The 46,273-nt window shown below is 73.2% G+C and carries 37 protein-coding genes (1 of these 37 cut by a window edge); 22 read left to right on the top strand and 15 right to left on the bottom strand.

Annotated elements, in window-relative coordinates; genetic code table 11:
• The 4 genes from ACZ4MF_RS36180 to fxsA form a co-directional block, all read left to right on the top strand.
• Nucleotides 1–103, top strand: partial view of an Lrp/AsnC family transcriptional regulator gene (locus ACZ4MF_RS36180; protein WP_067046457.1) — the 3' portion only. 338 nt of this gene lie to the left of the window's left edge; 103 of the gene's 441 nt are visible here — the last part of the coding sequence; its start codon lies beyond the left edge, outside the window; the stop codon is at nt 101–103.
• Nucleotides 104–176: 73 nt separating this feature from the next.
• Nucleotides 177–1,793, top strand: a complete 1,617-nt coding sequence (locus ACZ4MF_RS36185) for an amidohydrolase (RefSeq protein WP_467496858.1) — start codon at nt 177–179, stop codon at nt 1,791–1,793.
• A 587-nt stretch (nt 1,794–2,380) separates the two neighbouring features.
• Nucleotides 2,381–3,169: a polyprenol monophosphomannose synthase gene (locus ACZ4MF_RS36190; RefSeq protein ID WP_356032818.1), complete on the top strand. Its 789-nt coding sequence runs from the start codon at nt 2,381–2,383 to the stop codon at nt 3,167–3,169.
• Nucleotides 3,170–3,239: 70 nt separating this feature from the next.
• Nucleotides 3,240–3,803, top strand: a complete 564-nt coding sequence (gene fxsA / locus ACZ4MF_RS36195; RefSeq protein WP_467496860.1) for an FxsA family membrane protein — start codon at nt 3,240–3,242, stop codon at nt 3,801–3,803.
• A gap of 80 nt (nt 3,804–3,883) precedes the next feature.
• Here the strand turns inward: fxsA and ACZ4MF_RS36200 are convergent, their stop codons facing one another.
• From ACZ4MF_RS36200 to yczE, 4 genes are all read right to left on the bottom strand, one after another.
• Entirely contained in the window at nt 3,884–4,258 is a 375-nt protein-coding gene (locus ACZ4MF_RS36200; protein WP_003977404.1) for an RNA polymerase-binding protein RbpA, read from the bottom strand.
• A gap of 278 nt (nt 4,259–4,536) precedes the next feature.
• Entirely contained in the window at nt 4,537–5,883 is a 1,347-nt protein-coding gene (locus tag ACZ4MF_RS36205) for an MFS transporter (RefSeq protein WP_467496862.1), read from the bottom strand.
• A gap of 55 nt (nt 5,884–5,938) precedes the next feature.
• The gene (locus ACZ4MF_RS36210) at nt 5,939–6,715 is read right to left on the bottom strand and encodes a glycerophosphodiester phosphodiesterase (protein WP_467496864.1); all 777 of its coding nucleotides are present in this window, start codon (nt 6,713–6,715) and stop codon (nt 5,939–5,941) included.
• Nucleotides 6,712–7,365 carry a membrane protein YczE gene (gene yczE / locus ACZ4MF_RS36215; protein ID WP_467496866.1) on the bottom strand — a complete coding sequence of 218 codons (654 nt, stop codon included), beginning with the start codon at nt 7,363–7,365 and terminating at the stop codon, nt 6,712–6,714. The genes ACZ4MF_RS36210 and yczE overlap by 4 nt, the downstream gene beginning before the upstream one ends.
• Nucleotides 7,366–7,467: 102 nt before the next feature.
• Here yczE and ACZ4MF_RS36220 point away from each other — a divergent pair, with 102 nt between their 5' ends.
• Nucleotides 7,468–8,976 carry an SCO1417 family PLP biosynthesis transcription factor gene (locus ACZ4MF_RS36220; protein ID WP_467496868.1) on the top strand — a complete coding sequence of 503 codons (1,509 nt, stop codon included), beginning with the start codon at nt 7,468–7,470 and terminating at the stop codon, nt 8,974–8,976.
• Between the two features lie 54 nt (nt 8,977–9,030).
• Here ACZ4MF_RS36220 and ACZ4MF_RS36225 read toward each other — a convergent pair whose 3' ends face one another.
• Nucleotides 9,031–10,653, bottom strand: a complete 1,623-nt coding sequence (locus ACZ4MF_RS36225; RefSeq protein ID WP_467496870.1) for a hypothetical protein — start codon at nt 10,651–10,653, stop codon at nt 9,031–9,033.
• A gap of 40 nt (nt 10,654–10,693) precedes the next feature.
• The gene (locus ACZ4MF_RS36230) at nt 10,694–10,888 is read right to left on the bottom strand and encodes a hypothetical protein (RefSeq protein ID WP_356032837.1); all 195 of its coding nucleotides are present in this window, start codon (nt 10,886–10,888) and stop codon (nt 10,694–10,696) included.
• Between the two features lie 307 nt (nt 10,889–11,195).
• On the opposite strand from ACZ4MF_RS36230, the gene ACZ4MF_RS36235 reads away from it, so the two are divergent.
• The 9 genes from ACZ4MF_RS36235 to ACZ4MF_RS36275 all read left to right on the top strand — a co-directional run bounded on the left by ACZ4MF_RS36235 (nt 11,196) and on the right by ACZ4MF_RS36275 (nt 24,769).
• Nucleotides 11,196–11,588, top strand: coding sequence for an ankyrin repeat domain-containing protein (locus ACZ4MF_RS36235; protein WP_356032840.1), 393 nt, complete (start codon nt 11,196–11,198; stop codon nt 11,586–11,588).
• 300 nt (nt 11,589–11,888) lie between these two features.
• Nucleotides 11,889–13,307, top strand: coding sequence for a HEAT repeat domain-containing protein (locus ACZ4MF_RS36240; RefSeq protein ID WP_467496873.1), 1,419 nt, complete (start codon nt 11,889–11,891; stop codon nt 13,305–13,307).
• A gap of 187 nt (nt 13,308–13,494) precedes the next feature.
• On the top strand, nt 13,495–14,622 hold the full coding sequence (locus tag ACZ4MF_RS36245) for a glycosyltransferase family 4 protein (protein WP_467496875.1): 1,128 nt from the start codon (nt 13,495–13,497) through the stop codon (nt 14,620–14,622).
• A complete protein-coding gene (locus ACZ4MF_RS36250; RefSeq protein ID WP_467496876.1) occupies nt 14,619–15,794 on the top strand; it encodes a glycosyltransferase in 1,176 nt (391 codons plus the stop codon). Before ACZ4MF_RS36245 ends, ACZ4MF_RS36250 begins: the two co-directional genes overlap by 4 nt.
• On the top strand, nt 15,791–16,759 hold the full coding sequence (locus ACZ4MF_RS36255; RefSeq protein WP_467496878.1) for an SGNH/GDSL hydrolase family protein: 969 nt from the start codon (nt 15,791–15,793) through the stop codon (nt 16,757–16,759). The genes ACZ4MF_RS36250 and ACZ4MF_RS36255 overlap by 4 nt, the downstream gene beginning before the upstream one ends.
• Nucleotides 16,760–16,844: 85 nt before the next feature.
• A complete protein-coding gene (locus ACZ4MF_RS36260; RefSeq protein ID WP_467496879.1) occupies nt 16,845–17,552 on the top strand; it encodes a GntR family transcriptional regulator in 708 nt (235 codons plus the stop codon).
• Nucleotides 17,553–17,621: 69 nt separating this feature from the next.
• Nucleotides 17,622–19,151 (top strand): hypothetical protein, encoded by a 1,530-nt coding sequence (locus ACZ4MF_RS36265; RefSeq protein WP_467496881.1) that lies wholly within the window; start codon nt 17,622–17,624, stop codon nt 19,149–19,151.
• 31 nt (nt 19,152–19,182) lie between these two features.
• Nucleotides 19,183–20,061 carry a hypothetical protein gene (locus tag ACZ4MF_RS36270; RefSeq protein ID WP_467496883.1) on the top strand — a complete coding sequence of 293 codons (879 nt, stop codon included), beginning with the start codon at nt 19,183–19,185 and terminating at the stop codon, nt 20,059–20,061.
• A gap of 64 nt (nt 20,062–20,125) precedes the next feature.
• The gene (locus ACZ4MF_RS36275) at nt 20,126–24,769 is read left to right on the top strand and encodes a hypothetical protein (RefSeq protein ID WP_467496885.1); all 4,644 of its coding nucleotides are present in this window, start codon (nt 20,126–20,128) and stop codon (nt 24,767–24,769) included.
• A 31-nt stretch (nt 24,770–24,800) separates the two neighbouring features.
• Here ACZ4MF_RS36275 and ACZ4MF_RS36280 read toward each other — a convergent pair whose 3' ends face one another.
• Complete coding sequence (locus ACZ4MF_RS36280) at nt 24,801–25,334, bottom strand: hypothetical protein (protein ID WP_467496887.1); 534 nt, start codon at nt 25,332–25,334, stop codon at nt 24,801–24,803.
• Between the two features lie 431 nt (nt 25,335–25,765).
• On the opposite strand from ACZ4MF_RS36280, the gene ACZ4MF_RS36285 reads away from it, so the two are divergent.
• The 4 genes from ACZ4MF_RS36285 to ACZ4MF_RS36300 are packed head-to-tail and all read left to right on the top strand — an operon-like array spanning nt 25,766 to nt 30,279.
• Complete coding sequence (locus ACZ4MF_RS36285; protein WP_467496889.1) at nt 25,766–28,801, top strand: nitrate- and nitrite sensing domain-containing protein; 3,036 nt, start codon at nt 25,766–25,768, stop codon at nt 28,799–28,801.
• On the top strand, nt 28,798–29,232 hold the full coding sequence (locus ACZ4MF_RS36290; RefSeq protein WP_467496891.1) for a roadblock/LC7 domain-containing protein: 435 nt from the start codon (nt 28,798–28,800) through the stop codon (nt 29,230–29,232). Before ACZ4MF_RS36285 ends, ACZ4MF_RS36290 begins: the two co-directional genes overlap by 4 nt.
• Nucleotides 29,233–29,241: 9 nt before the next feature.
• Nucleotides 29,242–29,637 (top strand): DUF742 domain-containing protein, encoded by a 396-nt coding sequence (locus tag ACZ4MF_RS36295; protein ID WP_356039085.1) that lies wholly within the window; start codon nt 29,242–29,244, stop codon nt 29,635–29,637.
• A gap of 36 nt (nt 29,638–29,673) precedes the next feature.
• Nucleotides 29,674–30,279: a GTP-binding protein gene (locus tag ACZ4MF_RS36300; RefSeq protein WP_467496893.1), complete on the top strand. Its 606-nt coding sequence runs from the start codon at nt 29,674–29,676 to the stop codon at nt 30,277–30,279.
• Nucleotides 30,280–30,375: 96 nt separating this feature from the next.
• Here ACZ4MF_RS36300 and glpK read toward each other — a convergent pair whose 3' ends face one another.
• From glpK to ACZ4MF_RS36325, 5 genes are all read right to left on the bottom strand, one after another.
• Nucleotides 30,376–31,905 carry a glycerol kinase GlpK gene (glpK, locus tag ACZ4MF_RS36305; RefSeq protein ID WP_467496895.1) on the bottom strand — a complete coding sequence of 510 codons (1,530 nt, stop codon included), beginning with the start codon at nt 31,903–31,905 and terminating at the stop codon, nt 30,376–30,378.
• Nucleotides 31,906–32,026: 121 nt separating this feature from the next.
• Nucleotides 32,027–32,770, bottom strand: a complete 744-nt coding sequence (locus tag ACZ4MF_RS36310; protein ID WP_356039076.1) for an MIP/aquaporin family protein — start codon at nt 32,768–32,770, stop codon at nt 32,027–32,029.
• Between the two features lie 262 nt (nt 32,771–33,032).
• Complete coding sequence (locus tag ACZ4MF_RS36315) at nt 33,033–34,694, bottom strand: EAL domain-containing protein (RefSeq protein ID WP_467496898.1); 1,662 nt, start codon at nt 34,692–34,694, stop codon at nt 33,033–33,035.
• Nucleotides 34,695–34,827: 133 nt separating this feature from the next.
• Entirely contained in the window at nt 34,828–36,018 is a 1,191-nt protein-coding gene (locus tag ACZ4MF_RS36320) for a lipid-transfer protein (RefSeq protein ID WP_467496900.1), read from the bottom strand.
• Nucleotides 36,015–36,461, bottom strand: a complete 447-nt coding sequence (locus tag ACZ4MF_RS36325) for a Zn-ribbon domain-containing OB-fold protein (RefSeq protein ID WP_467496902.1) — start codon at nt 36,459–36,461, stop codon at nt 36,015–36,017. The genes ACZ4MF_RS36320 and ACZ4MF_RS36325 overlap by 4 nt, the downstream gene beginning before the upstream one ends.
• A 133-nt stretch (nt 36,462–36,594) precedes the next feature.
• On the opposite strand from ACZ4MF_RS36325, the gene ACZ4MF_RS36330 reads away from it, so the two are divergent.
• Together ACZ4MF_RS36330 and ACZ4MF_RS36335 are read left to right on the top strand one after the other, a co-directional pair.
• Nucleotides 36,595–37,410 (top strand): M15 family metallopeptidase, encoded by an 816-nt coding sequence (locus ACZ4MF_RS36330; RefSeq protein WP_467496904.1) that lies wholly within the window; start codon nt 36,595–36,597, stop codon nt 37,408–37,410.
• Nucleotides 37,411–37,456: 46 nt separating this feature from the next.
• Entirely contained in the window at nt 37,457–37,993 is a 537-nt protein-coding gene (locus ACZ4MF_RS36335) for an NUDIX domain-containing protein (protein WP_467496906.1), read from the top strand.
• A 9-nt stretch (nt 37,994–38,002) separates the two neighbouring features.
• Here the strand turns inward: ACZ4MF_RS36335 and ACZ4MF_RS36340 are convergent, their stop codons facing one another.
• Nucleotides 38,003–40,363: a glycoside hydrolase family 31 protein gene (locus ACZ4MF_RS36340; RefSeq protein WP_467496918.1), complete on the bottom strand. Its 2,361-nt coding sequence runs from the start codon at nt 40,361–40,363 to the stop codon at nt 38,003–38,005.
• 214 nt (nt 40,364–40,577) lie between these two features.
• Between ACZ4MF_RS36340 and ACZ4MF_RS36345 the strand changes: the two genes are divergently transcribed.
• Both ACZ4MF_RS36345 and ACZ4MF_RS36350 read left to right on the top strand, forming a co-directional pair.
• Nucleotides 40,578–42,554, top strand: a complete 1,977-nt coding sequence (locus tag ACZ4MF_RS36345; RefSeq protein ID WP_467496908.1) for an acetoacetate--CoA ligase — start codon at nt 40,578–40,580, stop codon at nt 42,552–42,554.
• Between the two features lie 126 nt (nt 42,555–42,680).
• Nucleotides 42,681–43,574, top strand: coding sequence for a hypothetical protein (locus ACZ4MF_RS36350; protein ID WP_467496910.1), 894 nt, complete (start codon nt 42,681–42,683; stop codon nt 43,572–43,574).
• 93 nt (nt 43,575–43,667) lie between these two features.
• On the opposite strand, the gene ptsP is transcribed toward ACZ4MF_RS36350, so the two are convergent.
• Together ptsP and ACZ4MF_RS36360 are read right to left on the bottom strand one after the other, a co-directional pair.
• A complete protein-coding gene (gene ptsP, locus ACZ4MF_RS36355; protein WP_467496912.1) occupies nt 43,668–45,338 on the bottom strand; it encodes a phosphoenolpyruvate--protein phosphotransferase in 1,671 nt (556 codons plus the stop codon).
• A gap of 78 nt (nt 45,339–45,416) precedes the next feature.
• Nucleotides 45,417–45,866 (bottom strand): PTS sugar transporter subunit IIA, encoded by a 450-nt coding sequence (locus ACZ4MF_RS36360; protein ID WP_467496913.1) that lies wholly within the window; start codon nt 45,864–45,866, stop codon nt 45,417–45,419.
• Between the last annotated feature and the right edge of the window lie 407 nt (nt 45,867–46,273).

Raw genomic sequence — 46,273 nt, forward strand, 5'->3', positions numbered from 1 at the left:
ACTGGAGGAGCTGCTGGCCAGGCTGCGCAGCCTGGCGGGCGTCTCGACCCGGACGACCGTGGTGCTGTCGACGCCGTACGAGGCGAGACCGCCGAAGATCTGACCCTTCGGCGGCGGGCGCGCTGAGCGGTGCCCCTGGTGCGGCGGCACCGCCGCGGCGAGAGAAACTGTCGGCTATGAGTGAGCGCACCGCCGAGCCCCCCCAGACCGTCCTCCTGCGCCGCGGCGAGGTGCACAGCCCCGCGGACCCCTTCGCGACGGCGATGGTCGTGGAGGCCGGCCATGTCGCCTGGGTCGGCTCCGAGGGCGCCGCCGACGCCTTCGCCGAGGGTGTGGACGAGGTCGTCGACCTCGACGGCGCCCTCGTCACCCCCGCCTTCACCGACGCCCATGTGCACACCACGTCCACCGGCCTCGCCCTGACCGGCCTCGACCTGTCCGCGGCCCCCTCGCTGGACGCGGCCCTCGCCCGGGTCCGCGAGTTCGCCGCCGCCCGCCCGGACGACCGCGTCCTGCTGGGCCACGGCTGGGACGCCGCCCGCTGGCCCGGCGGCCGCCCGCCGACCCGCGCCGAGCTGGACGAGGCCGCCGGCGGCCGTCCGCTGTACCTCTCCCGCATCGACGTCCACTCCGCGGTCGTCACCACCGCCCTGCTCGACCTGGTGCCCGGTGACCTCCCGCGCACGGACGCCCCGCTCACGAAGGACGACCACCACGCCGTACGCCGGGCCGCGTACGCCGCCGTCACCCCGGCCCAGCGTGCCGAGGCCCAGCGCACCGCCCTGGCGCACGCCGCCTCGCTCGGCATCGGCACGGTGCACGAGTGCGGCGGGCCGCAGATCTCCTCCGAGGACGATTTCACCGGCCTGCTCGCGCTCGCCGCCGAGGAGTCCGGCCCGAGGGTCGTCGGCTACTGGGCCGAGCGGGCCGACGAAGGCGTGGCCAGGGCGCGCGAACTGGGCGCCGCGGGAGCGGCCGGTGACCTCTTCGCCGACGGCGCCCTCGGCTCGCACACCGCCTGCCTCCACGAGCCGTACGCCGACGCCGCCCACACCGGCACCGCCTACCTGGACGCCGAGGACGTCGCCGCGCATGTCGTCGCCTGCACCGAGGCGGGCCTGCAGGCCGGCTTCCACGCCATCGGCGACGCCGCCGTGAGCGCCGTCGTGGAGGGGGTGCGCGCCGCCGCCGAGAAGCTGGGCCTCGCCCGCGTCCGCGCCGCCCGCCACCGCGTCGAACACGCCGAGATGCTCACCCCGGAGACGGTCGCCGGCTTCGCCGAGCTGGGCCTGATCGCCTCCGTGCAGCCCGCCTTCGACGCGCTGTGGGGCGGCGGGGACGGCATGTACGCGCGGCGGCTGGGAGCGGCGCGGGCCCGCACCCTCAACCCGTTCGCGGCCCTGCTGCGCGCCGGCGTGCCGCTCGCCTTCGGCTCCGACAGCCCGGTCACCCCACTCGACCCGTGGGGCACCGTGCGCGCCGCCGCGTTCCACCACACGCCCGAGCACCGGGTCTCCGTGCGCGCCGCGTTCACGGCCCACACGCGCGGCGGCTGGCGGGCCGTGGGATGGGACGACGCGGGGATCCTGGTGCCGGGCGCCCCCGCCGACTACGCCGTCTGGCGCACCGACGAGCTGGTCGTCCAGGCCCCCGACGACCGGGTGGCCCGCTGGTCGACCGACCCGCGCTCCGGCACACCGGGCCTTCCCGACCTCACCCCGGGCCGCGACCTGCCGGTCTGCCTGCGTACGGTGGTGGGCGGACGAACAGTGTTCGTACGGCCGGGCGAGTGATCTGCCGGGGTGGCGCGGCGCCGGCCGGTCGCCGTCGCCGCGCCGCCCGACCTGCGCATCCTCCCGGGCCGGCCCGGCGCCCCGGCCGTCGTGGCCGGTCCGGGGGGTGTTTGACAGTCGGCGCCCACGGGCCGGTAGGTTCGTCCGAGTCCACCACCGGACGTCCGACCGGGGAGCGTTCACGCGACTCGTCGCAGCGCCGCTGGGTCAGGGACGGTGTGCCGCACCGGGCACCGCCACTGGGAGCCAGGCTCAGCGCCCGCGCCGACGAGGGAACGTTCCGGCCGGTCGGCAAGGTGTGACCCGGGTGGGGCCCGGCGCTCAGTAGACAACGGCTTTCGGTCGATCCGCAGCCAGCGGGTCCCAGGTCGGCCCGAAGGGCGCCGGGCCTCCATCCGCAGGGGCCACAGGTGGCGTCGGGGTCACAGGTGGCGGAAAGATACTCAATGCCCACCACCAAGGTGCCGAAAAACGCGTTCTTACCCCACTCTTGTGGAATCGACACCACGATACGAACGATGTCGGTGCGACCGGCCAGGCCCCGGCCACTATGGTTGGACCCCTGCGTACGACCAGAAGGGGCAGCAGTGAACGACGGCGACGGGACCCTGGACGCCAAAAACCAGGGGAGGCAGTTCGGTCCGCTCGGCACAGCCTTGGTGATCATTCCGACCTACAACGAGGCGGAGAACATCAAGACCATCGTCGGCCGGGTACGCAAGGCCGTCCCCGAGGCGCACGTGCTGATCGCGGACGACAACAGTCCCGACGGCACGGGAAAGCTCGCCGACGAACTGGCCGCCGAGGACACGCACGTCCAGGTGATGCACCGCAAGGGCAAGGAAGGCCTCGGCGCCGCCTACCTCGCGGGCTTCCGCTGGGGCATGGAGCACGACTACGGCGTGCTGATCGAGATGGACGCCGACGGCTCCCACCAGCCCGAGGAGCTGCCCCGGCTGCTCACCGCCCTCAAGAGCGCCGACCTGGTGCTCGGCTCCCGCTGGGTGCCCGGCGGCCGGGTGGTCAACTGGCCCAAGTCCCGTGAGTTCATCTCGCGCGGCGGCAGCCTCTACTCGCGCATCGCCCTCGACCTGCCGCTGCGCGACATCACCGGCGGCTACCGGGCCTTCCGGCGCGAGACGCTGGAGGGCCTGGGCCTGGACGAGGTCGCCTCGCAGGGCTACTGCTTCCAGGTCGACCTCGCCCGCCGCGCGGTCAGGGCCGGCTACCACGTGGTCGAGGTCCCGATCACGTTCGTCGAGCGCGAACTCGGCGACTCCAAGATGAGCAAGAACATCCTCATCGAGGCGCTGTGGCGGGTCACCGCCTGGGGCGCCGGGGACCGTGTCGCCAAGCTCAAGGGCAAGCGGGCCTGACGCTCGTCGCACGGTCGGGGCCGATCGCCCCCTTATCCCGTGCTGAGGGGCCGCCAGGCACACTGGGAGCATGACGACTGGTGTTCCCACCTCCGCGTACTCCACCCGGCCCCGGCGCTCCCGGCTGCGCAGGTATCTGCCGCTGGGGGTCGCCGCGTGGCTGGTGCTGGAGATCTGGCTGCTGACCCTGGTCGCGGGCGCGGCCGGCGGTCTCGCCGTCTTCCTGTTGCTCGTCGCGGGCCTCGTCGGCGGCTCCGTGGTCATCAAGCGGGCGGGCCGCCGTGCCTTCCAGAGCCTCAACGAGGCCTTGCAGCAGGGCGGTTCCCCGGCGCGCGGCGGTGGCAACGGCCTGATGATGCTCGGCGGCCTGCTGCTGATGATCCCCGGCCTCCTCTCCGACGCGGCGGGCCTCCTGCTGCTCCTGCCGCCGGTCCAGAAGGCCGTGAGCCGCTTCGCCGAGAACACCCTGGAGAAGCGGCTGCGTGCCGCGGCCCCGGGGAGTCTGGGTGACGCCTTCCAGCAGGCCCGTATGCACCGGCCCGACGGCAAGGTGGTGCAGGGCGAGGTCATCCGCGAGGACGGCGCGGGACACCGTCCGGAGCCGGGGGAGCAGTACCCGCCCCTGACGCGCTGAGCGTCCCGTACTCATACGAAAACCGCGGGCGCCGTACGTGAGATTCACGTACGGCGCCCGCGGTGTGTTCGTCTGCGGCGTTATGCGGACTTACGGCTGTCCCGAGGGTGAACCGCGATGTTCATCGCCCCCGAGCGCAGAACCGCCAGGCGCTCCTCAAGGACCTCTTCGAGTTCCTCACGGGTACGCCGCTCCATCAGCATGTCCCAGTGGGTACGCGCGGGCTTGGCCTTCTTCTCCTCAGGGCCGTCGCCGTCGACGAGGAGTGCCTGGGCCCCGCAGACCTTGCACTCCCACTCCGGCGGGATCTCCGCCTCGACCGAGAAGGGCATCTCGAAACGATGCCCCTTCTCACATGCGTACTCCACGGCCTGGCGCGGGGCCAGGTCGATACCGCGGTCCGTCTCGTAGCTGGTCACCACGAGGCGCGTACCGCGAAGAGCTCGCTCACTCATGAATCGTGCCTCCCGGGCTTGTCGCCCACAGGACAGGTGTCGCTGTCGTCGTCATCCGGTCAACGTCCGGTCGGCGGTAAAGATTCCCGTTCCGAGTCCCGTTCCGGGTCATGCGTCGCCGTCGTAGCCGCCCCTTGTTGTACCCACCAGCGCCCGGTTTGTCACATCTGCTAGCAGATGTCACCCAGCGTTTCGGCATCTTTGACGCGCAGTAACGGTACGCCTGGCAGGCCAAACGCGTACACTACCGCCCTTTCGCCTTGAACGCTAAATCCGCGTTAGATCTTTTCCGGGACGGGGTTCCCCGCCTCGGCGATCGCCCGCCGCACCGGAACCCGGGCGAGCAGGGCGAAACCGATCACGAAGAAGGCCACCAGCGAGATGATCGCGGAACGATAGCTGCCGGTCAGCTGGTACGTCACGCCGAACAGCAGCGGCCCGAGCCAGCTCATCCCGCGGTCGCTCATCTCGTACGCCGAGAAGTACTCGGCCTCCTTGCCGGGCGGCACGAGATGGGAGAACAGCGACCGGGACAGCGCCTGGCTGCCGCCGAGGACCAGGCCGATCCCGGAGGCCAGCACGAAGAAGAACACCGGCGCCTTCGCGGGCAGGAAGTAGCCTGCCGCCAGGGTGAGCGTCCAGGCCACCAGCGAGCCCAGGATCGTGCGCTGCGCGCCGTGCGTCCGGGCCAGCCGCCCCATCGCCAGCGCCCCGGCCACCGCCAGCACCTGCACCAGCAGCACCGCCACGATGAGCGTCGACTGACCGAGCCCCAGCTCCTGCGAGCCGTAGACCGAGGCCTGGGAGATCACCGTCTGGATGCCGTCGTTGTAGATCAGGTACGCCAGCAGGAACGACAGCGTCAGCGGATGCCGGCGCATGTCCCGGACCGTCGCCGCGAGCTGGCGCAGCCCGGGCGCCGTGGCGCGCTCCGCGCGCGCGTGCCGGTCGCGCAGCCGGCTCAGCGGTACGAGCGTGAAGGCGCCCCACCACAGGCCCGCCGCGGCCAGGCAGATCCGCACCGCCTCCGTCTGGGACAGCCCGAAGGAGCCGTGCGCCGAGTACAGCACCAGGTTGGCGACGAGGACCGTGGAGCCCGCCGCGTAGCCGAAGGCCCAGCCCCGCGAGGAGATCGCGTCGCGTTCCTCGGGCGGGGCGATCTGCGGCAGGTAGGAGTTGTAGAGCATCATCCCGACGGACTGCGCCGCGTTGGCCACGACGAGGAGCACCCCGCCGAGCAGATACCGGTCGCCGTCGAGGAAGAACATGCCGGTGGTCGCGGCCGCCCCGGTGTACGCCGCCGCCGCGAGCAGGGGCTTCTTGCGGCCCGTGCGGTCGGCCGCGCTGCCGACCAGCGGCATCAGCACCACGGCCACGATCACCGAGAGGGACACCGAGTAGGCGAAGAAGGAGCCCGCCCGGACCGGCACGCCCAGCGGATGCACATAGCCGCCGGAGTCCGCGGCCCGCTCGGCGACCGAGGTGAGGTAGGGCCCCAGGAACACCGTGAGGACGCTCGTCGAGTAGACCGAGCAGGCCCAGTCGTAGAAGTACCAGCCGCGTTGCTCGCGCCGGAGAGCGGCGGTCTCGTCCGCAGCCCCTGTGCGCACGGTGTCGATTCCCACCCGTGCCCTCGCTTTCCCCGCTGAACTGCGAAGGCTCGGGCCGCCGCCGGGCCGGTCAGGCCCAGACGCCGCGGTCCTCCATGACCTTGCGCAATGTGTCGATGTGATCGGTCATGATGCCATCGACACCCAGGTCCAGGAGCCGGTGCATGCGTTCCGGTTCGTTGATCGTCCACACGTGCACGTGCAGCCCGCGCGCGTGGGCGGCGCGAACGAAGCGCTGGTCGACCACCGGCACGCCCGACTGCGCCTCGGGCACCTGGGCGGCGACGGCGGAGCGGCGCACGGCGGCCGGCAGACCCCACGAGCGCAGCCGCAGGCTGAGCACCCCGCGCGTGCCGAAGGAGGTCGCGAGGCGCGGCCCGGCCAGCCGCTGGGCGCGCAGCACCCGCGCCTCGGAGAAGGAGCCCACGCAGACCCGGTCCCAGGCGTCCGTGCGCTCGATCAGGTCCAGCAGCGGCCGCAGGGCGGGCTCCGCCTTGACGTCGACGTTCCAGCGGACCCCGGGGAAGGTCTCCAGCAACTCCTCGAACAGCGGCACCGGTTCACGCCCGCCCACGCGCGCGTGCCGTACGTCCTCCCACGGCAGGTCCGCGATCCGGCCCGCCCCGTCGGACACCCGGTCCAGGGTCGAGTCGTGGAAGGCGACGAGCCGGCCGTCCGCCGTGGCGTGCACATCGGTCTCGATGTACCGGTAGCCCATCTCCACCGCGTGGCGGAACTGTGCCACGGTGTTCTCGATGCCGTCGGCGGCCCCGCCCCGGTGGGCGAAGGGGATGGGGCCGGGGTGGTCGAGGTACGGGTGGCGCTTGGCCGGTGTCGTGAGGGTCACGGACGCAGTATCACTCGTTCCGGTGTCGCTTCGGCAACGACCGTGCTGCGGGCCGATTCCGCCGGGATGGCGAACACCCGGAGGAAGAGCTGGGCGAGCGGGCCGATGCACACCGCGTACAGCACGGTGCCCACGCCGACCGTGCCGCCCAGCGCGAAGCCGGTGACCACCACCGCCACCTCGATCGTCGTGCGCACCAGCCGGATCGAGCGGCCGGTGCGCCGGTGCAGCCCGGTCATCAGCCCGTCGCGGGGGCCGGGGCCGAAGCGCGCCGAGATGTACAGGCCGGTCGCGGCGCCGTTCAGCACGATCCCCGCGAGCATCAGCGGGATCCGTACGGCGAGGGAGCGCGGGTCGGGGACCAGTGCGAGCGTGCCGTCCATGGCGAGGCCGACGGCGAAGACGTTGGAGACCGTGCCGAGTCCCGGGCGCTGGCGCAGCGGGATCCACAGCAGCAGCACCGCCGCGCCCACGACGATCGACACCACGCCGATGGTCAGCCCGGTCAGCTTCGCGAGCCCTTGGTGCAGCACGCCCCAGGGCTCCAGCCCGAGGCCCGCCGCCACGAGCAGCGCGGCACTCGCGCCGTAGAGCGCGAGGCCGGCGTACAGCTGGATCAGCCGCCGTACGAGACGGTCGGGAGTGGACATGAAATACCCCCCTGGGTGGTGGCAGTGGCCTGACACATGTCACTCTGTGGCTTGGGATGAAGAGTCATCCATGGCCAATTCGGGGAAGGTGGACTGATCGTCATGGCGCAGTGGACCTCTGCGATGGGCGCCGCGCAACTCGCCCGGCTCCTCAACTCCCAGCAGGAGCGTCCGGCCGGTCCGGGCACCCGCCGCCCGCCCGCGTACCGCGCACTGGCGGACGGCATCCGGCTCCTGGTGCTCGAAGGGCGCGTGCCGGTCGCCGCCCGCCTCCCCGCCGAACGCGAACTCGCCCTCTCCCTGTCCGTGAGCCGCACCACCGTCGCGGCCGCGTACGAGGCGCTGCGCAGCGAGGGCTTCCTGGAGTCCCGGCGCGGCGCCGGCAGCTGGACCGCGGTGCCGGCCGGGAACCCGATCCCGGCCCGCGGCCTCGAACCCCTGCCCCCGGAGGCGCTGGGCTCGGTGATCGACCTGGGCTGCGCCTCGCTCCCGGCCCCCGAGCCCTGGCTGACCCGGGCCGTGCAGGGCGCCCTGGAGGAACTGCCGCCGTACGCCCACACGCACGGCGACTATCCGGCCGGGCTGCCCGCGCTGCGCGAGATGATCGCCGAGCGCTACACCGCGCGCGGGATCCCCACCATGCCCGAGCAGATCATGGTGACGACGGGGGCGATGGGCGCCATCGACGCGATCTGCCACCTCTTCGCGGGCCGTGGCGAGCGCATCGCGGTGGAATCCCCGTCCTACGCCAACATCCTCCAGCTGATGCGCGAGGCCGGCGCCCGCCTGGTCCCGGTCGCCATGGCCGAAGGCCTGTCGGGCTGGGACATGGACCGCTGGCGCCAGGTGCTGCGCGAGGCCGCGCCGCGCATCGCCTACGTGGTCGCCGACTTCCACAACCCCACCGGCGCGCTCGCCGACGAGGACCAGCGGCGCCGGCTGGTGGACGCGGCGCGCTCGGCCGGCACCGTGCTCGTCGCGGACGAGACGATGACGGAGCTGTGGCTGGACGAGGACCTGGACGCGGCGGACATGCCCCGCCCGGTGTGCGGGTTCGACCCGGCGGGTTCCACGGTGATCACGGTCGGCTCGGCCAGCAAGGCGTTTTGGGCGGGCATGCGCATCGGCTGGGTGCGGGCGGCGCCGGACGTGATCCGCAGCCTGGTCGCCGCGCGCGCGTACGCCGATCTCGGCACCCCGGTGCTGGAACAGCTCGCCGTCAACTGGCTCTTCAGTACAGGGGGTTGGGAGCAGGCGGTGGAACTGCGCCGCGCTCAGGCCCGGGAGAACCGGGACGCGCTGGTGTCGGTGCTCCGCCGTGAACTGCCCACCTGGGAGTTCGAGGTGCCGCGGGGCGGTCTGACCCTGTGGGTCCGCGCCGGCGGCCTGTCCGGGTCCCGGCTCGCCGAGGCGGGCGAACGCACCGGCGTTCGCGTCCCCTCCGGCCCCCGCTTCGGCGTGGACGGCGCGTTCGAGGGCTATGTACGGCTGCCGTTCACCGTCGGGGGAGCGGTGGCGGAGGAGGCGGCGGTACGGCTGGCGGCCGCGGCCCGGCTGGTGGAGACGGGGGCGACGGGGGGCGTGGAGCCGCCGCGGACGTTCGTGGCCTGACGCCTCCTGCGCGGCTTTGCGGGGCGCCGGTAGCGGGATGCGGTGCGCGCGCCCTTACGTGGTCTCCGCCCCCACCGTCTCCGCACGCACCGTCTCCGCGCTCACCGAGGGTTTCGTCAGATCCGCCGGCTCCGGCGGCTGGGCCTCCACCACCGCGCTCCGGGGCGGCAGCAGGTCCAGCACCGCCGCGCTGTCGGCGTCGCTCGTGGCGTCGTCGTACGGGTCCGGGGTACGCGGCACCTGGAGGCGGTGCACCGGGCCGGAGCCCAGGCGGGCGTAGCCGCGTCCGGGCGGGACCTGGCCCGGCGGTGTGGTGTGCGGCGCGGCGCCGAGGACCGCCTCCACCTGGCGAGGCGTGGTGGAGCCGAGGACGACACGCGCGCGTGTGTGCTGGCGGACGACGTCGCTCAGCGCCTCCGCGCCGTCGAACTGCTCGGCCACCACGACGGTCACGTTCGCCGCGCGGCCGTGCCGCAGCGGGACCTGGAGCAGGGCCTGCGGGTCCTGGCGGCCCTCCGAGCCGGCGAGGTGCGCGAAGACGGCGGGTCGGTCGAGGAGGATCCACAGCGGGCGGCGGGTGTCCGCCGGCGGTGGGTCGCCCGCCTGCCGGGCCAGGTTGATGGCGATGAGCCGGCGTTCGGTCTCCTGCGCGGCCCACTCCAGGCTCGCCAGGGCGCCGGGCAGCGCGCACTCCACGGCCAGGACGCCGTCCCGGCCGGTCAGGCACGCGTACTCGCCGGTGCCGCCGCCGTCGACGATCAGGACGTCGCCGTACCGCAGCGCCTGGAGGGCGAGGGAGCGCAGCAGGGTCGACGCGCCGCCGCCCGGCTGGCCCACGGCCAACAGGTGCGGCTCGGTGGAGCGCACGCCGGTGCGCCAGACGACCGGCGGGACGTCGATCTGTTCCTCGCCGTAGGCGAGGGGGAGCGTGCGCTGCACCTCACCCGGGTCGGTGAAGCCGAGGACGGTCTCGCCCGGCGCGGTGACGAAGTGCTGGGCGGCGATGTCGGTGGGCAGCGGGGCGAGGACGGTGACGGTGAGCTGGTTGCCCTCCTCGTCCCACCCGAAGTGGTATTCGCGGCCGCGTCCGGCCTTCGCGGTGAGCAGGTGCTCGATCCGCGCGCGGGCCTCGGACTCGCCGTCCGGGAAGTAGGCCGGGTAGCGGATCACGAGGTGGCCGACGCGGCCGTCGTCGTCGAACTCGTGCGTCGCGAAGGCCTTCTCCCACTCCCCGCCGTGCGTGTACAGGGGCGCCGGGTCCTCGGGGTCGGTGAAGTACGGCACCAGGGCCTCGTAGAGGGACTGGAGCCGCTCGATCTGGCTCTCGTCCGGCCCTTCGGGGGCCGGCTCGGTGCGGTCGCGGCCGTGCCAGGCCGCTGCCGCCATCACGGACAGGACGGCGAGCAACGGGCCGTACGGCGTCAGCGCCACGACCAGGACCATGGCGGCCACCAGGAACAGCAGCGGCCCGCGCTTGTCCTCGGGCGTGTCCGCCCACTTGCGCCGCCCGGCCGAGGCCAGCCGGCGCATCCCGCGCGTGACGGCGATCAGCGGATGGAGGACGTCGGTGGCACTGTCGGCCGCCGTCCGGGCCAGCTCCCGGCTCCGGGCGAGCTGCGTCCGGGCGATCTGGGCGCTGTCCTTGCTCAGAATGCGGGGGAGAGGGCGCCGGGCCACTGCTGTCTCCTGATGGTGCGTGCGGGCGGGACGGGCTGGGTCAGAACTTGATGCCGCCGAGGAGGCTCGCCAGGCTCTCGCCGCCGGCCTTGATGCTCGGGGCGATGCCCGTGCTGGCGAGATAGAAGCCGAACAGGGCTGTCACGGTCGCGTGCGAGCCCTTGAGTCCGTCCTTGCGGAAGAACAGGAAGACGATGACGCCGAGAATGATCACGCCGGACATGGAAAAGACCATTTGAGGCCTCCTGGTGTCGAGGGGGACAGTCACCATGAGTTCTTCCAGGATCACAGGATGTGTCCATACGATAAAAGGTGCAAATGGGTGAAATCTGACTGCTGTCCCTCGGTCGGCGGAGCGCGTTCCGCCCGGTTGGCCAGGGCTGATGCCCCGAACAGGGGCGGGCGTGATCTTTACCTTGGGCACATCGGGTCATGTGCCCCGCGAGCCAGTACGCTGACGATTCACTCGTACGGCCGTGTTCCGCTCGCTGCCGTACGCTCCCTGCAAGTCCCCGAAGTTTCCAGGAGAGGCGGTCCGGCCGATGAGCGAAGCCCCCGACCCCGAGGTCGTGGAGCTGGCGACCAAGATCTTCGATCTGGCCCGGCAGGGGCAGACCGAGGCGCTCGTGGCGTACGTCGACGCGGGTGTTCCGGCCAACCTCACCAATGACCGCGGCGACTCCCTCGTGATGCTCGCCGCCTACCACGGCCACGCGGCGACGGTGCGCGAACTGCTCGCGCGCGGCGCGGCGGCGGACCACGTCAACGACCGAGGCCAGACGCCGCTCGCGGGAGCCGTCTTCAAGGGTGAGGCCGAGGTCATCAAGGCGCTCCTGGCGGGCGGGGCCGATCCCGCCGCGGGCACGCCCTCCGCCGTCGACACCGCGCGGATGTTCGGCAAGACGGAACTCCTGGAACTGTTCGGCGCACACTGACGCACATGTCCTGACTAGGTACGACACACAAAACGGGGGAGGCGGTACAAGGCCGCCGGAAATACGGTCGCGGCAGCACACACCGCGGGTCATCATGACGACGTGATTCACGGACGCGATGGCTGGGCAGGTGTTGCCGCACCGCGCGGGCCGTGATGCGGTCCGCATGGGCCACCGACGAGAGGCAGAGAGAAATGGTCTACAGCAAGCAAGAGACGGCGGGCGCTCCGACGTTGTGTCACGCGGCCAGGTAGTGCGTGTTCTCCGGTTGCGTCGACGCTTGATGTGAGGCTGTTTCCCATGTTCGATCCGTTCATAGCGCCGAGCGGTACGCTGCTCGGCCTGTTGCAGCGGGGCCGCGGCGACGGCACGCTGCACGCGCTCACCGCCCCGCGCGCGGAAGCGCTCGCGGCGCTGAACCAGTGCGTGCTGCGCGACCCCCGCCAGGACTGGCAGGTGGAGAACCGCTCTCTCTACTACGCACGCCTGTACCTCGACCTGAATGGCGAGCTGGACGAAATCGCGGCCCATCTCTTCGGCCCCGAGGACGTTCTCGACACCGACGAGTCCCGCACCGGTCTCGCCCTCGCCGTGCTCGGGCACCTCGCCTCCTACGGCAGGCTCGACGCGCTCGAACTGCTGCGGCGGTACGCCGCCACGGGCAGCAACTGGGCGTGGGCCCTGGACGAGCTGGCCCTGCGGGACGACGACGCGGGCCTGCGCGCCCTCGCCGCCCCCGTCCTGGCCCGCTTCGGCACCGACCCCGAGGGCGAGGCCGAGCTGGCCGCCGCCGTCCGGGACGCCTTCGAGCCCCGGCCCTGGCGGCTGTGGACGGAGGATCCGCGCGAATCGATCGCCACGCGTGTGCGTGCCGCGCAGGAGACCGGCTGTTTCGACCGCTGGCAGCGGCAGATGCAGCCGACCGGTCCCCGGCCGGGCTGGAGCGTGCGCGCCGTCTTCGAGTGGGCGCAGGCGGGCATGGACCGCGGCGCCGCACTCCATGTGCCGGCCGCCCGCTGTCTGGTCGCCGTGGCCGGTCCCGAGGACCGCGCGGAGATCGTCCAGGCCGCCCGGACCGGCACCGACGGCGCCCGCTGCACCGCCCTGCGCTATCTCGCCGACGGCAACGACGCCGAAGCCCTCGACCTGATCGAGGCCGCGGTCGCCGACGGCACCACCGTCGTCGTGGAGGCCGCCGTCGACGCCTTCGAACGGATGCGCAGCGTCGCCGCCGTCGACCGCGCCCGCCGCTGGGCCCAGCGCCCCGACCCCCTCGGCGCCGCCGCGGGCCGCATGCTCGCCTGCCGGGGCGGCGCGCGCGACAAGGACCTGGTCCTCGGCGCCCTGCGCGAGGCCGTACGCGGCGAGGGCCCCGACGCACCCACCCTGTGGACCCTCGTGGACGGCGCCGGACGCCTCGGCATCGCCTGCGCCGCCCCCGTCCTGCGGCACGTCTACCGTGAGACGGCCTCGTCCCACCTGCGCGGCCGCGCCGCCCACGCCCTGGCCGCCACCGACCCCTCCTTCGCCGCCGGCTTCGCCGTCGAATGCCTGTGGGACTGCGAGGAGACCACCCGCGAGATCGCCGCCCGGCACGCCGAGACCGGTGACACCCGGGTCGTGGAGCGCCTGCGCCGCCTGGCCGCCGATCCGGCCGAGGAGGCAGAGGTGCAGACGGCCGTCCGCAGCCGCTTCGGCCCCGACACCGCCGGCGGCTGACCCCCCACGCACGCGTACGGAACACGCGGACGACCGCCCGCCGGGTGAACACCGGATGACCGGCGGGTCAGGCGGCCATGACGGCCGTCTGACCCGCTCGGGTGTGCAGCCCAACGCTCACAGGACGTTCCCCGGGCGGAAAGATCGACGTTGACGCGGCCACGTCCAGCGCGGCGACAACACCCGTATGCGTGTCGTCATCGTGACCGAATCCTTTCCCCCCGATGTGAACGGCGTGGCCCACTGCGCGCTCCAGACCGCCCGGCACCTCGTTGATCGCGGTCACTCCCCGCTCGTCGTCGCGCCGGCCCCCGCTCCCGGCAGCGCACCGGACACGGACGCCCCGTGCCCGGTCGTCCGCGTCCCTTCCCTCCCCCTGCCCGGCTACCCCCAGGTCCGCGTCGCCCTCCCGAGCCGGCGCCTCGCCGCGGCCCTCCTCGACCACCGCGCCGACCTTGTCCATCTCGCCAGCCCCTTCGTCCTCGGCGTCCGCGGCATGGCCGCCGCCGCCCGGCTCGGCATCCCCGCCGTCGCCGTCTACCAGACCGATCTCGCCGGGTACGCGCGTACGTACATGGGCGCCGGGGAAGCGGCCGCCTGGCGGCGGATCCGCTCCGTGCACTCCGCGGCCGACCGCACCCTGGCCCCCTCCAGCGCCGCCCTCACCGACCTGGAGGCCCACGGCGTGCCCCGGGTCCGGCTGTGGCCGCGCGGCGTGGACACCGTACGTTTCAAGCCAGAACACCGTGATGAGGCCCTGCGCCGCGAACTCGCCCCGAACGGCGAGCTGATCGTCGGCTATGTCGGCCGGCTCGCCCCCGAGAAGCACGTCGAACTCCTCGCCGGAGTCTGCGGACTGGAGGGCGTGAAGGTCGTGGTCGTCGGTGACGGGCCCAGCCACGCCCACCTCGCCGAGGCGCTGCCCGGCGCCGCCTTCCTCGGCCGCCGCACCGGCCACGACCTCGCGCGGATCTTCGCCTCGCTGGACGTGTTCGCGCACACCGGCCCCTTCGAGACGTTCTGCCAGACCGTCCAGGAGGCCATGGCCAGCGGCGTCCCGGTCGTCGCGCCCGCCGCGGGCGGCCCGCTCGACCTGGTCGCCCACGAGCGCACCGGACTGCTCGTCCCGGCGCTCGACGCCGCCGCCGTGACGGAGGCCGTGCGCACCCTGGTCACCGACCCCGACCGCCGGATCGCGTACGGCCTCGCCGCCCGCACCATGGTCGAGGGCCGCACCTGGGCCGCCGTCGGCGACCGGCTGATCGGGCACTACGGCGACGTCCTCGCGGCCCGCAGGACGGCGGTGGCGGCATGAGCGGCACCGGCTCCTCCCTGCGCATCGTCCGCCTCGCCAACTTCGTCGCCCCCGCCTCCGGCGGCCTGCGCACCGCCCTGCGCGAACTCGGCAAGGGCTTCCGCGCGGCCGGCCACGAACCGGTGCTGGTCGTGCCCGGCGAACGGCACACCGACCAGGACACCGAGCAGGGCCGCGTCATCACCCTGCCCGGCCCGCTGCTGCCCGGCACCGGCGGCTACCGCGTCCTCACCGACAAGCGGCGCGTGGCCGCCCTCCTGGAGGAGCTGGCCCCGGACCGGCTGGAGGTCTCCGACCGGACCACCCTGCGCTGGACCGGCCGCTGGGCCCGACGCGCGCGCGTGCCCGCCGTGATGGTCTCCCACGAGACCGCCGACGGCGTGCTGCGCACCTGGGGCCTGTCCGAGAACCTCTCCCGCAAGGCCGCCGACGCCCTCAACACCCGCACCGCGCACGTCTACTCACGGGTGGTGTGCACCACGGAGTTCGCCGAGCGCGAGTTCATCCGCATCGGCGCGCGCAACGTCGTACGCGCCCCCCTGGGTGTCGACCTGATGCAACGCCACCCCGCGCTGCGCGACCCCGCCCTGCGCGAGCGCCACGCGCGCGAGGACGAGGCGCTGCTCGTGATGTGCTCGCGGCTCTCCGTCGAGAAGCGTCCCGGCACCGCCCTCGACGCCCTGGAGGCGCTGCTGCGGCGCGGCCGGAAGACCGTGCTCGTGGTCGCCGGGGACGGACCGCTCAAGGCCCGGCTGGAGCAGCGCGCGCGGGAGCGCGGGCTGCCGGTGACCTTCCTGGGGCACGTCTCCGACCGGGCCGTGCTCGGGGCGCTCCAGGCGTCCGCCGACATAGCCCTCGCCCCCGGGCCCGCCGAGACCTTCGGGCTGGCCGCGCTGGAGGCCATGGCCTGCGGCACGCCCGTCGTGGCGAGCGCCTCCTCGGCGCTGCCCGAGGTGATCGGGTCCGCGGGCGCGACCGCGGCCGACCACGGTGAGGCCTTCGCGGACGCCGTCGACATGCTCCTGGAACGCGGCGAGCGCGAGCGCCGCGAGACGGCACGCGCGCGTGCCGAGTGCTTCGGGTGGGGTACGGCCGTGGAGGCGTTCCTCGCCGCGCACGACGCCCCGGTGACCGCGCTCCGGCGTGGCGCCGTCCCGGAGGGCGTGGCATGAGAGCCGTCCGCTTCGTCGCCCTCGGTGACTCGCTGACCGAGGGCGTGGGCGACCCCGTCGGCACCGGCTGGCGGGGCTGGGCCGCGCTGCTGGCGCCGTCCCTCGCGGGGGACGTGGAGTTCACCAACCTCGCCGTCAGCGGGGCGCAGACCCGGGACGTGGGGGAGCGGCAGCTCCCGGCCGCCCTCGCCCTGCGCCCGGACGTGGCCTGCGTGGTCATCGGCGTCAACGACACCCTGCGCCACACCTTCGACATCCGCACGGTGGCCGCCCGCCTCGACGAGGCGTACGCCGCCCTCACCCGGCAGGGCGCCACCCTGCTCACCGCCTGCCTGCCCGACCCCGGCGCGATGCTGGGGCTCCCCGGCGCCCTCGCCCGCCCGCTGGCCCGCCGGCAGCGCGCGGTCAACACCGTCGTGCACACGCTGTCCGAGCGGTACGGCGCCGTCCATCTGCACGCGACGGGCGGTACCTGGATCACGGACCGGGCCCTGTGGAGCGCGGACCGGCTGCACCCGAGCGAGCGCGGACACCGGCAGCTGGCCGCCCACTTCCACGCCCTGCTCGCCGAGGCGGGCCGGGCGAGCGGCCAACCTCCCTCGCCCGAGCCGGAGTTCCCCCCGCCGACCCGTACGGCGAGCCTGCTGTGGCTGGCCACCGCCGGCACCGGGTGGGTGGTGCGGCGGTGCAAGGACCTGCTGCCCCAGCTGCTGCGTCTCGCCGCCGACGAGATGCGCCACCAGGCTCGCGGGAACGGCGCCCGGCTCGACCAGAGCGCGTCGGCGGCGGTGTCCGCGGCCCTGGCCGCCCTGCCGGAGCGCACCGGCGCCGCCGACGGGGCACAGTTGCGCCGTATCGTCGTGAACCGCGCCGCGACGCCCGGCGGTGCGGGCCACCGCGCGGAGGCGGAGGCGCCGGCGTCCCACCGGGAGGACGCGGAGGTGGCGGCGAACGGGGTCGGCTAGCCGAGGCGGACGGACGATGGATCGTTCGACGATCCGACAATACCCGTGTTGTCTGGTTCCGCCTGTCTGCGATTGAATTCCCGGCATGGCAGAGCAGCTCACGGGACTGGCCGGCGACCGGGCCCTCCTCGGGCGTACGAGCACGGCCGAGCGCGTGTCGGACATCCTCCGCAGCCGTATCGCCGACGGCTACTTCCCGCCCGGCACGCGGCTGTCGGAGGACGGCATCGGCGGGGCGCTCGGGGTCTCCCGCAACACCCTGCGCGAGGCCTTCCGGCTGCTCACGCACGAACGCCTGCTGGTCCACGAGCTGAACCGGGGCGTGTTCGTCCGGGTCCTGACCGTCGAGGACGTCGAGGACATCTACCGCGCGCGCACCCTGGTCGAGTGTGCCGTCGTCCGCGCGCTCGGCGAGCCGCCGTACCCGCTGGACGGGCTCGCCGCGGCGGTCGCCGAGGGAGAGACGGCGGCCGCCGCGACCGACTGGAAGGCGCTGGGCACCGCCAACATCCACTTCCATCGTGAACTGGTCGCCCTCGCCGGCAGCGAACGCACCGACGAACTGATGCGCAGCGTCTTCGCCGAACTGCGCCTCGCCTTCCACGTCGTGGACGACCCGCGCCGGCTGCACGAGCCGTACCTCGCCCGCAACCACCAGATCCTCCGGGCGCTCCAGGCCGGTGACCGGCTCGGGGCGGAGGACCTGCTGGAGACCTACCTCACCGACTCGCTGGAGCGGGTGGTGGAGGTGTACCGGCGCAGGGTCGGCGAGGAGAGCGCCGGGCTCTCCTGAGCCTGTGTGACGCCCGTCGCTTCTGCGTCGTTTGGGTCGATGTCAGACCGAGGACCTAGTCTGTGCACCGTGACTTCACCCGCACCGACGGACCGTGTTCCGCCCCAGCTCAGCGCCGCGGCGCGCCCGGCTCCGGGCCCGGCCGCCGACGAGGGCCTGGCGCGGCGGCTGCGCGCCCTCGCCTGCACAGCGCCGCTGCACGACCTCGACGCGCGCAAGGCCAACCTCGCCGGTGAGTACTCGGTCTACGGAATGGCCGAGGTGGCCCTGGCCGCCATCGACCTCGTCACGCTCAACATGGACTTCGACACCGGCGCGGACCACGAGCAGATCGTGGCCCGGCTGATCCCGCGCATCGCCGCCCAGGCCCCGCAGCGGCCCGCCGGCGAGCACGAGCGCGTGGCCCGCTGGGTCGTGGAGAACCTGATCAACGTCGGCAGCGCCGACCGCGGCTTCCGGGCCGTGTACGGCACCTTCGGCCCGGACGGCACGTACGTCCGCCGGGACTACGACTTCAAGCTGATCGAAGAGGTCCCCGGCCCCGGCGGCACGGTCTACCTGCGCACCACGGACGAGGCGGTCAACGTCCTGGTCGGCGCCCTGGACACCGACGTCACCAGCGCCCAGATCGCCGCCGAGGTCAAGCTCGAAGTGCTGATCAACCGCGGTCGGCTGGCGGACGCCCAGCTCGCCGCCGAGCAGGCCCGCTACCGCACGGTGCAGTACTCCGAGACCCTGCGCCGCGCCCTGGAGGCCACCCGGCGCAACGTCCGCGCGGTCGACTGGCTGAACTCCGTGCCGGACATGATCGCCGAGGCCCTGGACCACGTGGCGGACCGCTACCGCCACGAGAACGCGATCCTCACCAACATCCGCAAGGCCCGCGACGAGACCGAGGAGCCCGAGCACAAGCGCCGCGCCGCCGAACTCGTCGACATCGTCAAGGACTGCATCCGGCGGCACACCCAGCTCCAGTCCCGCCTGCTGGAGGCCGGCCCGCTCTTCCGCGCCGAGCAGGACCGGCAGGCCTTCGCCACCCCGGCGACGACGTCCGGAACAGACCTGTACGGCCATCTCGTGGCCCCCGTCCTGCCGCTGCCCGTGGAGCAGGCGATCCGGGTCACGGACGCCTTCTTCGCCCAGGGCACGGGTCTGCGCACACCGGTCTCCGTGCGCGTGGCGGACCTCGTCGACATACTGCTGACCCCGCCCGTCGAACGGGAGCACCTGGGCGCGGAGATGCCCGAGCCCGACCTGATCGCCACGCCGGACGACAGCCGGTTCAGCGAGGAGCAACTGGTCGCCGCGACGGAGCTGCTGGACCTCCCGGCCGACGCGCCGCGCCGGCTGTCCGGGCTGCTGGCCGAGGCCCGCCGCAGCGGCGACCCCGATCTGGCGTATCTGGTGGCCCTGTTGGCGGTGCACGCGGCCAGCCCGGCCGTCGGTACCGCGTACCGCCAGGGCGAGGAGAAGCTGCTGTTCGCCGTGGACGACGGGACCGAGCTGGACGATCCCGAGTTCGGCGGGGCGGACCTGATCGTGGGCACCGCGCTGCTGGACGCGGCCGGGATGGCGGCCGACCGGACGGAAGCAGCATGACCGAGCAAGAACGCGACAAGGAGCCGAAGCCGTGACCGAGCACGTCGACTGGAGTGAGCCCGAGCCCGCCGCCGCGCCGGCCGGTGCCGCCGTCACCCCCGCCGACGCCGCCGACGCGGCGCGGCTCGTCGCCTTCGGACTGCAGCCCAAGGTGCAGCCCGCGCGCGACCAGGAGTACACGGAGCTGCTGCGCCGCTACCGCGACGACCCGGCGTTCGCGCGGCTCGCCGATGCCGTCGCCGCCGGGCTCGGCCTCGTCGTGCTGGAAGTGTCCGCGCGCGCGGGGATGGCCGTGACGGCCGCCGAGGACTCCGTGTTCGCCGTCCGCATGGGCGACTACGCGCGTCGCACCGCCGCCGACTCCGGCGACCGCTTCCTGCACGGCCTCGCCCATCTCGCCGCCGCCGCCCTGGCGTTCCCGCGCCCCGAGGACCTGGCCGACGACTCCTACATCGGCCGCGTCACGGTCAACGGCGTGGACTCCTTCGTACGGCAGGCCTGCCGGCGCCTGGAGGAGCGGGCCGAGCAGCAGGGCGAGAACACCGACCCGGCGACCGGCGCACCCGGCCTGGAAGCCGCCTGGCGGATCTGGGCCAGACGCAGCGCCACCGGCGCCACCAAGGACGCCCGCCGCCCCGCCGCCTCCACCACCGGCATCGTCGCGAAGGCCCTCGCCTTCCTCACCGACTCGGGCTTCCTCCAGCGCACCGGCGACGACGGGGGCGGCACATACCGCACCACGGCGCGCTACCAACTCCAGGTCCGTGACATGGCCGGCGCCGCGGCGATGGCCGAACTGCTCGACCTGGGCGTCGTCCCGGTGACCGACGGCACGGCCAGCCTGCTGCCCGCCGAGGACACCGAGGACCTGGAGCTGGTGGCCGACGCCGGGCTGCCGTTCCACTCCTGAGGGCCGCAGGGCCCCGCCACGACCTGAACCACCGCACCTTTCACCAGACTTACGAGAGTCCGCCATGTACGAGCTGTCCCGGGTCCGCCTCTACTCCATCGGGCCCGCCGGTGCGCGCTACGCCGACACCGTGCTTGACCTGCGGGGCGTGGGCGAGCCCGTGCCCGACCCGGCGCCCACGCAGGCGGAGTTCTTCGAGGAGGAGCCGGCCGGGCCGCCGCGCCGCCCCGCGCCCGCAGGCGTGCTCTTCCTGGAGAACGGCGGCGGCAAGTCCGTCCTTCTCAAGCTGATCTTCTCGGTGATGCTGCCGGGCCACCGCAACACCCTCGGCGGCGCCAGCTCCGGCGTGCTGCGCAAGTTCCTGCTCGCAGACGACTGCGGACACGTCGCGCTGGAGTGGCAGCACGTGCAGACCGGCGAGTGCGTCGTCGTCGGCAAGGTCAGCGAGTGGCGAGGCCGGCAGGTCTCCAACGACCCGCGCAAGTTCGCCGAGGCCTGGTACTCCTTCCGGCCCGGCCCCGGACTGAGCCTGGACAACCTGCCGGTCGCCGAGGCCACCGCCGTACGGCCGCCCGTCGAGGGCACCTCGGGCGCCCAGGGCCGGCGCCGCACCATGAAGGGCTTCCGTGACGCGCTGACCGAGGCGGGCAAGGCCTACCCACATCTGGAGGTGCACTGGGAGGAGATCCACGACCGCTGGATCGAGCACCTCGGCGACCTCGGCCTCGACCCCGAACTCTTCCGCTACCAGCGGGAGATGAACGCCGACGAGGGCGAGGCGGCCGGCCTCTTCGCGGTCAAGAAGGACTCCGACTTCACCGACCTGCTGCTGCGCGCGGTCACCGACACCCGCGACACCGACGGCCTTGCCGACCTCGTCAGCGGCTTCGGCGACAAGCTGGGCCGGCGCGCCGAGCTGATCGCCGAACGGGACTTCACCGCCGGCTCGGTCGACCTGCTCGGACGCATCGTCGAGGCCGCCGAGACCCGCACGCGTGCGCGTGACGTCCACGCCGGTGCCGAGCGCCGCACCCGCACCCTCGCCCGGCGGCTGTCCGCGCGGGCCGTGCGGGAGCGGGTACGGGCCGCCGACTTCGCCCAGCGCGTCACGGCCGCCGCCTACGCCGTCACGCACTCCGAGGGCGCGCGGGAGCGCAGCGCCCTGACCGCCGCCGAACTCGCCTACCGGCACGCCTCCCTGGCGCTCGCCGCCGCCGAGAAGTCCGCCGCCGCGCAGAAGCGCGAGCTGGCCGACGCCCGCACCCTGCACTCCGCCTGGCAGGCCGCCGAGGCCGTGCTGCGACACCGGGCCGCCGCCGACCGCGTCGCGCGTGTGTCCGCCGCCATCCAGGAGGCCGAGCGGGACGCGGCGCCCGCGCTCGCCGCCCGCGCCAAGGCCGCAGTCGACCTCGTACGGGCCCTGCACGCCGCCGCCGAGAGCGCCGAGAGTCTCGCCAACGAGGAGGAGGAGCGCTCCGCCGCCCTCCAGGAGGTCGGCGACCGCGCCCACCGCGACTCCACGACCGGCGCGACCGAGGCCCAGCGCGCCCGCAGCGAGGCCGGGCATCTGCGCCAGCGCCTCACCGAGGTCGAGCAGGAGACCGCCGAGGCGGTCCGCGCGGGCTGGCTCGACGACAGCGCCCCGGACGCCGACCCGGCCAGGGCCGCGCTCGCCGCCAGCGACGCCGAGAAGACCGCGGTGGCCGCCTGGGACGCGGCCCGCGAGGCCGCCCGCAAGGTCACCGAGCACGCGCGCGAGGCGGCCGCCGCCGAGTCCCGTGCGGAGCTGACGGCGGCCCGCGCGGCCGACGCGGCGGCCGCGGCCGCGCGCGCCCACGAGGCCGAGCAGCGCCTCGCCGAGTCCCTGGCCGCCGAGGAGCGGCTCGCGGAACTGCTGGGCCTGCCCGGCATCCCGAGCGGGGCGCGCGTTCCCGGCCCGCGCACCGACACCGCCGACGACATGCGCGCGACGACGGCCGCGGAGGTGCCCCCCGCCGCCGAGGGCCCGCTGCGGCCCGACCAACTCGACCGGTTCGCGGACGAGCTGCGCGCGCTCCTCGACGCCGCCGTGACGACCGCCGAACGGCATCTGTTCGAACTGCGCACCGCCGCCGCCGACGACGCCCGGATCCTCGGCGCGCTCGGCGACGGCGGGCTGCTGCCGCCCGGCCCGGACGTGCTGGCCACCGTGGAGTTCCTCGGGGAGCACGGCATCCCCGCGCTCCCCGGCTGGCGCTATCTCGCCCAGTCCGTCGACCCCGCCGACCACGCGCGCGTGCTCACCGCCCGGCCCGAACTGGTCGACGGCGTGATCATCACCGATCCGGACACGCACGCGCGCGCCCGCGACGCCCTCGCCGACGCCGCCCTGCTGCCCCGGTCGACCGTCGCCGTCGGCACGGCCGCCGCCCTGCTCGCCCCGCCCCCCGCCACCGACGCCTCCTCCGAGGACGTCTTCCTCGTGCCGCCGAACCCGGCCATGCACGACGAACTCGCCGCCGACGAGGAACGGCACGCGCTGCGCGCCCGGGCCGCCGAGCGCGACGAGGAGATCCGCACCCTGGCCGCCCGGCTCGGCAAGGACCGCGAGCTGGCCGCCCGGCTCGCCTCCTGGCGCACCGGCTGCCCCGCCGGACGTCTCGCCGAACTCGCCCGGGCCGCCCAGGAGGCGGGCGAGTTCGCCGAGGAGGCCGAGGCGGAACTGACCGAGGCGCGCACCGTACGCGCGGAGGCCGAGGAGGCCGCCGCCGAGGCCGCCCAGCTGCGCGACGAGCGTCAGGAGGCCGCGCAGAAGGCCCGCCGGGCCGCCGACGCCCTCGCCGGTCTCGCCTTCCGGCTCCGTGAGCGCGCCGGCTGGCAGGTCAAGCTCCGCGAACTCGCCGACGAGGCCGCCGAGTCCGAGGCCCGCGCCCAGGCCTGCCTGGACCGCGCCCGCGCCGCCGACGAGGACCGCCGCGCCGCCCAGCGCGCCGCCGACGACGCCCGCCGCACCGCCCGCGCCCTGCGCGCCGAGCGCGCCGAGATCGCGGGCGCCCCCGACGACGTACCGGTCGAGGACGTGGACGCCCCGAAGGCGTCCCTGCCCGCCCTCCGCGAGGCCTACCGGGCCGCGTCCCAGGTGTACGAGAAGGTCGGCGTCGGCGCCGACCTGCGGGCCGAGCAGGCCCGCGCGGAGAGCGACGAGAGCGCGGCCCGCGCCGAACTGGACCGGCTCACCAACAAGGTGCGCACCCGCGCCGAGCAGCTGCTCCAGTCGCCCGACGGTTCCGACGGCCCCTCCCGGCAGGCGGCCGCCGCGCGCGCGGAGGAGCTGGTGCAGCTCCTGGAGACCCGCATGTCCACCGCGAGCGAGCAGCTCGGCCGGCTGCGCGGCGAGGCCGAGCGCCATGCCCCCGAGGACGGCGAGGCACACACCGAGCTGCCCGAGGAACTCGTCCCGCGCGACGCCGAGCACGCCCAGGCGCTCCTGCGCACCGCGACGGGCGAACTCGCCTCCCGGACCGAGGCGTTGGCCCAGGCCCGCGAGGCGCACGCCGAGCTGCTGGACGCCCACCGGGGCGCCGAGGACGCGGCCGGCGGCTTCGACGAGATCGCCGCGATGCTCCGCGACCTGCTGCGCGAGCACGCCCCGGAGGAGGACCAGGAGGAGCCGGAGCCCTACCCGGGAAGCCTGGAGGACGCCCGGCACTCCGCCGCCGAGACGCGCCGCTCACTGCGCGGCTGCGCCGGCGACCTGTCCGCCGCCGAGGCGGCCGTGCGCGAGGCGAGCGACGTCCTCGTCCGGCACGCCAACTCCACGCGCTACGAGCAGGTCCGCACCCCCGCCCGCCAGCAGATCCGCGAACTGCCCGCCTCCGCGCTGCCCGAGCACGCCCAGAAGTGGGCCGACGCCTTCGCCCCCCGGCTGCGCGTCCTGACCGACGAACTGGCCCAGCTGGAGCGCAACCGCGACTCGATCGTGGACCGGTTGCGCGGGCTGGTGGAGTCCGCGCTCGCCACGCTGCGCTCCGCCCAGCGGCTCTCCCGGCTGCCGGAAGGGCTCGGCGAGTGGTCCGGGCAGGAGTTCCTCCGCATCCGCTTCGAGGAACCGGACCAGGTCACGCTCACCGAACGCCTCGGCGAGGTCATCGACGACGCCACCCGCGCGGCCGTGAAGAAGAACTCCGACATGCGCCGCGACGGCATGTCCCTGCTGCTGCGGGGCGTCGCGGCGGCCCTCCAGCCCAGGGGCGTGGCCGTCGAGATCCTCAAGCCCGACGCCGTGCTGCGCGCCGAGCGCGTCCCCGTCGGGCAGATGGGCGACGTGTTCTCCGGCGGACAGCTGCTCACCGCCGCCATCGCGCTGTACTGCACGATGGCCGCCCTGCGTTCGAACGACCGGGGCCGTGAGAAGCACCGGCACGCCGGCACGCTGTTCCTCGACAACCCGATCGGCCGCGCCAACGCGACGTACCTGCTGGAGCTCCAGCGGGCCGTGTCCGACGCGCTGGGCGTGCAGCTGCTCTACACCACCGGCCTGTTCGACACGACCGCCCTCGCCGAGTTCCCGCTGGTCATCCGGCTGCGCAATGACGCGGACCTCAGGGCGGGCCTGAAGTACATCAGCGTGGAGGAGCACCTGCGGCCCGGGCTGCCCCAGCAGGCCCAGACCGGAGAAGCGGTGCACAGCGAGATCACGGCGACGCGGATGTACAAGAAACCGGCATGACGGTCACGCGGTGAGGCGGGGCCGCGCCGGGTCAGGGGTGGGACAGCTGACCGGCGCCGCCCCGCCTGCGTATCCGCTCCTGCTCGCGCAGGGCCGCCCGCTCCCGGCGCCGGCGGGCACGCCGCTCGCGGCGCAGGGCCCGGGCGGTGCTGCTCGGCTCGGAGACCACGCCGTAACGCTGGTTCCACACCTGGCGGGTGACCCACACGTCGACCACCGCCCACGTGGCCACCACCGTGCTCACCACGCTGCTGATGACCATGGGGAAGGCCGGCCAGGACCCGGCCATCGTGCACAGGAAGGCCACCATCGCCTGGATCAGCGTCACCGCCATGATCAGGACCGCCCGCACCGCCGCCGTCCGCACCGGATCGGGCAGCGGGTGCCGCTTGGCCGGCTCCTCGATCCACAACGGCCGGTACCCCGGCTGCCGTTCCTCCCCGGCGGACCGCCCGACGCGCCCCCGCACCGGAATGTCGCGATCCGGCTCTCGCTGCCCCCGTGGCTCCGTCGGGCGCTCCGCCGCGCGCTCGGCGGGCGCCTCGCGCCCCTCCGCCGTCCCCATCACCCTTGTCACTCCCCACCGCCGGCACACCGCTCGCCCCGGAGTACCAGGACTCCGACTCCCCAGTGGCTGCCCGGCTTGCGCAGTTTTACGCCGCCGAGGTGCCAGATGCGGCACCTGTGGCCCATTCCGCTCCCATTTCCCGAAGACCTGCCACAGACAAGGACGAACGAGATCGCGGGAAGATTCCCCACCAGCGAAAAAATCCAGCCAACCACCTGGCCGTGACCCCGTGGTCGGTACCGAGCCGGCCGCTCGATCGCGGGTGCAATCTCCCGCAATGACCGGACAACTCGCCATCTCTCGCCGTCGGAGCGGAAGTTCGCCCTCCGGACATGTCTTCGAGTTAACTGTGAGGCGGTAGTAGGCTCGCGCCGTTTGTTGACGCACATGTACACCCCCGGCCGGCGGGGGTCGAGCTGGGGGAGGCCATGCGCTTTCGCGGGAAGTCGATCCGCCGGAAGATCGTGGCGCTGCTTCTCGTGCCGCTGGTGTCCCTGGCCGCCGTCTGGGCCTTTGCCACGGTGATCACAGGGCGCGAGGTCGCCCGGCTGTTCCACGCCACCGACGTCGTCAAGGACATCGGCTACCCCACCGAGGACACCGTCCGCGCACTGCAGCAGGAGCGCCGCCAGACCCTCGTCTACCTCGCCGACCCCCGTGCCGCCGACGGGCTCGCCGCGCTGCACCGCACCCGCACCGCCACCGACCGGGCGATCGCCGAGGTCCGCAAGAACGCCGGGGAGCACGGCGGCGCCAACGGCATGAACGCGGCCGAGAACGAACGCCTCACCAACGTCCTGGACGCCTTCGACGGCCTCGACTCCCTGCGCCGCGACGTCGAGCAGGGCACGGTCAGACGCGCCCAGGCCCTCGACCTCTACAACCGCCTCGTCGACCCCTGCTACACGCTGCTCGACGGCCTCGACGGCGTGGACGACGTCGGGCTGGACAAGCAGTCCCGCGCGCTGACCAACGTCACCCGCGCGCGCGAACTGCTCTCCCGCGAGGACGCCCTGCTCGGCTCCTCGCTCGTCGTCGGCACCCTCACCCGCGACGAGACCCGGGACATCTCCGACCTGGTCGCCCAGCGCACCCTCCTGTACGACATCAGCCTGCCGCTGCTGCCCGCCGCCGAGCGCGCACGCTACGAACGCCTCTGGCAGGACGCCACCACCGCCCCGCTGCGCACGGCCGAACAGTCCGTCATCGGCACGGGCTCCGGCACACCCCGCGACGTCACCGCCAAGAGCTGGGACTCCGCCGCGGCGAGCGTCCTGGACGAACTCGGCACCCTGGACGACCAGGCGGGCGACCGCTTCCAGCACCGCACCCGCCCCGTCGCCCTGACCATCATCTTCCAGGCGGCCGTACCGGGCGTCCTCGGCCTGGTCGCGCTGCTGTTCTCCCTCTACGCGTCGGTCCGGATCGGCCGCAGCCTCATCCGTGACCTGCGCCAGCTGCGCCTGGAGGCGCACGAGGCCTCCGGCGTCCGGCTGCCCAGCGTGATGCGCCGCCTGTCCGCCGGTGAACAGGTCGACATCGAGACCGAGGCGCCGCGCCTGGAGTACGACAAGAACGAGGTCGGCGAGGTCGGCCAGGCCCTCAACACCCTCCAGCGCGCCGCAGTCGAGGCCGCCGTCAAACAGGCCGAACTGCGCGCCGGTGTCTCCGAGGTGTTCGTCAACCTCGCCCGCCGCAGCCAGGTGCTGCTGCACAAGCAGCTCACCCTGCTCGACACCATGGAACGCCGGACCGAGGACACCGACGAACTCGCCGACCTCTTCCGCCTGGACCACCTCACGACCCGCATGCGCCGGCACGCCGAGGGCCTCGTGATCCTCTCCGGCGCGGCGCCCTCGCGGCAGTGGCGCCGCCCCGTGCAGCTGATGGACGTCGTCCGGGCCGCCGTCGCCGAGGTGGAGGACTACGAGCGCGTCGAGGTGCGGCGGCTGCCGCGGGTCGCCGTCACCGGCCCGGCCGTCGCCGACCTCACCCACCTCGCGGCAGAACTGCTGGAGAACGCCACGGTGTTCTCGCCCCCGCACACCGCCGTCCAGGTCCTCGGCGAGCGCGTCGCCAACGGATTCACCCTGGAGATCCATGACCGGGGGCTCGGCATGACCGCCGAGTCGCTCCTGGACGCCAACCTGCGCCTCGCCGAGACCCCCGAGTTCGAACTGTCCGACACCGACCGGCTCGGCCTCTTCGTGGTCAGCCGCCTCGCGCAGCGGCAGAACGTCCGGGTCTCCCTCCAGCCCTCGCCGTACGGCGGCACCACCGCCGTCGTGTTCATCCCCGACGCGCTGCTGAGCGACGACGTACCGGACACCAACGGCCTCGGCTTCCGCCTGGACCGGGACCGCTCGGCGAGGGGGCCGGGACAGGCGTTGGGCCGCTCCGCGCCGCCGGCACAGCTGCCCGGGCTCCAGACCTCCCTGCTGGACGGCCCCGTCGAGCTGGAGGCGCCCGTCGATCTCGACGCCCTCGACGACTTCCCCGGCGCCCTCGGGGACGAGGACAGCGAGCGCGGCGGACTGTTCCGGCACCGGCGCTCCCGCCCCCGCGACGAGGACCGGGCGCCCGCCCCGGCCGCCGACCGCCTGCCGCGTGACCCGGCCGGCGACCCCGGTCCCGTGCCGCCGCCGCGCCGTCAGACGCCCAAGCTGGTCAGCTCGCACGGCAAACCCGTCACCGACCCGCGCTCCCGCCGCGACGACTCCGACCAGGAGTCCGCCGCCGGCCCCCGCCGCCCCGACCAGGCTGCGCCGGCTCCGCTGCCCACCCGCCGGCGCGGCGCGACCGTGCGGCGCACCGGCGAAACCGCCGAGCGTGCCGAGCGAGTCGAGGACGGTGGACCGGCCCGCGCCGCCGCCGACGAGACGCCAGGGATTCCCGCACTGCCCCGGCGCACCCGAACGAAGCGCACGGCCGCGGGCGGCCCCGGCGCCGCGGCCCCGTCGGACCCGGCACCCCGGCGAGGCCCCGGCGCCCCCCTGCCCACGGGCGGCGACGCGACGCGGCCGGGCGGCACAGCCCCGCTCGCCGGCGACGCCAGCGGCGCCGACGGCGATACGGCCGGACACGACGGCCGTGCCGCACGCCCCGGCGACGCAGCGCCGCCGAGCGGCGAAGGCGCCGTCACCCGCTCCGACGCGGCCCCGCCGCGCGGCGGGACCCCGGACTTCACCCCCGGTGCCGCGGCCGCCCGGCCGGACGTGGCACCGGACGGCGTCGGGCCGTTGCCCCGGCGGGTGCGCCAGGCCAGCCTGGCTCCCCAGCTCAAGCAGGACACCGCGCGACGCGCCGACCGGACGGGACCGCCCGCCGACCGCGACGCCGAGGAGGTCCGCAGCCGGATGGCCTCGCTCCAGCGCGGCTGGCAGCGAGGCCGGGAGGAGAACGCCGCGGGCGACGGGTCCGGCAACGGCACAGCACCAGGAACGACTAAGGGGGACGGTCGATGACCGCACCGAAGGCCACCGGCCACACGATGACCGACAAGGGAGAGCTGAACTGGCTCCTGGACGACCTGGTCGACCGGGTCGCCAGCATCCGCAAGGCCGTCATCCTGTCCGGCGACGGCCTCCCCATGGGTGTGTCGAAGGATCTGACCAGGGAGGACAGCGAGCATCTGGCCGCCGTGGCCTCCGGCTTCCACAGCCTTGCCAAGGGCGTGGGGCGCCACTTCGACGCGGGCAGCGTCCGCCAGACGGTGGTCGAGCTGGACGACGCCTTCCTGTTCGTCACCGCCGCCGGCGACGGCAGCTGCCTCGCCGTCCTCTCGGACGCCGACTCCGACGTCGGGCAGGTCGCCTACGAGATGACCCTGCTGGTCAAGCGGGTCGGTGTGCATCTGGGTACCTCCCCGCGCACCGATCTGCCCGCAGGCGGGTAGTGGGATGGCATGAGCACAGACGGTCAGGGAAGAAGCCACTGGTTCGACGACGAGGCCGGACCGGTCGTCCGCCCGTACGCCATGACGCGCGGCCGGACCACCAGTCCGGCCCAGCACCGCCTCGACCTGATCGCGGTGGTCGTCACGGAACCGGACGCGGGCGACGCGGAGGCGGACCCGACGCTCTCGCCGGAGCATGTGGCGATCGTCGGACTGTGCCGGGACGAGCCGCAGTCGGTGGCCGAACTCGCCGCGGAGGTCGACCTGCCGATCGGTGTGATCCGGGTGCTCATCGGCGACCTCGTGCACGCGGAACTCGTCCACGTGTCCCGCCCGATACCCCCGGCCGAGCTGCCGGACGAGAGCGTTCTGCGCGACGTGATCAACGGTCTCCGGGCCCTGTGACCGTCCCCCGACCCCATCAAGCAGGAGAAGAGACCGATGATCTTCGGGCGTACTGAGCGCGGCAAGCCCCCGGTCGAACCCGTCACGCTCAAGATCCTGGTGGCCGGCGGCTTCGGCGTGGGCAAGACGACCCTCGTCGGCGCCGTCAGCGAGATCAGGCCGCTGCGCACCGAGGAACTGCTCACCGAGGCCGGACGCCCGGTCGACGACGTCAGCGGCGTGGAGGGCAAGCACACCACCACCGTGGCCATGGACTTCGGCCGCATCACCCTGCGCGAGGACCTGGTGCTGTACCTGTTCGGCACGCCCGGGCAGGAGCGGTTCTGGTTCATGTGGGACGAGCTGTCCGAGGGCGCGCTCGGTGCCGTCGTGCTCGCCGACACGCGCCGGCTGGAGGACTGCTTCGCCGCCGTCGACTACTTCGAGCGGCGTTCCATCCCCTTCCTCGTCGGCGTCAACTGCTTCGAGAGCTCGGCCCGTTACCCCGGTGAGGCGGTCCGGCAGGCCCTCGACCTGGACGACGGCGTCCCCGTCGTCCTGTGCGACGCGCGTGACCGGGAGTCGGTCAAGGAGGTGCTCATCGGCGTCGTCCAGCACGCGATGCACCACGCGGCCGGTCACCGCGAACCCGCCATCGGCTGACCGCGGACACGGCCCGTACCCCCGCCGACCGGGGCACGGGCCGTGGTCCGGTGCGAAGCACGCGCGCGTGCGGATCTCCGTACGCGCGCGTGGCTTCTACGCGCCGTCCCCGGCGCCCGCCTCCAGCCAGCCGAGGCTCTTCTCCACCGCCCGGCGCCAGTTGCGGTACTCGCGCTCACGTGCCGACGCCTCCATCGCGGGCGCCCACTCCGCGTCCTTGCGCCAGTGCGACTTCAGCTCGTCCAGGTCGTTCCAGACGCCCGTCGCCAGACCGGCCGCGTACGCGGCGCCCAGGCAGGTCGTCTCCGACACCCGCGGGCGGATCACCGGCACCCCGAGGACGTCCGCCTGGTGCTGCATGAGCAGGTTGTTCCTCGTCATGCCGCCGTCGACCTTCAGAGTGCTGATCCGCACCCCGGAGTCCTGGTACATCGCGTCCACGACCTCCCGCGTCTGCCAGCTCGTCGCCTCCAGCACCGCGCGCGCGAGGTGTGCCTTCGTGACGTACCGGGTGAGACCGGTGACGACCCCGCGCGCGTCGGCGCGCCAGTACGGCGCGAACAGGCCCGAGAACGCGGGCACGATGTAGGCGCCGCCGTTGTCCTCGACGCTCGCCGCCAGCGTCTCGATCTCGTCGGCGGTGCGGATGATCCCGAGCTGGTCGCGGAACCACTGGACCAGCGCACCCGTTATCGCTATGGACCCCTCCAGGCAGTACACCGGCGCCTCCCCGCCGATCTTGTAGCCCATCGTCGTCAGCAGCCCGTTCTTGGACGGCACCGGCCGGTTGCCGGTGTTCAACAGCAGGAAGCTGCCGGTCCCGTACGTGTTCTTCGCGGAGCCGACGTCGTAGCAGGCCTGCCCGAACACGGCGGCCTGCTGATCGCCCAGCGCCGAGGCCACGGGCACCCCGGCGAGTTGTCCGACCGCCGTGCCGTACACCTCGGCGGAGGACCGGATCTCCGGCAGTAGCGCCGCGGGGAGGTCCATGGCGGACAGGATGGCGGGATCCCACTGGAGGGTGTCGAGGTTCATGAGCAGGGTGCGGCCGGCGTTGGTGACGTCGGTGACGTGCCGGCCGCCGTCCGTGCCGCCGGTCAGGTTCCAGATCAGCCACGAGTCGATGGTCCCGAACGCGATCTCGCCGCGCTCGGCCCGCTCCCGCAGCCCCGGCACCTGGTCGAGCAGCCAGGCCGCCTTGGGCCCGGAGAAGTAGCTGGCGAGCGGCAGCCCGGTCTGCCCGCGGAAGCGGTCCTGGCCGTCCGTGCCGCCGAGTTGGGCGCACAGCGGCGCGGTACGGGTGTCCTGCCAGACGATGGCGTTGTGCACGGGCTTGCCCGTGGCGCGGTCCCACAGGACCGTGGTCTCCCGCTGGTTGGTGATGCCGAGCGCGCTCAACTGGTCGGCGCGCAGCCCGGCCTTGGCCAGCGCCCCGGCCACCACGGCCTGCACCTTGGCCCAGATCTCGGTCGCGTCGTGCTCCACCCAGCCCGGCTTGGGAAAGATCTGGCGGTGCTCACGCTGGTCGACGGCGACGATCGCGCCGCTGTGGTCGAAGACGATGCAGCGGCTGGACGTGGTGCCCTGGTCGATGGCGGCGACGTACTTCTCGGCGGTGTCCGTCATGGCAGTCCCTGGGTCGCTGGGTCGCTGGGTGGGGTCGCTGAGGCGTGCGGGGGATCGGAGAACGGCGTACGGGAATCAGGACATACGGGATCGGCGCATACCCGGATGGTGCGGCACGGGGTCAGAAGGCCGCGTTGTAGAGAAGACCGGCGAGCGTGCCGCCGATCAGCGGGCCGACGACCGGAACCCAGGCGTAACCCCAGTCGGACGTGCCCTTGTGAGGGATCGGCAGGAAGGTGTGCACGATGCGCGGGCCGAGGTCGCGGGCCGGGTTGATGGCGTATCCGGTGGGGCCGCCGAGGGAGAGTCCGATGCCGACGACGAGCAGCGAGACGACCAGCGCGGTCGTGCCGGACTCGCCGAGCCCCTTCGTCAGCCCGAAGGCGAGGACGGGCAGTACCAGCGCCATGGTCGCGATGATCTCGGTGATCAGGTTGGCGACCGGGTTCCGGATCTCCGGAATGGTCGAGAAGATGCCGAGCGTCGCCACCGGCTCGTCGGCCTCGCCGTCGCCCTCCCCGCGCACGTTGGCCCGGAACTGGGCGAGGTACACCAGATAGGCGAGTACGGCGCCGAGCATCGCGCCGACGAGCTGGCCCAGCAGATACACCCAGACCTTGCCCCACTTGCCGGTGTCGATCGCGATGCCGAGGGTGACCGCGGGGTTGAGCTGGCCGCCGGAGAGGGGAGCGGCGGTGTACGCGCCCGCGAGGACGCCGAAGCCCCAGCCGAACGCGATGACGACCCAGCCCGCGGCCCGCGCCTTGGAGTGTCTGAGGGTGACGGCGGCGCAGACACCGGCACCGAACAGGATCAGGATCGCGGTGCCGATGACCTCGCCGACGAAAATGTGCCCGTTGCTCATGGCGGCTCCCTTGGCGCAGGTTGGGGGGCGCGTGGCCCCGGGCCTCCGTGCAGGAACGGTTCCCTTGACGACTTCGGCCGACGGCGGGGAGCAGGACGGATCGATGGCACAGCGCCTGATAACGCCGAGAATGTACGGCGATGTCGGCCGACACCGGGAAGTGTTCACCGGCGCTCCGGGGGCGTCAAGGTTGCCGACGGCGACGGTGACACCGGCGCACCCGTCACATGGGTGCCTCAAGGACCGTATACGAAACGGGCGTTCAGAGCCCGGGCTCCACGGCCGCGTACCCGGCCTGCGCCGCAGTCGCCCCCGTGCCGCCGCGTCGCACCTCGCGACCGGCGGCCCCGGCGCGCCCGAGGACCCAGCTCGCGCCGCGCAACGCCTTGGCCTCCTTCTTCAGCGGCGCGAGATGGGCCGCGGCCTGGCGATGGTCGCCCACGCTGCCCGGGACGCACACGACGGTCGCGACGGAGAGCGTGACCGGGCGGCCGCCCGCAGACCACGGCGCGTCGAGCACGCCGGCGACCACCGGACCGAGCGCTTCCTCGTCCGCCAGCACCAGGAAGTCGTCCCCGCCGATGTGTCCCACGCGTGCGTGCCCCACGACCGCCTGCTGGAGCGCGCGGCCCACGGACCGGATCAGCTCGTCGCCCGCGGCGAACCCGGCGCCGTCGTTGACCTGCTTGAAATGATCGATGTCCAGCCAGCTGAGCGCGAACGTCCGCCCGTCCGCGATCCACCGGTCGACCTCGGCCGTGATCGCGTCCGAACCGGGCAGCCGGGTCAGCGGGTTGAGCCCGGCCGCTTCCTCGACCCTGCTCTCGGCCAGGGCCCGCACCAGGTCCGCGAGCCGTACGACCCCCACGCAGCGCTCGCGCGCGTCGACCACCGCCACGTCGTCGGAGGTCCGGTCCCGGCCGCCGATCGCGACCACGTCCAGCACCTCCCAGGCGGTGGCGTCCACGCCGACCGTGCGGGGCACGTCGCCCAGCTTGAACGCGGGCCGGTCGGCGTACAGGGCGTGGCCGTAGCGGGCGGACATCGACAGCAGGAAGCGCGAGCGGTGCACCGACCGGACGGGCCGGCCGGCCTGGTCCACCAGCAGCACGCCGGAGACGTCCGGCGACCCGGTCAGCAGCGCCCGCACCTGCCCCGCCGACGCGGTCACCGGCAGGACGGCGGCCGGGCGCACGAACTCCCGCACGGACGGCGCGGACGGCCCGGACCGGGGCACGCTCACGGTGCCGGGGGAGCGCGGTGGAACGTACACGTCCGCGGCCGGGATCCGCGCCGGCGGCGCGAACAGCTCGCCCTGGGCCAGCTGGGCACCGGCCGAGAGCGCCGCCGCACACTGGAGCTCGGTCTCGACCCCTTCCACCGCGACCAGGGCGCCCAGTTCCTCGCACAGCGTCCGCATCGCCCGCACCGCGGCGGGCCGGGCCAGCAGCGAGGCGTCGAGCTTGACCAGGTCGGGGGAGAGGTCGTTGAGCAGCCGCAGCGGTACGTCGCCGTCGCCGATGCCGTCCGCGCTGATCCGGAACCCCTGTTCGCGCAGGGACGCCACCGCCTCCAGCAGCGCCCGCTGCGGCACGTGCGTGTACGGCGGGACGATGTCGAGCGTCACCTCCCAGGGCATGCGCCCCCTCGCGCGCACGGCGTCGTGCAGCGGGACGAGGCCGCCGAGGTCGGCGAGGGTGGCCGCGAACACGTTCAGGTGCAGCGGCAGCAGCGTCTCCTTGAGCGTCGCCGCCCGCAGGGCCAACACCGTGAGCCTGCCGTCAAGTTCGGGATCCCGGCGAGCCTCGGCGAGGATGTCACCCGTTTCCGGGCGGGCGAGCGTCTCCAGTGCGGTGACCGCGCCGGTCCTCAGGTTGACCACCGGCTGGAAGGCGAAGCGGAGAGTGTCCGTCCAGGAGTGCACGGGAGCATGATTGCGCTGCCCGGGCGTGCCCAGGCGCAGTTCATGAGACGTTCACACAGGATTCCGGCGTGATCACAGAGCGTGGAAACCGCTGTGCCCCCGCACCTCACGCGCCGCTCTGTCTCCGTCTCCTTCACCGCACCGCGACCACCGACGAGCCGTGCCCGAACAGCCCCTGGTTGGCGGTGATCCCCACGCGGGCCCCGGCGATCTGCCGCTCGCCCGCGGTGCCCCTCAACTGCCAGGTCAGTTCGCAGACCTGGGCGATGGCCTGGGCCGGCACCGCCTCCCCGAAGGAGGCGAGGCCACCGCTGGCGTTGACGGGTATGCGCCCGCCCGGAGCCGTCACGCCCTCGCGCAGCAGCTTCGCGCCCTCGCCCGCGCCGCACAGTCCCAGGTCCTCGTACCACTGCAACTCCAGGGCGGTGGACAGGTCGTAGACCTCGGCGAGGGACAGGTCCTCGGGGCCGATGCCCGCCTCCTCGTAGGCGGCACGCGCGATGGACGCGCGGAACGTCTCGCCCGGGGGCTCCACCGCGACCGCGGAGTCCGTGGCGATGTCCGGCAGGTCCAGCACGGTGTTCGGGAAGCTCGGGGTCACCGTCGACACCGCGCGGATCCGCACCGGATGCCGCGCGCCGTGCCGGTGCGCGAAGCCGACGCTGGAGAGGACCAGGGCCGCCGCGCCGTCGGAGGTGGCGCAGATGTCGAGCAGCCGCAGTGGATCGGCGACCATCGCGGACGCGGCGACCTCCTCGGCGGTGACCCGCTTGCGGTACCGGGCGTACGGATTGAGCGCTCCCAGGGCGGCGTTCTTCACCTTGACCAGCGCGAAGTCCTCCGGCGTGTCCCCGTGCACCGCCATCCGCCGGCGCGCGTACAGCCCGAAGTACACCGGATTCGTCGCGCCCAGCAGCCGGAAACGCAGCCAGTCCGGGTCGTCGGGACGGTCCCCGCCCGCGGGCCGGAAGAAGCCTTTGGGTGCGGAGTCGGCCCCCACGACGAGGACGACCTCCGCCAGCCCGGCGAGGATCTGCGCCCGCGCGGCGGCGATCGCCTGCGCCCCGGACGCACACGCCGCGTACACACTCGCGACCCGCGCCCCCTGCCACCCCAGGGCCTTGGCGAAGGTCGCTCCCGCGACGTACCCGGGATAGCCGCCACGCACCGTGTCCGCGCCCACGATCGAGCCGACGTCCCGCCAGTCGACACCGGCGTCCGCGAGTGCCGCGCGGGCCGCCGCCGTCCCGTACTCCACGAAGGAGCGCCCCCACTTGCCCCAGGGGTGCATGCCCGCGCCGAGCACCGCCACGTCCCTCGTCATGCGCGCACCCCCGTCGGCCGCCAGTGCCAGATCGTCCGGGCCGTCTCCGCGTCCTCGTCGAGCACGCCGGGGACGGCCTCCACCTCCATGCCCACCGCCAGGTCGGCGACGGTGATCCCGGGAGCCGCCTGTCCGAGCACCACGATCCGCTCGGTGGCCAGCTCCACAGCGATCAACGCGTACGGCTCCCACGGAAGTTCCGGATTGCTCACATAGGGTGACGGCGGTCGATAGCGACTGTCCGTGTACGACCAGATATACCCCTTTCGTGACAGCTGGACCTCCTCCAGTGCGCCGCCCGCGCAATGCGGGTTGCGGCAGTGGGCGTCCTCGCGCGGGAAGAACACCGACCCGCAGGACGAGCAGCACGTGCCCAGCAGTCGGAAGCCCTCCCCCTCTCCGTCAAACCAGCCGGCGACCGCGGGTGTGCGTGTGTGCGGCAAGGCTCCTCCCCAGCATCGAATCTGACGATGCGTCAGAAGTGTGCCACCGGCAGCGGGAAATGGGCAGGGCGTCCGGGGGAATCGCCTCCGATCGCTTCCCCGCCCGGGCCCGGACCTGATAGATGCAGGAGACATGACACGACTCACCGGTGCGGTCCGCGGTCTCGTCACCGCCGTCGCCACCCTGCTGGCCGTGGCCGTCACCCCCGCGACCGCGACGGCCGGGGCGGCGACGGAGCCCAAGGCGCCCAGGGACTTCGTGGCCCTGAGCGCCGTCGATCCGACGATCATCCAGGAGATCCGCTACTTCACCCCGCACAACTTCGTCGGCGAGCCCGTCGACGGCTACCGGCAGCCCATCTGCATCCTCACCCGCCCCGCCGCCGAAGCCCTCCACAAGGCCCAGCGCACACTGCTGCGCAAGGGCTACACGCTCAAGGTCTACGACTGCTACCGGCCCCAGCGCGCCGTGAACGACTTCGTCCGCTGGGCCGAGGACCTCGGCGCCCAGTCGATGAAGGGCGAGTTCTACCCGAACGTCGACAAGACCCGGCTGTTCGAGGACGGTTACATCGCCGCGAAGTCCGGACACAGCCGCGGCTCGACCATGGACCTGACGATCGTGAAGCTCCCCGCGCGGCCGACCCGGCCCTACCACCCCGGAGAGCCGTTGGTGCCCTGCTTCGTGCCCAAGAACGAGCGCTTCCCCGACAATTCCGTCGACATGGGTACCGGATTCGACTGCTTCGACACCCTCGCGCACACGCTCGACCCACGCATCCAGGGCGTACAGCGCGCCAACCGGCTGCTGCTCAAGAACACCATGGAAAGCCTCGGATTCGTGAACCTCGCCGAGGAATGGTGGCACTACACGTACCAGCCAGAGCCTTACCCGGACACGTACTTCGACTTCCCCGTCTCCTGGAGGTCGCTCCGCGGCGCCCATTAGGCGACCATCGGAAGATCTCCCTCCGCCGATCGGATACAGTCCGCGCGTGTCCGAAACTCAACACCTAACTGTCAACTCCGCACCGAGCTCGCACTGTTCGAGCTGCGGAGCGCCCTATGGAGAGGGCGTCACCGGCTGGCCGCGGACCTGCCCGTCCTGCGGAAACGTCGCCTACCGCAACCCGCTGCCGGTCGCCATCGCACTCCAGCCCGTGTACGACACCCAGGGCACGGCCCTGATCGTCATCACCCGCACCATCGCCCCCGCGCGCGGAGGCACCGCCCTGCCCGGCGGCTACGTCGACGACCGCGAGGACTGGAAGCAGGCCGTCGTGCGCGAACTCAAGGAGGAGACCGGCATCGAGGCCGCCGCCCGGGACGTTCGGCTCGTGGACGCCATGAGCTCGCCCGACGGCCACCTGCTGCTGTTCGGTGTCCTCCCCGAACGCCCGGTCGACGGCCTGCCGCCGGCCGACCCCACCGACGAGACCGAGGGCTGGCAGCTGCTGCGCCGGCCGGAGGAACTCGCCTTCCCGCTGCACACCGTGGCCGTGCGGGCCTGGTTCGAGGGCCGCTACGTCTGAGCCGTCCGCTCAGCCCAGCCCCCGCACCCGTACCGGGCAGGGCGGCTCAGCCGAACCGTCCTCCCGCTCCCGGGTGACCACCACCGAACGGCCCTGCCGACGGGCGACGTAGCGCTCCGCCTCCGGTTCCTCCGCACCGTCGCCCGCGTACGGTACGACCAGACCGCCCCCGGTCCGGCCCCGCGCGGGCGCCCACACCTCCAGCTCCACATCGCCATCGGCGCCGCGCACGGGAATCACCGCACCCGCGCGCGCGAGCACCGGTATCCGCGACAGCGGCGCGTTCACGTACACCCGCCCCGGCCCCTCGTACGCCTCCTCCGTCACCGTGTCGTACCAGCGGCCCCGCGGCAGCTGCACCGCACGCCGCTTCACACCCGGATCCAGCACCGGTGCCACCAGGAGGGCATCCCCCAGCAGAAACGTGTCCTCACAGCCGCGCAGCGCCCGGTCCTCCGGAGACCCCCACCACACCGGCCGCACATACGGCGCGCCGGTCCGTCGGGCCAGATGCGCCAGCGTCACCCAGTACGGCAGCAGCCGCCGCCGCTCCAGCAACGCCACGCGCGCGTGCTCCAAGACCTCCGCCCCGAACTCCCAGGGCTCCCTGCGCCCCGCCCGCAGGCCCGCGTGCGTACGGAACAACGGCAGATACGCGCCGAGCTGGAACCAGCGCAGATACAGCTCCGGAGACGGACTGCCGTCGAACCCGCCCACATCCGGACCCGAGTACGGCACCCCGCACAGCCCGAGCCCCAGCACCAGCGACAGCGACGCCCGCAACCCCGGCCAGTCCGTCGCCACGTCCCCCGACCAGGTGCCGCCGTAGCGCTGCAGCCCCGCCCAGCCCGAGCGCGAGAACACGAACGGCCGCTCCCGCGGAGCCAACTCGCGCAGCCCCTCGTAACCCGCCCGGGCCATGCACAGCGCGTACACGTTGTGCGCCTCACGATGATCCCCGCCGCGCCCCTCCAGATCGTGGCGGGCCGAACGCGGCAGGGTCGGCTCCCCGAAGGCGCTGAACGACGTCGGCTCGTTCATGTCGTGCCAGAAACCCGCGAAGCCCCGCCCCAGCCGCTCCGCGTACAGACCGCCCCACCACTCACGCACACGCGCGCGCGTGAAGTCCGGGAACACCGACTCCCCGGCCCACACCACACCGCGCACCTCGCGCCCGGAGCCGTCCCGCACGAACGCGTCCAGCGCCGAACCGGCCTCGTACACGGCATTGCCCGGCACCGCCTTCACCGCCGGATCGACGATCGACACCAGCCGGATCCCGTCCCGCCGCAACTCCTCCGCCAGCACCGGAAGCTTGGGGAACCGTTCCTCGTCGACGGTGAACACCTGGTGGTCGGCGTAGTGGTCGATGTCCAGGTGCACGGCATCCAGCGGCAGATCCCGCTCCTGGTACCCCGCCACGATCCGGCGGACCTCCTGCTCGCTGCCGAACCCCCACCGCGCGTGATGGTGACCGAGCGCCCACGCCGGCGGCAGCGCCGGCGCACCGGTCAGCGAGGCCCACGTGGCCAGCACGCGCGCGGGAGTGCCCACGATCACCCAGCAGCGCACCGGACCACCGTCCATGCGCAGCTCGCACCGCCCCGCCCGGTCGTGCCCCGACCCGGCACCCTCCTCGCCCTCCCGCAGCACCACCGTGCCGTCCCACGTGGAGTCGTGGAACACCAGATGCGTGCCCGCATCGGCCACCACGAGCTGCACCGGCATGGTCAGATACAGCGGATCCTCCCCGGGCCCGAACGCCCGGCCCGGATCGCTGTTCCACAGCCGGTACGAGCCGCTGCGCAGCCGAGGCCCCGACGCCCGCCCGCCCAGACCGAAGAACCGGGCGTCCGCCGCCACCTCCGAGCGCTGCAACCACCGCGCCGTACCCCCGCCCACCGGCTCCCACCAGCGCGGCGGCAGATCGTGCCGCAGCGTCACCCCGCCGGGCGTGCACACCTGCACCGCGCCGTGCCGCGAGACGACGACCGTCACCCGCTCGGCGACCACCCGCCAGCCACCGTCCTTGTCCGGCTCCAGCACCGCCCGCGGATCCGGCTCCGGACAACTGCCCGCCAGCGCGTACGACGGCTCCGGACCCGCCCCGTCCCAGCCCCAGAACACCGCCCCGTTCACCGCGACCGTGATCCGCAGCTCGGACCGCCCGAACCGGATCACACCGCCGCCCGGCCCCGGCTCCACACCCGCCACCTGACCGGGGACCCGCGCCCGCTCGACCCCCCGCCGCGGCAGCCCGGCAGCGTCGATCCGCCGCCTGCGCCACGCCGCACGTACGGTGCGCAACCCCCGAAGCGCCCTCCCCGAACCAACCACACTCACCGAACGCACCAGGTCACGACCGTCCATGCTGCTCACCCTGCCACTGTGCGCCCCACGCGTGCGTGTCGTTCAACTGCCGTTCACCTGTGCCAGGGCCACATCTTCACGACGCGGACTATGTGGGGCGAGCCCTGGTGCTGAAGTCGATCACATGGCATCGTCCCTGTCAGCCGCGTCACGCGCACACCCCAGCACGTGCGCGGACCGACGCCCACGACGCGCACAGCCCGGGAGCCGCCCCATGTCGACCGCGAACCCCCAGCCGCTCTGGCAGCCCGATCCCCAGCAGATCGCCCAGGCCCGCATCACCCGGTTCCAGGCATGGGCCGCCGAACACCACGGCGCCCCCGCCGACGGCGGCTACCCCGCCCTCCACCAGTGGTCCGTCGACCAGCTCGACACCTTCTGGAAAGCCGTCACCGAGTGGTTCGACGTACGGTTCTCGACCCCCTGCACGCGCGTGCTCGGCGACCGCTCGATGCCCGGCGCCCAATGGTTCCCCGGCGCCACCCTCAACTACGCCGAGCACGCCCTGCGCGCCGCCGCCGACCGCGCCGACGAGCCCGCCCTGCTCCACGTGGACGAGACCCACGAACCGCGCCCCGTGACCTGGTCCGAGCTGCGCCGCCAGGTCGGCTCCCTCGCCGCCGAACTCCGCACCCTCGGCGTCCGCCCCGGCGACCGCGTCAGCGGCTACCTCCCCAACATCCCCCAGGCCGTCGTCGCCCTCCTCGCCACGGCCGCCGTCGGCGCCGTCTGGACCTCCTGCGCCCCCGACTTCGGCGCCCGCAGCGTCCTCGACCGCTTCCAGCAGGTCGAACCCGTCGTCCTGTTCACCGTCGACGGCTACCGCTACGGCGGCAAGGAACACGACCGCCGCGACACCGTCGCCGAACTGCGCCGCGAACTGCCCACCCTGCGCGCCGTCGTCCACATCCCGCTCCTCGGCACCGACACACCCGAGGGCGCCCTCGACTGGGCCGCCCTCACCTCGGCCGACACCGAGCCCGTCTTCGAACAGGTCCCCTTCGACCACCCCCTGTGGGTCCTCTACTCCTCCGGCACGACCGGCCTGCCCAAGGCCATCGTCCAGTCCCAGGGCGGCATCCTCGTCGAACACCTCAAACAGCTCGGCCTGCACTGCGACCTCGGCCCCGGGGACCGTTTCTTCTGGTACACCTCGACTGGCTGGATGATGTGGAACTTCATCGTCTCCGGCCTCCTCACCGGGACGACGATCGTCCTGTACGACGGCAGCCCCGGCTCCCCCGACACCGGTGCCCAGTGGCGCGTCGCCGAACGCACCCGGGCCACCCTCTACGGCACCTCGGCCGCCTACGTCATGGCCTGCCGCAAGGCCGGCGTCCACCCCGCACGCGACCACGACCTGTCCGCCGTGCGGTGCGTCGCCACCACCGGCTCGCCCCTGCCGCCCGACGGCTTCCGCTGGCTGCACGACGAGTTCGCACAGAGCGGGGCCGACCTCTGGATCGCCTCCGTCAGCGGCGGCACCGACGTCTGCTCCTGCTTCGCCGGAGCCGTACCCACCCTCCCCGTCCACACCGGCGAACTCCAGGCCCCCGGCCTCGGCACCGACCTCCAGGCCTGGGACGCGAGCGGCAACCCCGTCATCGACGAAGTGGGCGAGCTCGTCGTCACCAACCCCATGCCCTCCATGCCGATCCGCTTCTGGAACGACCCCGACGGCAGCCGCTACCACGAGAGCTACTTCGACACCTACCCCGGCGTCTGGCGACACGGCGACTGGATCACCCTCACCGCACGGGGCACCGTGATCATCCACGGCCGCTCCGACTCCACGCTCAACCGGCAGGGCGTGCGCATGGGCTCCGCCGACATCTACGAGGTCGTCGAGCGCCTCCCCGAGATCAAGGAGTCCCTCGTCATCGGCGTCGAGCAGCCCGACGGCGGCTACTGGATGCCCCTCTTCGTCCACCTCGCACCCGGCGCCACCCTGGACGACGCCCTCCTCGCCCGCGTCAAGCAGGCCATCCGCGAACAGCTCTCCCCGCGCCACGTCCCCGACGAGATCATCGAAGTGCCCGGCATCCCGCACACCCTCACCGGCAAGCGCATCGAGGTCCCCGTCAAACGACTGCTCCAGGGCACCCCCCTGGAAAAGGCGGTCAACCCCGGATCCATCGACAACCTCTCCCTGCTGGGCTTCTACGAGGAACTGGCCCGCAAACGCGCCTGAACCCACCCCGCACCCCCTGCGCGAACGCCCCCACCACCGAGCTACGTCCACCGGCGGCACCAGCCGTTGTCAGTGCCGCCGGTTACGGTGAGTGAGCATTGATCGACTGCGCACTCTGGGGGAAACATGGCGCACACCGACGACCGGACCATGCGACGCGTCCTGCGCCGCGAGATCGCCGGCACCATCGGCCTGCTCACCGACGAACACGACTTCCGCGCCATGCGGCGCTACCGCAGCTTCACCTTCGACGACCACACGGCCTACCTCCAGCAGGTCGAGGCCGTCCTCATGGCCCGCGCCGCCCAGGGCAGCCACACCACCCTCGCCCTGTTCGACCCCGAGGACTACGCCGTGTACTGCGCGGACACCGGCCTCGACCCGGAAGCGCAGGCCAGCCGCACCAGGTTCACCGCCGAACTCGCGGCCACCGGCCCCACCATCCCGTACGACGGCCGACCCCTCGCCACCCTCGTACCGGCCCTCGTGGACGAGGCCGTACGCCAGGCCACCTGGGAGTACGCCACCACGCTGCTCTCCCGCCTCGGCCCCTGCCCCACCTGCGGCGAGGACATCGGCAGGGCCGCCTTCACCCGCGCCTCCGACCTCCTGGTCCGCATCCTCGACACCGCACCGCCCGGCGACCGGCACCTCGTGATCAGCGTCTCCGGCCCACCGGACACCCTGATCTCCGTCCTCCACGCCGACCGGGACGGCGCCGACGGCACCCGGCTGGACGAGGCAGAAGCCCTGGAATTCACCAGCGTCCTCGCGCTCGGCCTCGCCACCCGCAGCCCCGGCGGACTCGTCATCCGCACCAGCCGCCCCGGGACGCCCGACCGCGTCTACGGCTGGCGACTGCGCTGCGGCGAGCTCGAACCCCTCACCGCCGCCGAGGTGTTCGACGCCTACTGCACCGACGTCGAATCCGGCGACCTCATCTCCCCGGAGTCCGGCGTCGATTACGACGCGCCCCCCGACCTCGGAAAGGACGGCACAGCCCCCGGCCACCGCCACTGACCGCACACGCACCCGACGCCGACACACCTCAGGGGCGCCCCACCGAAGCGGGACGCCCCTGAACCCGACCGCGCGAACGCGCCGCGCCGACGACTACTCGCCGGACAGCACCGCCTGAGCAGCGCTGCGCGCATCCTCTGCGCTGTCCGCGGCACGCGCCGCCGCCGCGGCCCGCTCGCACTGCGCCAGCGTGTACTTCGCCAGCGTCGCCCGGACATAGGGAATCGACGCCGACCCCATGGACAGGGAGGTGACCCCCAGACCGGTCAGCACACAGGCCAGCAGCGGATCGGACGCGGCCTCACCACACACACCACAGCTCTTGCCCTCGGCCTTGGCCGCCTCCGCGGACAGGGCCACCAGGTCGAGCAGCGCCGGCTGCCACGGGTCCTGCAGCCGGGACACCGCACCCACCTGACGGTCGGCCGCGAACGTGTACTGCGCGAGGTCGTTGGTTCCCAGCGACAGGAACTCGACCTCCTGGAGGATCGAACGCGCCCGCAGCGCGGCCGACGGGATCTCCACCATCGCGCCGAACTTGGCCCGCAGCCCCGCCGCACGACACGCGTCCGCGAACGCCTTCGCGTCCGTACGGTCCGCCACCATCGGCGCCATGACCTCAAGGTAGACGGGCAGCCCCTCGGCGGCCCTGGCCAGCGCGGTCAGCTGCGTGCGCAGGACCTCCGGGTGGTCCAGCAGCGTCCGCAGACCCCGCACACCCAGCGCGGGGTTCGGCTCGTCGGCCGGAGTAAGGAACTCCAGCGGTTTGTCCGCACCCGCGTCCAGCACACGCACGACCACACGGCCCTCGGGGAACGCCTCCAGCACCTGCCGGTAGGCCTCCACCTGCTTCTGCTCGGAAGGAGCGTTCTTGCTGTCGTCCAGGAACAGGAACTCGGTACGGAACAGACCGACACCCTCGGCCCCCGCCTCCACCGCGGCCGGCACGTCCGCAGGACCGCCCACGTTGGCCAGCAACGGCACCTTGTGCCCGTCCGCCGTCGCACCCGGCCCGGTCGAGGCGGCCAGCGCGGCCTTGCGCTCGGCGGCCGCGGCCTCCAGCTCCGCCTTCTTCGCCTCGGTCGGGTCCACGAAGATGTCACCGGTGCTGCCGTCGACCGCGATCACCGTGCCCTCGGCCAGCTCACCGGCACCGGGCAGCGCCACGACCGCAGGCACACCCAGTGCCCGCGCCAGAATCGCGCTGTGGCTGGTCGGCCCGCCCTCCTCGGTGACGAAACCGAGCACCAGAGACGGATCCAGCAGCGCGGTGTCGGCGGGCGCCAGGTCGCGCGCCACGAGCACATAGGGCTGGTCGCTGTCCGGCACCCCCGGCATCGGAACGCCCAGCAGCCGCGCGACGATACGATTCCGCACGTCATCGAGGTCGGCCACGCGACCGGCGAGGTACTCACCCGCACCGGCCAGCAGCTCGCGGTACGCCGCGAACGCGTCGTACACGGCACGCTCGGCCGTGCTGCCGACGGCGATCCGCCGGTCCACGTCGGACATCAGCTCGGGGTCCTGCGCCATCATGGCCTGTGCTTCGAGCACGGCCTGGGCCTCGCCGCCCGCCAGATTGCCGCGCGCCATCAGATCGGCGGCCACGGCGTCGACGGCCTGGCGGGCACGCCCCTGCTCCCGATCGGCCTCATCCGCGGGGATCGACTTGGCCGGCGGCTCCAGCACCGCCGTGCCCATGTGCCGAACCTCGCCGATGGCCACGCCATGGCTCACGCCCACGCCTCGCAGCGTTGCTTCCATCTCACCCGTCTCCGATAGTGCGGCGGGTCCCGCCGCCGCGATGGTTGTCCTGAACGCCGCCCTGCGACGGCACTGCCGTCAGTTCCAGGCGAAAAGCTCGTCGCCGACCTTGAGGTCACCGTCCTCACGGACGTCCCCGAGGGAGTCGGCCGTGGCCTCGAGCGCGACGACGGGGCAGATGGGGGACTTGCCGGCAGCCTCGACGGCGGCGGGGTCCCAGCGCACGACGGCCTGGCCGCGCGTCACGGTGTCGCCCTTGTTGACGAGCAGCTCGAAGCCCTCGCCGTTGAGCTGCACGGTGTCGATGCCGAGGTGGGTGAGTACGCCGTGCCCGTCCGCGTCGACCACGACGAACGCGTGCGGGTGGAGAGAAACGATGACGCCGTCCACGGGCGACACGGCCTCTGAGGCCTCACGCACGGGGTCGATGGCGGTACCCGGGCCGACCATGGCCCCGGAGAAGACCGGATCGGGCACATTGGCCAGTCCGATGGCGCGTCCGGCAAGAGGGGACGTCACGGTGGTCATGGGAAGCCTCCCAGGAGTGGAGCTGCTTACGGGCCGCCACTGCCTGTCCCGGACGGCACTGAGCAGCAGCGTATGTCATAGGAAGTTGGGGTTCCGTATGGAAGCTATCAGCTAGTGGTCTAGACCACCAACCCCGTGGATTTGCACGGCGTTCAAGGCTCCGTGTACAGTCGTACTCCTGCTTGGGACGGAGGGACGCGAAAGCGGCCTCACTCAGCAGCACCCAAACTTGTCAGATCCTATCTCTGGATCTCCTTCTGCGTGTCCGCAGAAGGGTGGTCAGAGAGACGGAAAAACCCTGATAGAGTTTGGAACACCGAAGGGAAGCCCGGAGGAAAGCCCGAGAGGGTGAGTACAAAGGAAGCGACCGTTCCTTGAGAACTCAACAGCGTGCCAAAAATCAACGC

The organism is Streptomyces sp. NPDC025793, assembly GCF_055558375.1.

Coding starts and splice junctions, on each gene's coding strand:
- ACZ4MF_RS36240 (WP_467496873.1), top strand. CDS start 11,889: ATGTTCGATCCGTTCATAGCGCCGAGCGGTACGCTGCTCGGCCTGTTG.
- ptsP (WP_467496912.1), bottom strand. CDS start 45,338: ATGGAAGCAACGCTGCGAGGCGTGGGCGTGAGCCATGGCGTGGCCATC.
- ACZ4MF_RS36360 (WP_467496913.1), bottom strand. CDS start 45,866: ATGACCACCGTGACGTCCCCTCTTGCCGGACGCGCCATCGGACTGGCC.
- ACZ4MF_RS36320 (WP_467496900.1), bottom strand. CDS start 36,018: ATGACGAGGGACGTGGCGGTGCTCGGCGCGGGCATGCACCCCTGGGGC.
- ACZ4MF_RS36275 (WP_467496885.1), top strand. CDS start 20,126: ATGTACGAGCTGTCCCGGGTCCGCCTCTACTCCATCGGGCCCGCCGGT.
- ACZ4MF_RS36285 (WP_467496889.1), top strand. CDS start 25,766: ATGCGCTTTCGCGGGAAGTCGATCCGCCGGAAGATCGTGGCGCTGCTT.
- ACZ4MF_RS36345 (WP_467496908.1), top strand. CDS start 40,578: ATGTCGACCGCGAACCCCCAGCCGCTCTGGCAGCCCGATCCCCAGCAG.
- ACZ4MF_RS36245 (WP_467496875.1), top strand. CDS start 13,495: ATGCGTGTCGTCATCGTGACCGAATCCTTTCCCCCCGATGTGAACGGC.
- ACZ4MF_RS36330 (WP_467496904.1), top strand. CDS start 36,595: ATGACACGACTCACCGGTGCGGTCCGCGGTCTCGTCACCGCCGTCGCC.
- ACZ4MF_RS36250 (WP_467496876.1), top strand. CDS start 14,619: ATGAGCGGCACCGGCTCCTCCCTGCGCATCGTCCGCCTCGCCAACTTC.
- ACZ4MF_RS36350 (WP_467496910.1), top strand. CDS start 42,681: ATGGCGCACACCGACGACCGGACCATGCGACGCGTCCTGCGCCGCGAG.
- ACZ4MF_RS36235 (WP_356032840.1), top strand. CDS start 11,196: ATGAGCGAAGCCCCCGACCCCGAGGTCGTGGAGCTGGCGACCAAGATC.
- ACZ4MF_RS36310 (WP_356039076.1), bottom strand. CDS start 32,770: ATGAGCAACGGGCACATTTTCGTCGGCGAGGTCATCGGCACCGCGATC.
- ACZ4MF_RS36300 (WP_467496893.1), top strand. CDS start 29,674: ATGATCTTCGGGCGTACTGAGCGCGGCAAGCCCCCGGTCGAACCCGTC.
- ACZ4MF_RS36290 (WP_467496891.1), top strand. CDS start 28,798: ATGACCGCACCGAAGGCCACCGGCCACACGATGACCGACAAGGGAGAG.
- ACZ4MF_RS36220 (WP_467496868.1), top strand. CDS start 7,468: ATGGCGCAGTGGACCTCTGCGATGGGCGCCGCGCAACTCGCCCGGCTC.
- ACZ4MF_RS36185 (WP_467496858.1), top strand. CDS start 177: ATGAGTGAGCGCACCGCCGAGCCCCCCCAGACCGTCCTCCTGCGCCGC.
- ACZ4MF_RS36255 (WP_467496878.1), top strand. CDS start 15,791: ATGAGAGCCGTCCGCTTCGTCGCCCTCGGTGACTCGCTGACCGAGGGC.
- yczE (WP_467496866.1), bottom strand. CDS start 7,365: ATGTCCACTCCCGACCGTCTCGTACGGCGGCTGATCCAGCTGTACGCC.
- ACZ4MF_RS36200 (WP_003977404.1), bottom strand. CDS start 4,258: ATGAGTGAGCGAGCTCTTCGCGGTACGCGCCTCGTGGTGACCAGCTAC.
- ACZ4MF_RS36295 (WP_356039085.1), top strand. CDS start 29,242: ATGAGCACAGACGGTCAGGGAAGAAGCCACTGGTTCGACGACGAGGCC.
- ACZ4MF_RS36230 (WP_356032837.1), bottom strand. CDS start 10,888: ATGGTCTTTTCCATGTCCGGCGTGATCATTCTCGGCGTCATCGTCTTC.
- glpK (WP_467496895.1), bottom strand. CDS start 31,905: ATGACGGACACCGCCGAGAAGTACGTCGCCGCCATCGACCAGGGCACC.
- ACZ4MF_RS36260 (WP_467496879.1), top strand. CDS start 16,845: ATGGCAGAGCAGCTCACGGGACTGGCCGGCGACCGGGCCCTCCTCGGG.
- fxsA (WP_467496860.1), top strand. CDS start 3,240: ATGACGACTGGTGTTCCCACCTCCGCGTACTCCACCCGGCCCCGGCGC.
- ACZ4MF_RS36280 (WP_467496887.1), bottom strand. CDS start 25,334: ATGGGGACGGCGGAGGGGCGCGAGGCGCCCGCCGAGCGCGCGGCGGAG.
- ACZ4MF_RS36340 (WP_467496918.1), bottom strand. CDS start 40,363: ATGGACGGTCGTGACCTGGTGCGTTCGGTGAGTGTGGTTGGTTCGGGG.